The organism is Dactylosporangium sp. NPDC050688, assembly GCF_040654515.1.
In the GTDB taxonomy this organism is placed as follows: Bacteria; Actinomycetota; Actinomycetes; order Mycobacteriales; family Micromonosporaceae; genus Dactylosporangium.
Window position 1 is genome coordinate 171,623 of record NZ_JBFAIC010000006.1, and the last position, 55,099, is coordinate 226,721.

The following is a 55,099-nucleotide window of genomic DNA, read 5'->3' on the forward strand; positions in this document are numbered from 1 at the left end:
CCTGCCCACGGCCCCGCAGGCCGGGTCGCCGCCCGGGACCGAGGAACCCGGTGCGCTGGGCACGGCCCCGGACCGGACGGCTGGGCGCGTGCCGGGCTGAACCTGCCGGTCAGCACGGGGCCCGGCCGGCGTCCGTGGCCGCCGGCAGCACGCCGCGCAGAGCGCACCGCGCACGGTGCCATTGCGCTGGCTCAGACGGCGAGTGCGCCGGCGAGACGGTCGCCGGCGTGGTCGTGCAGGACGCTGATGACGGGTGCGGCGGGGATGCCGGCCGCGCTGAGATCGGCGGCGACGAAGCGAAGTGCAGGGCTCACCGGCCCCGCCGAACGTGTGGAAAAGCAGCACCGTTCAGCGGAGGGTGCCCGGCACGACGCGGGACGTGACGCTCGGCGGTACCGCAGAAAAATCTTGAACTCGAGGGGCGGGGGATGTCGAGAACGCGGCGGTGGCTCCGTCCCCGGGAGGCGAGCGGCCATCGTGGCGGCTCGGCTGAGGAGGGACGACCGATGGAACCGACCGAGATCAGCGAGATCCTGGACCGGCCGCTGAGCCGGGAGCTGCTGGCCCGCGACCTGACCCGGCTGGCGTACGTGGCCAAGGACGGCACGCCGCGCAACGTGCCGATCGCGTTCACGTGGAACGGGTCGCAGGTGGTGATGTGCACCGCGAAGAACGCGCCGAAGCTGCCGTCGTTGCGGCGCAACCCGATGGTGGCGCTGACCATCGACACGGAGGTGCATCCGCCGAAGATCCTGCTCATCCGGGGCCGCGCCGAGCTGGACGTGGTCGACGGGATCCCGGAGGAGTACCTGCAGATGAACGGCACGTACACGATGACGGCCGAGCAGCGGGTGCATTGGGAGGCCGAGGTCCGGGACCTGTACGACGGCATGGTCCGCATCGTGGTGACCCCGACGTGGGTGAAGCTCATCGACTTCGAGCAGACCTTGCCGACCGCGGTCGAGGAGCTGATCCGCCGGCGCGAAGAAGCCGCCCGTGTCTGAGCGGAAAGGCGGCGTGATGTCGAGAACGGCAGCCTCGCTGCGTCCCAGCACCGAACACGGCAAGAATGGTCCGTACCGCACCGAGGAGCACACGATGGCCAAGTACCTGCTGCTGAAGCACTACCGCGGCGCGCCGGCGCCGGTGAACGACGTCCCGATGGAGCAGTGGACGCCGCAGGAGGTGTCGGCGCACTTCAAGTACATGCAGGACTTCGCGGCGCGGCTGGAGGAGACCGGCGAGTTCGTGGACAGCCAGGCGCTGCTGCCCGAGGGCACGTTCGTCCGGTACGACGGCGAGGGCCGCCCGCCGGTGACCGACGGGCCGTTCGCGGAGACGAAGGACCTGATCGCGGGGTGGATGATCATCGACGTGGACAGTTACGAGCGGGCCCTGGAGCTGGCCGCCGAGCTGTCCGCGGCGCCGGGGGCCGGTGGCCGGCCCGTCCACGAGTGGCTGGAGCTGCGCCCGTTCATGGCGGCGCTGCCCACGATCACGGAGTGACGTCCGGTGGATGAGTCCGTGCTGCGGGTCCTGACCCCCACGGTGATCGGGATCCTCGTCCGCCGCGGAGCCGACTTCGCGGCGGCCGAGGATGCCGTGCAGGACGCGCTCGTCGAAGCGGTCCGCGGGTGGCCGGACGACCCGCCGCGCGACCCCAAGGGCTGGCTGGTCACGGTGGCCTGGCGCAAGTTCCTCGACGTCACTCGCGCCGACGCCGCCCGGCGCCGGCGTGAGGAGATCGTCGAGCCCGAGCCGGGCCCGGCCGAGGACGCCGACGACACGCTGCACCTGTACTTCCTGTGCGCGCACCCGTCGCTGACCCCGGCGTCGGCGGTCGCGTTGACGCTGCGCGCGGTGGGCGGGCTGACCACGCGGCAGATCGCCCAGGCGTACCTGGTGCCGGAGGCGACGATGGCGCAGCGGATCAGCCGGGCCAAGCGCACGGTGTCCGGGGTGCGGTTCAACCAGCCGGGCGACGTCGCCACCGTGCTGCGGGTGCTGTACCTGGTGTTCAACGAGGGGTACTCCGGCGACGTCGACCTCGCCGCCGAGGCGATCCGGCTCACCCGTCAGCTCGCGGCGCAGTTCCAGCACGAGGAGGTCGCCGGGCTGCTCGCGCTCATGCTGCTGCACCACGCCCGGCGGCCCGCGCGTACCGGCGCCGGCGGCAGGCTGGTGCCGCTCGCCGAGCAGGACCGCGGCCTGTGGGACACCCGCCTGATCGCCGAGGGCGTGGACATCCTGCAGGCGGCGCTGGCCCGGGACCGGCTCGGCGAGTTTCAGGCGCAGGCCGCGATCGCCGCGCTGCACGCCGACGCCCGCACCGCCGAGGAGACCGACTGGGTGCAGATCGTCGAGTGGTACGACGAGCTGCTCCGCCTCACCGGCAGCCCCGTCGCCCGGCTGAACCGGGCCGTCGCGCTCGGCGAGGCCGACGGCCCGCGGGCCGGCCTGGCGGCCCTGGCGGAGCTCGACCCGGCGCTGCCCCGGTACGCGGCGGCCGCGGCGTACCTGCACGAACGCGCCGGCGAGCCGGTGACGGCGGCGCGGCTGTACGCGGAGGCGGCCCGGTCCGCGCCGAACCTCGCCGAACGCGACCACCTGACCCGCCAGGCCGCCCGGCTCAACGCGCAGCTGCGGGCCTGAAAACGTGCTTCAGCCGGCGGGCACCGGGGAGAACGGGCGCACGCCGACGCGCTCGGTCTCGCTGATCACGTCCCACAGGATGCGGGGCGCCCGGGTGCCCTGGACCGTCCTGACCGTCTTGTGCGAGCCGCCACGGTACGTGACGGTGACGCGGTAGGCGTAGCGGTCGCAGCACGGGTTCCTCGGCTGGTACGAGCTGCGCAGCCACCGGAACTTCCAGCTGCCGGCCATCCGCAGCACCGGCCTGCCGCCGACCGTCGTGCGGTCGACCACGAACGACGTCTTCTCCCCCGCGAAGCCGCCCGAACGGTCCAGCACGATCTTGGTGGCCTGGCCGAACGGGACCGGCGCGGCGGCCGCGGGTGCGGCGGGCGTGAGCGCGGCGATCCCGCAGGCCGCGATCAGCGTCACGATGCCCTTGCGTGCGATGGTGCGTCCCATGGTGTCCCCCCGTGTCCGGCGTCGCCGTCGACGCCTCCCTCACTCAAGGACACCACGCGACTCCTTTCCGGCATGCCGGATATTCCGGAAAAAACCTTTCTGGCAGGCCGCCGGGCATCGGCCGCCCCGGGCTCACCCGCTCAGGCCCGTTCCGGCGGGCGTTCCGCGGACAGCACGCGGGCCTCGGCGGGTCCGGGTTCGCGGGCCGCCGGGACCGCCGGGTCCCGGTCGTACGCCGCCGGGTCCCGGTCGTACGCCTCCGCCTGCCGGTCGTACGTGGCCGGTGGCTCCTCGGCCGAGGCCGGTTCGACCGCGGAACCCAGTACCGTCAACAGCATCGGCGCCAGGAGGGACCGCACGACGAACGCGTCGATGAAAATGCCCACGGACAGGGCGAACGCGAGCTCCCGGAACGGCCGCAGCGGCACCAGGGCCAGCAGGCCGAGGCTGACGGCGAGGGTGAACGCGGCGGTGCGGATGGCGTGCGCGGACTGCGGCAGCGTGATGGCGAGGGCCTCGCGCAGCGGGCGGCCGCGCGCCTCCCGCCACGCGGGGCCGATGCCGAAGATGTTGTAGTCGGAGCCGAGCGCGACGAGCAGCACGGCGGCCGCGAACGGTACGTAGAAGGTGAGCCCGTCGTTGCCGTAGAAGTCCTGGAACACCCAGGTCGTGAGGCCCAGGGTGGCGCCGATCGCCAGGACGCTGCAGGCGAGCAGCCCGAGCGGGGCGACGAACGCGCGCAGGAACAGCATGAGGAACACGAGGTTGGCGATCAGCGCGGCGATGGCGATGCGGCCGAGGTCGTGCACGGTCTGGTCGACGATGACCTTGGCGATGGCGGTGTCGCCGCCGAGGCTGGTCTGCGCCCCGCCGAGGCCGGCGGTCTGCACCAGGCCGGGCAGGTCACGCTCCAGGCGGCCCAGCGTCTGCACCGCGGTGCCGCCGAGCGGCTCGTCGGACAGGATCAGCAGGTAGCGCACGGCGGTGCCGTCCTCGGCGCGGAACAGGTTCAGACCCGGCGGCAGGGCCGAGGTGCCGGGCCCGAGGACGCCGGCGACGCCGGGGACCTGGGTCAGCGCCTGCTGCAGCTCGGCCAGCTCCGCTTCGCGTCCGGCGACGCCGGAGCCCTGCACGAGCAGCTCGGTCGGGGACAGGATGCCGTCGGCGAAGCCGGTCTCGGCCTGCACCGCCGCGGTGCGCGCCGGGTGGTTGGTCGGCAGCGCCTCGACGAACGACACGCCGAGGCGCAGGTGCAGCGCCGGGGAGGCCATCGTGATCAGGGCGGCGACGAGCAGCAGGAGCATCGGCGCGGCGAACCAGCGGCGGGTCAGCAGCCAGGTCCAGCCGGTCCGCCTCCCAGCCGGGAGCTCTGCCGGGAGCTCGGCCGCCGTCGCCGCGACCGGTCGCCGCCGGGCGTGCCGGCGCGACGGCCAGAACGCGGCACCGCCGAAGATGGCCAGCAGCGCCGGTACCAGCGTCACCGCGACGAGCATGCCGATGAGGATCGCCAGGGCCATGCCCGGCCCGAACGCCCGGAAGGCGGGCGAGTCGGCGACGAGCAGCGCGGCGGTGCCGGCGGCCGCGGTCGCCCCGGCGGTGGCGATGATCGGGGTGAACCGTGCGGTCGCCTGCCGGGCCGCGTCGAGCCGGGTGGTGCCCGCTTCCAGGAGGGTCCGTACGGCGGAGAAGTAGAACACGACGTAGTCGGTCACGACCCCGAGCAGCAGCGCCACCAGCAGGGGTTGGGTCTCCTGCGGCACCGGTACCCCGAGCCGTTCGGCGACCGCGCCGCCGATGTGCAGGGTGAGCAGGATCGCCACCCCCGCGACGCCGAGCGCCAGCAGCGGCGCGAGCACCGACCGGAACACCACGGCGATGATGAGGAGCACCGCGATGACGGTGATCAGCTCCAGCCGCGGCACGGAGTCCAGCACCAGGCGGGTCTGCTCGACCCGCGCCGGCACGGACCCGGTGATGCCGACCACGGCGTCGCTCGCGTCGTAGTGTTTCGCCACGAACTGCTCGGCCGCCTCCTGCTGCCCGGCGAACGTCACGCTCGGGTCGGTGAACAGCAGCGTCACGATCGTCGTGCCGTCCTCGGCGGAGCTGGGGAACAGCCCGAGCGTGTTCATCACCGGTACCGCCGCCACGATCGGCTTGACGTCCGGGTAGGTGCCGTCACTGACCGCCTTGGCCCTCGCCACGGCCTTGGTCTGCGTTTCCGTCGACAGCCCGGCCGGGTTGCGCTGCACGACCGCGACCCGGCTCAGCACCGGGAACCCGAACTTCTGCACGGACTGCAGCTCGCTGCGCACCGCCGGGTTGTCCGCGGAGATCAGCTGCTCCAGGTCGTTGCCGCCGGTGCCGTACGCCGGCACGTAGGCGTACACGGCCGCCGCCGCGGCCACCCAGAACGCCACCACGAGCCAGCGCAGCCAGACGACGGCACGGGCGTACCACTGCAGCAGCAGGCTCGGGTGCCACCGGCTCCGGGGTGGGGTTGCAGGCTCGTTCACCGGTCGCGCTCCGATCGTGTGTCCCGTGTGGCACGCGATTACCCGGCTGCCGCCTCAGGGAAACAGATGAATGCCCGGCCCGGACCGCTGTCGCTGCCGTGCCCCTGCCGTCAGCGCGTCGAGGACCACCAGGTCGCGGGCGCGGCGGCGGTGAAGCCGATCGACTCGTACAGCGGCCGCCCGAGCCGTGACGCGGTGAGCGTGACCGGCACGCCGGTCAGGTGGGCGAGGGAGCCGAGCATGACCGCCCGCCCCACCCCGCGGGACCGGAACCGGGCCGGGGTGCCGACCCAGTAGTGGCTGCCGTACCCGTCGTCGAGGACGGTGACGCACGCCCCGGCGATCTCCCCGTCGAGCTCGGCGACGAACACGTCGACGCCCGGCTGCTCGACCAGCGCCGCGGGGAACAGCTCACCGCCGCGGTGCGGCTCGAACCTGCCCAGCTCGAACCCCTCGATCACGGCCCGCTCCGCGGCGTGCAGCTCCTCCTCGGTGCCCGCCCGGCGCACGGCCATCGCCGGCACGGCGACCGGACCGGGCGGGCGCAGCATGACCGGCATCTGCCAGGTCCGCATGCCCAGGTGGGTCAGGTCGGCGCTGCTGAACGGGTCCTCGATGTCGACCGGCCCCACGGCGCCGGCCGCCAGCTCGGCGATCTCGGCAAGGACGTCGCCGCCGAGCCCGGGCTCCTGGATCAGGATCCGCAGCCCGGCCCGCTCGTCACCGGCTACCGCGAGGTACCCGGGCCGGCGCAGCACCTCGTGGCCGCGAACGCGTCCGGTCGCGGCCCAGAACGCGGCCGAGTTGCGCGCCTGCCGCAGCGGCGCCTCGGCGAGCTGCCCTTCGGCGCTGGTCGTCTCGATCGTCATGCGAACCCTCCCCGTTGACTGATCCCGTGATCATGCCCGACCGCCGGTGGATGCTCACCCGCGACTTCGCGCGGCGGCTCACCGCTCGTCGACGGCGGCTGCGGTGTAGGCGGCGGCGAGGCGCTCGAACGGGCCCGGGCCGTCGTGCTGCCTCGGGGATGCGCCGAGGTGGCGGACGCGGAGCTCGGCCATGAGCTCTTCGATGAACGCCGGTCCTTCCTCGCGCATCAGCTGCTGCCGGATCCGCAGCTCGTCGGTGCCCGGGCGCCAGTCGAGGCCCCAGTTGCCGAGGGCGTAGATGACCGGCAGCGTCTGGATGCCGGCTTCGGTGAGGCTGTACCGGGCGCGCTGGCCCCGCGCGGCGGTGCCGCGGGTGAGCAGTCCCGCCTCGACGAGCCGCACGAGACGGTCGGCCAGGATGTTCGAAGCGATGCCCTCCATCGACCCGGTGAGCAGCGCCCGGAAGTAGCGGCGGTCACCGAAGATGACGTCGCGGAGCACGAGCAACGACCAGCGGTCGCCGAGCAGCTCGACGGCGGCGTTGATCGGGCACCCGGACCTTGGTTCCACGCTTCCTCCTTGACACGTGCTTCGCCCCCAATATAGTGATTGCAGAAGACAACCACTAGGCGGACGGGGAGCGCATGGGCCGCTTCGTCTACTCGATGAACGTGTCGCTCGACCTGCGGATCGAGCAGGTGCCCGGGGACAACGGCGCCGGCGAGTGGCTGCGCCTCAGCGAGGAGCTGCACCGCGAGGCCAACGCGCAGACGCGGGAGCTCGCGCTCATGGTCCACGGCCGGGTCTTCTACGAGACGATGGAGGAGTACTGGCCACAGGCGCCCGGGGACGCGTCGCTGCCGGACTACATGCGTGAGTACGGCGAGATCTGGACCGCCAAGCCCAAGGTGCTCGTCTCCCGCACCCGCCACGACGCCGGCCACAACACCCGGGTCATCGGCGGCGACGACGCGATCGGGCAGCTCGCCGCCCTGCGGGCCGGGACCGGCGGCCGCATCAGCGTGGGCGGTGCGACGCTCGCCACCCAGCTGCTGCGGGCGGGGCTGCTCGACGAGCTGCTGCTCTGGACCCACCCGTCGTTCCTCGGCTTCGGCCGGCCGCTGTTCGACGACCATGAGATGCCGATCGACTTCGACCTGCTGGAGCAGCGCTCGTTCGCGCACGGCGTCACCATGCACCGGTACGCCATCCGCGACGTCAAGGAGCCGCTCCCCCACTGAGGCAGGTCGCGGGTTCCGGCTGAGGACCCGGCCCGGCCGGTGGCGCGCGGGTGGGATCGTGGGCTGGTGATGTTCGACCTGATGCCCGGGCGTGGGGTGCGGCTGCCGCCGCGGCAGTGCGTCACGTTCGGCATGTCCCGCGCCGAGGTCGCCGCCGCGGCCGGGGGCGACGTGCGGGACGTGTTCGTGTGCGGGGCGCGGTGGGCCGTCGCGTTCACCGTGGCCGGGGTCGCGGTGACGGTACACACGACGGACGAGGACTCGGGTGCCGGCACGGTGTCGCTGTCGCCGGTCGGGGCGGACCCGGCGCCGGTCGCCCTCGACGACGTGGACGTGTTCGGCTGGGACGCCGCCGCGGTCCTCGCCGCGCTGCTCGACGGCGGGCGCGACGTGCGGCCGATGGGCCGCAGGACCGCCTGGGTCGACGGGCGCCGGCTGCTCCTGCGCTGCGACCAGGGCACCGGACACTTCACCGACGCCAGCCTGTACGCCGGCACCGCCCCGCGCAACGCGACCTGCTACGGCCCGGGCATCCCGACCATGTCGTACGGCGAGAGCACCATGGCGTTCCGGGCGCCCCAGGCCCCCGGCATCTACACGTTCACGCTGTGGACGGCGAGCCACTTCGACGAGTACGACACGACGAACAACCGGATCTCGATCACCTTCGAGGTCCGCTACCTCGCCTGAACCCCTCAGGCGTCCTGCCGGCGGACCATCTCGGCGATCCAGCTCGGGGCGTACGGCGACGTGCAGTTCGGCGGGGTCGGGTAGTCCTTCAGGACCTCCAGGCGCTCGCCGATGGCGACGGCGCGGGTGCGGTGCTCGGGGTGGTCGATGCCGATCTGGGCCAGGCAGTGGTTCATCGCCCACTGCAGCCGGTCGGGGGCGTCCTTCATCCGCGCCTCGATGACGTCGAGCAGCCCGGCCAGGTCGAGGCCGGCGGGGCCCTTCGCCACGCGTTCGGTGGTCAGGGCCCAGCCCGCACTGGCCACCACCGGGTCCGGGTCAGCGAACCACGCCAGTCGCAGCGCCTCCGCGTGCGGGCTCTGCTTCACGACATAGTTCACCAGCCAGTCGTGCACTTTAGGGGTACGCGCACCGCGCAGCATCCCGTCCAGCTCGTCCTGCTCGAACGCCTTGGGCCGGCAGACGAGGGTCGCCAGCAGCCGGGCCGCGGTGTCACCGGTCGCCCAGAGCTGCCGGGCGAGGTCCTGCTGCGTCTTGAGCCGTTTCGCCACCGCCCGCAGCTTGCTGAGGTTCACACCGTGGTCGTCGCCGTGCTTCTCGTTCACGGCGCGGACCTTCGGGTCCTCCAGCGCCGCCAGCTCCGCCAGCACCTCGGCCACCGTCGTGTCGCCCACCGCGCTCCTCCCGTCGACCGGCCCTGACCAGCGTACGAGGCGGACGACGAAATTCGTGGAGAAAAGTTCGGCGGGCTATCGATCCGGGGTGGGGTCCGCTCGACCTATGTATGAGACCGGCACCGGGCCGGTCGCACCACACCGGAGGTCACCATGTCCACCACCACCGCCACGACTCCCGCTCGCACCACCGGTACCGCCGCCCTCATCGGCACCGGACTGGCCGCCACCGCCCTGGCCAGCGCCGCCGCCACCGCCGTCGCCGCCGCCGGCACCGCCGCCGGGATCAGCCTCGACATCGACGGCGCACCCATCCCGATCCTCAGCTTCCCCCAGCTGACCGCGATCTTCTCCCTGATCGGCCTGGCCCTCGCCGTGGTCCTGGCGCACAAGGCCCGCCGCCCACGTCGCACGTTCGTCCGCACCACCGTCGCCCTGACCGCGCTGTCCCTGGTGCCCGACGTGATCGCCGCCGCCACCCCCGACACCAAGGCCCTGCTCATCCTCACCCACCTCGTCGCCGCCGCCATCGTCATCCCGGCGATCGCCCGCCGGCTGGCCCGCTGACACCCGTGATCGGCGGGGTGGGGCCGGTCGGGTCGCTACACGGCGAGGTCGGGTTCCGGGCCGCCGTAGACGAGGCGCTCCGCGTCAGCGGGGATCCACCGGATGCGCCCGGCAGGCACGTCGGGCAGCATCGCGACGTGACACGGCACAGACCGGCGGGCGGGCTGCTGCGGACGCTCCCTCAGTCGAACGTGAGGACGGGCTTGATCGCGGTGCCGTCACGCATGCCGGCCACGGCGGCACCGATGTTCTCGAAGGGAAAGGTGGCGATGAGCCGGTCCAGCGGGAGGAGTCCGCGCTGGTGGAGGTCGGCCAGTTCGGGGATGAAGCGCGCCGGGTCCGCGTCGCCCTCGATCACGCCGTGGACACGGGCCCCCTTGCTGAGCAGTCTCATGACATCGAATTCGACTTTGGTGCCGATGCCGACGAGGGCGAGGTCGCCCTGGGGACGCAGGGCGGCGACGGCCTGCCGGAGCATCTCCGATCGGCTGGTGGTGTCCACGATGTGGTGTGCGCCGCCGCCGGTGAGGTCGCGCAGGGTGGTGACGAGGTCGTCGGCTGCTCCCGGGTCCAGTGCCGCCTTGGCGCCGAGCTCGATGGCCAGGGCGCGTCGCGAGGCGACCGGTTCGATGACGATGATCGGGTCGCAGCCCAGGACGTTCGCGGCCATCAGGGCGCTGAGTCCGACGCCGCCGGCACCGATGACGACGAGGGAGCTTCCCGGCTCGGGGCGCAGCCGGTTGAACACCGTTCCCGCACCCGTCTGTACACCGCAGCCCAGCGGCGCGGCAACGACAGCCGGCAGGTCGGCGGGAACCCGGATGGTGTTGCGCTCATGGGCGAGCACGAACGTGGCGAAACTGGACTGGCCGAAGAAATTGCCGTGTACGGGGGCCCCGTCGCGGGACAACGGGGTGGTGCCGTCGCCACGGCCGCCGGAGGTGTTCAGGGTCTGCTGGGAGTGGCAGTAGGCCGGGTGCCCGGCCGCGCACTGCTCACACGAACCGCAGCTGTTGAAGGTCAGGCAGACGTGGTCGCCCGGCGCGAGACCGGTCACCTCCGCGCCGACCGCCTCGACCACACCGGCCCCCTCGTGGCCGAAGACCATGGGAGTGAGCCGGCGGGGCCAGGTCGCCTGCATACTGAGGTCGGTGTGGCACAGGCCGGCCGCGGCGATCCTGACCAGCACCTCGTGCGGCCGTGGGGCTTCGAGATCCACGGACTGGATGACGAACGGTCCACCCGGGGTGTCGGTGACGGCTGCTCGGACCTGCATGACCAACTCCTTCGAGCGACCGAGGCTCAGGCGACGCGCTCGAGAACGAAATAGAAGAAGGGGCCGTCGGCGGGGAAGTGCTTGCCGTTCATGATTCCCATGAGCGTGTTCTCGTCGACTCGCTTGAAGTGGTCGAAGATCGGCTGGCCGTCGTAGACCATCGTCGCGGTCGGCTCACCGCGGAACTCGACGGTCCACAGGCTGGCCTCGCCCTTGCCGAGCGCGGTGTTGGAGTACAGCTCGCCCTTGTCGTTCCAGCAGATCAGCGGCTTGACGTCCTTGACGGTGGCGAAGGTCTTGCCGTACCACCTCGCCTGGTCCAGCTGCCCGTTGATGGGGTGCCCCGTGTCGAACTCACTGCCCTTCCACTCGCCGAGGATCTCTTCGGGGCGGACCGTGTCCAGTACGGCCCAGATCTCGTCGAGTTCGGCGGCGGAAACCTGGCTGTCCTGTTGGCGCAGCTCGGCGAAGCGGGCTCGGGCCTTGCTCGCGTTCATGGTGACTCCCTCTCGCCGTACCCCCGGAGCGCGGGCATCAATGCCAGGCTTGCTGACAGGATAGACAGAAAATGTCAGGATGCGGCAAGGCCCCGGAGAACCGCGGTGACGAAGACCCGGACATGGCGCCGCCGGTGCTCGGTGGCGTGCGAATCCAGGCTGATGCCCTTCGTGCCGAAGAACAGCACCGTGGCGATGTCCTCCGCATCCATCCCGGAACGCGCGATGTCGAACCGCTCAACGGAGTCCACAAGCAGGTCGCGGATGGCGTCGACGATCCGCTTCTCGTACTGGCTCCAGAGGTCGCCGGCTCTCAGCTGCACCTCGTCGATGAGTTCGTAGAAGTGGTTCGACTCCAGGCCGGGGGTGTGCAGGGCGAGTACGACACCGAGGATCGCCTCGATCCGCGCCTCCGGAGTCTGGGCGGCTGCGGCGGCGGTCTCCGCGTTGCCCGCACTCCGGTCGAGAGCCCACCGGGTCGCCTCGCGGAACACGGCCTCCTTGTTGCTGAAGTGCTGATAGAGCGCCGGTCGTGACATGTCGGCGGTCTGTGCGATCGCCTCCATCGAGGTACGGCGGTACCCGTAGCGGGCGAAGGTGACGACCGCGGCCTTCATGATCCGGTACCTGCGGGCGTCGTCCGTCGCTGTCATGCTGACAACTTTAGTAAAGATCGTTCATGCCGACCGGACGCGACGACCCGGCCCGGCGTCACCGCTCCGAGTGGGGTCCGAGGACGGCCATCGGCATGCCGGTCGTCATCTCGTACCGCACCACGTCGGCAAGGCCAACGCGTCGCCCGTCGGGGAGGCTCCGGTACGACAACCACAGGGACGCTCGCAGGCCCGGATGGCTGATGTCGCGCAGCGACGCGCTCGACTCCAGCTCCACGCCGTTCTCGTCGCCCCACGCGACGACATCGGCCCAGAACCGGTCCAGTGAATCCCACGCGTCCACCGTCCGGGGCCCCCGCAACGGCAGCAGCTCCGCCGTGGTGAGCAGGTCCTCGGCGCCGTGAGACACCGCGTTCTGCAGATCCTCGAGGAACCCGGTCGCGGCCCGCGCCGCGTCGCCTCCCTCGCCGAGCAGCTCCTCGACCACTGTAAGGGTCGCCGCGACCCGCCCGCTGCTGCGGCGCGCCACGTCCATGACGATGTCGCCCACGGGGATCTCACCGCCCGCGGTCGGCAGGCCGGCGGCCGTCATGAGCCGCTTGACGGGAGTCGACGGACGCCGCTTGAACAGTCCCACTGCCCACCTCGATCACGGCGGCGCTCCAGCGGCCGCCTCACGGTCGCATGATCATGCCAGCAAGGTCCGTGCCGAGCAACGTCGCGGACGACGCTGCACCCCCGGCATCCGGTCGCCTGCGTATCAAACATGAGCGGATGCGTTCGGTCAGTCGACGGGATTGCTCCGTTGCGGTTTGCTTCGCTTCACCGAGCCGATCCGCTCGATCTCGACAAGGGTGGCGAAATCCCGCTCTTCCTCCTCGCGCGCGGCTGCCGCTTCATGCTCCCGCCGCCGACCATCGAAGTCGGCGTAGACCCGTCCGGCCTCAGCTTCGGCCTCTGCGGCGGAGACCCGGCCGGCGTTGGCCAGCACATCGCGCTCGTTGAAGGTCAGAAACGCATCGGTTCGTTGCACCCACTCGGCCATCAGAATCTGCTGCCGTCTACGGGCTCGGTCCTCCGCGAAGTCCAGAAACATCGTGGTCAGCCGGTTGAGTTCGATGACCTCGTCCTCGGTGAGGTAGTTCTTCGCGACCGTGACATCCGACTTGCGCACCTGTCGGCCAGGCCAGGTCGTCAGACCCATCGACGGTGATGCGGCGTCCGCCCGGGCGATGATGAGCTCTCCGGCAGTGTGTCCGGTGACGGCATAGAGCAGCTTGTTCTGGATCGTGGCGAAGAAGGTCTTGGCAACGGTGCTAACCGGCGAGTAGTCAGCGCTCGTCGTGGCGAAGATGTCACGCACCTTCTGGTAGAACCGCTTCTCTGACGCACGGATGTCTCGGATTCGTGCGAGGAGCTCTTCGAAGTAGTCAGCGGCTGTGGCGTCCTTCAGCCGCTCGTCCTGCATCGCGAAGCCCTTGACGAGGTACTCAGTCAGCACCGTGGTGGCCCATTGCCGGAACTGCACCGCCCTTGACGTGGTGACGCGGTAGCCGACCGCCAGGATCATTTCCAGGTTGTAGAACTTCATCTCGCGTCGGACCTGACGGGTGCCCTCAGTGCGAACTATCAACTCTGAGTTGATAGTTGCCTCGCCCACCTCGCCGTCCGCGAGTACACGGGCGATCACCTGCTGAATGTTCTGCACGGAGGTGCCGTACAACTCGGCGATCTGCTGCTGCGTCAGCCAGACCGTGCCATCAATGGCACGCAACTGGACGACCGAGCCGCCGTCGTCGCGGCGATAGAGAATGATCTCTCCGGCATGGTCGACCATGAATCTCCGTCCATTCCAGGGCAAGCACGCATGGACAACTATAGGCCGTGTGGCCATTAGATGCGACTTCGTTGGACTCAGGGCCTCGCTGGCTTCCGCTCCTCGGCGCGAACGGTCGGCGACTACGTGCGCGCCTGATCACGCAGAGGCGTGCACCTGATCATGCAGCAACGTCCGTGCCGAGCGACGTCACGGCGTTGAGCAGTAGTCCGTCGCACGGCTGAAGCCCAGGTCGAACTGCTCGTCCGTCAGGTTGATCAGCTCCGGTCCCTGGCCGGCGGCCGCCTGGTACCGGTTGCGCAAGGCCTGGGTCCACACCTGCCGGGCGGCGTTCAGGATCTGTCGCGGGTCGCCGCCGTTCCCCCGAAGCTCGATGTAGTACGCCGCCGTGCGGGACCGCATGCGCAGCTGGGCGTTGAAGATCTCGGCGCCACCGGCCGCACCGTGCAGCACCCCGGCGCAGCCGACGACCGCCCTCAAGGACAGTGGTCCTCCGGCGGTCGCGTCCGCGAGCAGCTGCCCGGCCGCGACCGGGTCCGCGTCCAGCGGCAGTGGGGTCACCAGTACCACCTTGACCACCGCCGAGCCGTCCGTGACGGCCGGCGCAGGCTTGACCCGCACCGCTCCTGGCAGGTCCTCCTGCCGGGCCCACCGGAAGGCCGTGGTGAGCCCTGCGGGGTCGAGATTCATCGCCTTCACGATCAGCCGGTGCTGGAACTCGGCGAAGACCTTCCCGTCGGTGCCGAACTCGCCGCGCAGCGTGACCCCGAGCCGGTCCAGGTCCACCGGACCCACCCCGAGCGGTGCGAACACGCCGGGATCGGCACCGCCGGGCCCCGTCGGATACTCCGCGTCGGCCGGGTACTCGACGCCACCGAGGCGGAACCCGGGCGCGCCGTTGTCGCCGATGAACCAGTCGACGAGCACCGCCCGCTCGGAGACGTACTCGTGGATGCGGTCGCCGTCGCGGTACACGGCCATGAACACGGCATCGGAGTCGATGACGGTGCTGCTCAGCACCCGTGTGCGCAGCGTCGCGCTGAGCAACCTGGCCAGCCCGTCGGCGTCGGCGCGATCGTACGCATCCTCGCGTGGCAGCACCGCCACCCGGCCTGCCGCGGCGGGCACCACCCATGCGTCGGCACCAAGGCCGGTCAGGGCCGACACCACGTCGGCGAGGTCCCCGACCACCATCAGGTTTTCGTAGCTGCTGCCCACGTCGTGCGTACCCCCGTGCTCGTGATCGGCCAGCGGAGGATACGCCCGACGCCGCCAGTGGTCACCACCCGGACGCTCATGCTGGTCGGATCATCCCGGCGTGCCGCCGGTCAGCTCCTGGACAGCGGCGATGAACCGGCTCCGCTTGTAGGTGACGAACCGGTACTCGATGCCCGACGCCACGGTGACGGCCAGGCCGTTGGGGATGAAGCCGCCGGTCCGGTACTTCCGTATGTCCACGATGTCCGAAACGGCGATGTCCAGCGGCGCCCCGCGCCTTGCGGGCCCGCTCGCGGAGCGCCGCGGCGTACACGCTCACCGCGGTCGGGTCGTCCGGGGTCGCCGCCAGCCACGCGTCGAGCCACTCGGCGTCGTCGTGTGGCGCGGCCTCGGCCAGCGCCCAGATCCGGTGTCCGCGACGCTCCCAATCGGTGCCGGCCGCCGCGACGACATCGCGGGCCGCCGCCCAGTCGCCCGCGACCGCGCGGTCACGCATCGAGCGCAGGTCACCGTCGTCGAGCGCCCCGTCCTGGTCGACGACCGGCGGGGCGGGCGCTGGACCGCGCCTGAAGAGACGTCCGAACATCCGCGAAGCATACGAACCGACGATCCCGAACCGTGGGCAAGGTGACCTCAGGTCGGCTCGCTCCACTGGCCGCCGGTCAGGAAGCGGTCGATCGTCCTGGTGTACGGGTCCGGATCGAGCTGCCGCTGGCGCAGCCAGTCGTCGTCGAAGTACGTGCCGCGGTACGCGTCGGCGCCGTCGCAGATCAGTGTCGCGATGCTGCCCGTTTCGCCGGCTGCGCGCATACGGTCGACGAGGCGCAGGGCTGCCCAGAAGTTCGTGCCGGTGGACGGGCCTGCCGACCATCCGGTGGCGGTCGCGAGGTAGCGCATCGCGGCGACGCTTGCCGCATCCGGCACCGGCATGGCGAGATCGATGACCGAGGGCAGGAAGGCCGGTTCCACCCGTGGCCGGCCGATGCCCTCGATCCGGGACGGCATTCCGGTGCCGTAGCCGGGATATCCGGTGACCCAGCTGGGCCAGTAGGCGGAGTGCTCCGGGTCCACGGCCGCGAGGCGGGTGGGATAGCCGTGGTAGCGCAGGTGGCTGCCGAGTGCGGCGCTGGTCGCTCCGGTACCGACACCGACGACGACCCAGGCGGGCGGGTTCCCTTCCACGGCGACGACCTGGGCCAGCAGCGCCGCCCCGATGCCGTCCCCGGCGCGCCAGTCCTCGGCGTGCTTGGCGGCGGCGAGGTGGTCGAGGTAGTGCCCGCCGATCTCGGCGGCGAGCCGGGCGGCCTCGTCGTAGATCGCCGCCGGCGGATCGAACGGGTGGCAGGTGCCGCCGTACCGCTCGATGCGGTCCCGCTTCGCCGGTGACGTCCGGCCCGGAACGACAGCGATGAACGGCACCCCGATCAGCTGCGCGAAGTAGGCGGTGGCGATCGCGGTGTTGCCGGCGGTGGCCTCGACCACGGTGGTGTCCTGCCGGATGTCGCCCCGCACGACCGCGTCCTCCATGAGCCGCCGGACGAGCCGGTGCTTGAGGCTCCCGGTGGGACGCTGGGACTCGTCGCGGAAGTACAGCCGGACGCCCCAGGACTGCGGCAGCGGGTACCGGCGCAGCGCGATGGGCTTCTCCTCGGCCGCCTCGGCGCGCAGCCGCGCCAGTGCCTCCTGCGCCCAGCGGCGTTCACCGTCCTGCGACGAGCGGCCGGGATCACCCACACCGGCCATGATCGCATGCCCGCACGCGGCCGATCAGCCGCCGCGCAAAGGAGCGCCCACCGGATCGGCCGCTGCGCAAACGGGGCGCCCACCGGATCCGGCGGGCACCCCGGACTGCTCATGTCACCTGTAGGTGATGTCGCTCCTGTTCACCTTGCAGTTGGCGTCGTTCCAGCCCTCACCGAGGTAGCTCGGCTCGGAGCCTTTGCTGACACCCTTGTACTTGCCGCACACCGTGATGCTGGAGGCGTTGTAGACCGTCACCCGCGTGATCGTCGCGGTGTCACCCCAGTTGGAGTTGATGCCGGCGACCATGTCCACGTCGTCGACGATCACGTTGTCGATCTTCACGTGCCGCTGGTACGAGCTGGAGCAGTTCCCGCACGCCCGGTACAGCTTGCCGGACCCCTTGAGGTAGAAGCCGCTGATGCTCACGGTGCCGTTGCCGTTGTGCTGGAACGTCTTGTCCGAGCCCGACCGGGCGCCGCCGCCGATCACGTACGAGGTGCCGCCGCCGGTGCCCTTGAACGTCGCGGCGTCCTCGCCGATGTCGTTCCACCACACGTTCCTGATCGTGCAGGTGCCTTCGCAGTGCACGCCGTCGCCGGCGGGCGAGCCGAGGATGACGTTCTGCAGGGTGCCACCGTTGGCGATCTTGAACATCGGGTCCTGGCTCTCCGACTGGCCGCCGTCGCCGATGCAGCAGTAGGTCTTCATCCCGCCGTCGAACGTGCCGGAGACGGTGATCGTCCCGGAGATCTTCACGCTGCCCTGCGACGCCGGCCACGACGTGGTCGGGTTGCCGCCGCCACCGCCGGTCGAGGTCGGCGTCGGGTTACCGGTGGGGCCGGCCGTCGGGGTCGACGTCGGGTTCGAGCCGCCGCCGGCGTACGTCTCGAACTCGGCGATCCGCGGCGCGCCGGACGCGCTGGTGATCTCGAAGGTGATCTTCTTCAGCGAGACCGAGGAGAAGTTGATGGTGCTCGGGCTGCCGCTGCCGCTGGCCAGGACGGCGCTCGTGTCGTGGTTGAGGACGCGCCAGGCACCGATGGAGCCGCCGCCCGAGGCCTGCCGGATGACCGCCGAGGCCACCGTCGTCGCGCTGCCCCACTTGATCGAGATGGAGCCGGTCGAGCCGTCCGGCGACCAGTAGGTGCTGGTGTTGCCGTCCTTGACATTGCCGTAGCTGGTACCGCTGGCCTTGCTGGAGCCGTCGGCGCCGGCGCCGAGGCTCAGGTTGTCGGCTGCCGAGGCCTGGGGTACCTGCAGCACCAGCGTGACACCGGCGGCTGCGACCGCGGCAGCTCCCCCAGCTAGCCACCGTACGGCGACTGGTCGTCTCATCCGTGTCTCACCTTCCGAGAGAGGGTCGCGCCCTCCGCGACGGGAAAGCGCTTTCCTGGGAAAGTAGAGACAGATCAATGCCGGGGCAAGGTGGCGTCCGGTATGTACCTGTTATGGGCGGTACCAGGTGTGAAAATTGCAGGCCCCAGGTCGTTCAGCGCCGGCATCCGCCGACCGCCGCGTCAGTGCCCGCTGTCCGGGCTGCGGCGCTCATTGATCCGGGCCAGGATGAACCCGTCGTACCCGCGGCCGCCGACGGTCTGGACCGCGACCGAGTCGACGTCGGCCCGGCCGGCGAGCGTGTCAACGAGCCGGCGTACGCCCTCGGACGCCTCGTCGGCGCTGTGCAGCACCCGGCCGCCGCGGACCACGTTGTCGACGACGATGAGCGTTCCCGGCCGGCCGAGCCGGACCGCGTAGTCGAGGTAGACGGCGTTGGACGCCTTGTCCGCGTCGATGAAGGCGAAGTCGAACGGTTCGGGCCGCTCGTCGAGCAGCGCCCGCAGGCCGTCGGCGGCCGGCCCGACCCGGATGTCGACGAGGCCGCCGACGCCGGCCCGGTCGACGTTGGCCCGGGCCACCTCGGCGTGGTGCGGCTCCAGCTCGAAGGTGACCAGCCGGCCGGGCCGGGTGATCGCCCGGGCCATCCAGACGGCGCTGTACCCGCCGAGCGTGCCCACCTCCAGGACCCGCCGCGCGCCGATACTGCGGACCAGCAGCGCGAGCAGCTTGCCCTGGGCGGCCGACACGCTGATCGGCGGCAGCCCGGCGGCCTCGGCGGCGCGCTCCACGGCCGCCAGTTCGTCGTCCTCGCCGACCAGCGCGGCGGAGAAGTACTCGTCGACGGCCGCCCACGTCGACTCCTCAGATCGATCCGGCCGCCCCGAACCGGCGGCGGCGATGGTCTCGTTGCTCATGTGTCTCGGGCCCTTCGGTCGTGTTCGCTGGTCACCTCGACGCTAGGGCCGGCCGCTGGAGCCGGGGAAACGATTCGCCTCAGCCGGATCGTCCGGATCCCGATCCCGAGCTCAGCCGCCGTACGGCACGGTGATGATCTCCAGGTTGTGACCGTCGGCGTCCTCCCAGTACAGCCCGCGGCCGCCGTCGTTGGTGTTGATCCTTCCCGGCTGCCGGTGGTGCGGATCCGCCCAGTACGGCAGGGCGTGCGCCTGGATGCGGGCGAAGATCTCGTCGAACTCCGCCTCCGACACCAGGAACGCGTAGTGCTGGGGATGGACGGTGCCGCTCTCCTGCATGAAGTCGAGCGAGCAGTTGTTGGCCAGCTCGACGACCAGGAACGGACCGTACGGAACCGGCTCCGTCACGCCCAGCAGCTCGGCCAGGAGCCGGGCCGAGCGCTCCCGGTCACGCACATGAACGATGGTGTGGTTGAGCTGGACGGGCATGACATCCAGGCTACGCCGAACCGCCGCGGGGAATCGGCACCGGCAGGGGTTGAGGCGGCGGGTGAGAACGGCCGGAGATCGGGGGGTGCGACGGGGCGGAGAGCCAGGCGGGTGATGGTGGCTCGAGCGTCGCGCCGCAGGTACCGTGCGACCGCAACGCCCTCGTGCGGCTGTCGCCCGACGGCCGCCTCCTCGCCGTCGCCCATCAGCAGGACGGCCGCCTCGTCATCGACATCGTCGACGTCGAGTCGGGCCGCTCGCGGCACGCGGTGAGCGTCGGCGACGCCGCCCGCCCCGCCGCCCCCGCCTGGCACTCGGACACGGCGGTGCGGCTGGCCTGGTACCGGCCGCCGGCGTCGGGCAAGGTGCTGCTCGAGGAGGTGCTGCGGATCTCCGTCGCCAGCGCGCCGTGACCACTGCGCACCCCCGGTGCGCTCGCTCATGAACCGGGGTCACGACCCGTTGCGGCGCTGACGGGCTCCGCGGCCTCCGCCGGTGCCGGGTGGCGGCGGCGGTACCGCTGCAGCACGAGCCCACCGAGCTCCGCGACGTGCTCGGCAGGGCCCGCATCCCCGCGCGTACCGCACTGATATCGACGTCCGTCTTGACGGGTGCTCATGGATGTGTTTACCGTCACTCATCGCTTTTAACAAAGTTTCCTAACTGTTGGTGAGGTGAACGTGAAACGATCCCTTCGCCAGGTCCTCCTGGCCGGGGCCGTCGTGACCGTCGTGGCCGCTACCGTTGCCGCCGTGCCGCTGGTGCAGGCGAACGCCGCCGCCGCGTGTGCCCCGGCGTGGAGCTCCTCGGCCATCTACGTCAAGGACAACGTCGTGTCGTACCAGGGCCACAACTACACCGCGAAGTGGTGGACCCAGAACGAGGTGCCGACCGCCAGCGGCCAGTGGGGCGTCTGGGCCGACAACGGCGTCTGCGGGGGCGGCACGACACCCACCACGCCGCCGGTGACGAGCAACCCGCCGACCTCGAACCCGCCGACGAACCCCGGCGGTGGCGGCAAGAACGTCGTCGGCTACTTCGCCGAGTGGGGCGTGTACGGCCGCAACTACCACGTGAAGAACATCGTCACCAGCGGCTCGGCGTCGAAGCTGACCCACATCCTGTACGCGTTCGGCAACACGACCGGCGGCCAGTGCTCGATCGGTGACAGCTACGCCGACTACGACAAGGCGTACACGGCGGCCGACTCGGTCGACGGCGTCGCCGACACCTGGGACGCCGGCGCGCTGCGCGGCAACTTCAACCAGCTGCGCAAGCTCAAGCGGCTGTACCCGAACATCAAGGTGATCTGGTCGTTCGGCGGCTGGACCTGGTCCGGCGGCTTCACCCAGGCCGCGGCGAACCCGACCGGCTTCGCCAACTCCTGCTACAACCTGGTCAAGGACTCCCGCTGGGCCGACGTCTTCGACGGCATCGACATCGACTGGGAGTACCCGAACGCCTGCGGCCTCAGCTGCGACTCCAGCGGTCCGGCCAGCTACAACAACGTGATCACCGCCCTGCGCAACAGGTTCGGGCAGAACTTCCTGATCACCTCGGCGATCTCGGCGGACGGCTCCAACGGCGGCAAGCTCGACGCGGCCGACTACGCCTCCGGCATCTCCAAGCTCAACCTCGTGTTCCCGATGACCTACGACTACTTCGGCGCCTTCAGCCCGCAGGGTCCGACGGCCCCGCACTCGCCGCTGAACTCGTACGCCGGCATCCCGCAGCAGGGCTTCTGGTCCGACGCGGCGATCCAGAAGCTCAAGAGCAAGGGCGTGCCGGCCAGCAAGATGCTCCTGGGCATCGGCTTCTACGGCCGCGGCTGGACCGGCGTCACCCAGTCCGCCCCCGGCGGCACCGCGACCGGTGCGGCGCCCGGCACGTACGAGGCGGGCATCGAGGACTACAAGGTCCTCAAGAACACCTGCCCGGCCACCGGCACCGTCGGCGGCACCGCGTACGCCAAGTGCGGCAGCAACTGGTGGAGCTACGACACGCCGAGCACCATCGCCGGCAAGATGACCTACGCCAAGCAGCAGGGCCTCGGCGGAGCGTTCTTCTGGGAGTTCTCCGGCGACACCAGCAACGGCGAGCTCATCACCGCGATCAAGAACGGTCTCGCCTGACACGGTGAGGCGACGAGCCGCCGCGGCCCCGGTCCCGGGCCGCGGCGGCTCGGCCGTTTCCGCGTCGCTTCCCGTGCGGCGAGGGAGTGCTCAGCCGATGGGCTTCTCGAGGTCGCGGATCTGCATCCACAGCGCCTGATACGCCGGCGAGCTGCCCCGATCGGTGCGGCCACGCCGACGAGGGGCCGCGAACGTCCCCCGGCTCCGCCTGACACGCCGCCGCCCGGCGCCGTGCGGGTCTGTTACGCGTCCAGTGCGACCGTCGCGCGGATGTCGCCGAGGCCGCGGGCCACGAGCAGGCGCCCGGGGCCGACGCCCGTCCAGCGGGCGCTCGCGGTGTCCCAGCGCCGCAGCAGCCGCGGATCCGCCGGCACCTCGACCGTCACCGGCTGCCTCGGCGCCGCCTGGACGGCGCGCCAGCCGACGAGCCGCACCGGCTGCGCCGGGTCGTCCGGCTGGAAGTACACCTGGACGACCTCACGGCTCGGGCGGGTGCCGGTGTTGGTCACCGTGACCGCGACCACCGGCGCGGGCGCCGCCGCGGCGAGGCGGGCGTCGGCGTACTCCCACGTCGCGTAGCCCAGGCCGTGGCCGAGCCAGAACCGCGGCGGCGGGGCGTGGCCGGCGAAGTGCCCGCGGTACCCGATGAAGGCGCCCTCGGTGTACGGCAGATCGCCGTCGACCGGGGTCACCGACCAGGCCGGGGCCTGACCGTCGCCGGCCGGGAACGTGGTGACCAGGCGGCCGGCCGGCTCGATGTCGCCGGTGAGCGCGGCCGCCACGGCGTGGCCGCCCTCCTGGCCGGGCAGGCCGGCCCACAGGACGGCCTCGACCTCGTCGAGCCACGGCATGAGCACCGGCGTCGCGGCGTTGACCACGACCACCGTCAGCTTCGCCGCGGCCGCCACGGCGCGGACCAGGTCGTCCTGGGCGCCGGGCAGCCGCAGCGTGGTCTTGTCGACGGCCTCGGTCTCCTGCTCCTCGGTCAGGCCGACGACCACCACGGCGACGTCGGCGGCGGCTGCGGCGGCGGCGGCCGTGGCGAGGGCCTCGGCGTCGGGGCGGGGCGCGGGGTGCGCGATGAGCCCGTAGAGCCCGACGCCGGCCAGCGGCGAGTCGGCGAGATCCGGCGGGCGCAGCCCGGCCTCGCCCTCGATCAGGTCGCCGGCGCTGACGTCGACCACGTCGGCCGCCCGCGGCGGCGCCAGGATCTCCTCGCCGATGCCGGAGCCGGACACCCGCAGCTCGTAGCGCAGTTCGTGACCGGCGACGCGCAGCCGCCACGAGCCGGGGCCCATCGCGCCGAGCTGGATCGGGCCGCTCGCGTTGACCCGGGCCCGGAACCGGACGGTGGCCACGGTGGCGTCGAAGTCGTCGTCGACGCCGACCGCGGTGACGGCGCCGGGCGCGTGGCGCTCCTCGATGACGGCGCCGGCCTCGTCCAGCAGGATGACGTGGACGCCCGGCTCGCCGGTGACGGGTTCGGTGAGGAAGCCGCCGCGGGCCGGCACCGGCCGGGTGCGGACCCCCACGCCGTCGGTGACGGTGACGTCGCCGGGCAGGCGGGCGCACAGGCCCTCCGCGACGCTGACCTGGTACGGCGGGTTGACCTGCGCCGAGCCGCCACCCATGTCGACGGTCTCGATCGCGTGCCGGCCGATGAGGGCCACCCGCTCCCCCGGGCGCAGCGGCAGCGCGGCGTCGCGGTTCGTCAGCACGGTCATGCCCGCCGCGGCGAGCCGGATCAGCTGCTCGCGGCGCGCCGGGCTGTCCGGGGCCGGCAGGTCGACCGGGTAGCCGCGCGGCTTGCCCAGCGCGCCGGCCCGGTCGGCGAGGCGCAGCACCCGCCGGACGTGGTCGTCGATGACCGGCTCGGCGACCTCGCCGGACTCGACGGCGGCCACGAGCGCGTCGCCCCATGGGCCTTCCGGGCCGGGCATCACCAGGTCGAGCCCGCCGTTGGCGGCCGCGGCCACGGTACGCGTCGCGAACCAGTCGGACATGATCAGTCCCTGGTACCCCCACTCGCCCTTCACGACCTCGTTGTTCACGTGCTGCTGCTCGGTGGCGGCGACACCGTTGACGTCGTTGTAGGCGGCCATCATCGACCACGGGTCGGACTCGTCGACCGCGATCTCGAACGGCAGCAGGTACAGCTCGCGCAGCGTGGCCTCGTCCACGACGCTGTTCACGGTGTTGCGGTCGGTCTCGGACTCGTTGGCGACGAGGTGCTTCAGGCAGGCGCCGACGCCGCGCTCCTGCAGGCCGCGCACGTAGGCGGCGGCGAGCCGGCCGGTGAGCAGCGGGTCCTCGGAGTACGCCTCGAAGAGCCGGCCGCCCAGCGGCGAACGGTGCAGGTTGATGGTCGGGCCGAGCACCACGTGGATCCGCTGGGCCATCGCCTCCTCGGCGAGCAACCGGCCCACCTCGTGGGCGGTGTCCTCGCTCCACGCGGAGGCGAGCAGGGTGGCGTTGGGCAACAGCGCGACGGTCCGGCCACCGCTGAACTTCGGGCCGCGCACGCCGGTGGGCCCGTCGGAGAGGCGCAGCTCGCCGAGGCCGATCGCGTCGCAGGGCGCGAGGGTGAAGGTGGTGGCGCCGGTCAGCAGGGTGACCTTGTCGCGCAGGTCGAGGGTGCCGATGAGTTCGGCGTGGTTGCCAGTCATGGTGGGGGCCTACGGCACTTTCTTGACGGGGATGATGGCGAGCGCGCCGACGAAGGTCAGGGCGGCGGCGGTGAGGTACAACAGGTCGTAGTTCCGGCCGGCGCCGGCGCCGGCGCCGAGCAGCACCGCGCCGAGCAGCGGCGCCAGCGTCTGCGGCATGGCGTTGGCGATGTTGAAGACGCCGAGGTCCTTGGCGTTGTCCTCGGGGCGGGGCAGGACGGCGAGCACGAGCGCCAGGTCGACGCCCATGTAGATGCCGTACGCGGCGCCGAGGACGGCCTCGACGAAGTAGAAGCCGCCGACCGTGTCGACCTGGGTCAGCATGACCAGGCCGACGGCGAACAGCGCGGTCACGGTGGCCGACTGCCGGGGCGGGATCTGGTCGGCGATGGTGGCCAGGTAGGCGGCGAAGCAGGCGTTGGCGGCCAGCTGCGCGGCGAACCAGGCGACGATCAGCGTCGGCACGTTGCCGGCGACCGCGATGACGAACAGGCACACGGCCAGGCCGATGCTGCCGCCGACCATCCAGGGCCGTCGCCGGCCCCAGCGGCCGGTGGTGCGGTCGGACAACCGGCCGAAGATCGGGTTGCCGAGCAGGGCGGCGATCGCGCCGATGCCGAGGATCAGGCCCTGCGCCGACGGCGCACGGTCGGCACCGACGACGGCAGTCACTTTGATCGCCATGCTGACGGTCACCGGACCGAGCAACGCGATGAACAACGCCATCTGGGCAAGGGCGAACGGGACGATGAGCTTGAGGCCGGCCTTCTCGGTGGGCGGCGGGATGCCGAGCTCGTACTCCGGCTCGACGTGCTCATGCCCGCTGATGCCCGACGTCATGATCGACGCGGGCAGCTCGGAGCTGCTCGGCGTGGCCGCGTTGATGATCTCGGCGAACTCGTGATGGTGCGTCGTCGGACGGCCGGTGTCCTTCATCCCGGTACCTCCTGCACAAAGGTCCGACCGTGGCTGAATAGCCTGATCAGGACCGGTTAAACCGGTCCTGCGACACGTGTGGATCACTCGTGCCGGCGCCCCGCGTGGGGTGCGTGCGCCCGAAGATCATCGGCGCTGCCGGTGAGGGCGGGCAGCGCTGTAGAAGCCGTCGATGTGCGCTTCGACGCGTGCGGCGGCAAGGTCGCCGTCGCCTGCCAGGATCGCGTCGTGGATGGCTTGGTGCTCGCCGGCGAGCCGGGCGGCCATCGACGGGAAGTCGGCCACGGCCTGCAACGCACGCAACAGCGTCGGGCGCATGGCGGTCCGTAGCGCCGTTGTCAGCTCGGCGACGAGGACGTTGCCGCCGGCCTCGGCGATCGCCAGGTGGAACGCGGTGTCCAGGTCGTTGAACTCGGCCACGCCGATCCCGGGGGCCGCCATCGCGGTGAGGTGTTCCGCAAGGACAGCATGGTCCTGTGGGCGGGCGTGCTTGGCGGCCAGCCGGGTGGACTCACGCTCCAGTGCGATGCGGGCACGCACGACGTCGGTGGTGTCGATGCTCGCCAGCATCACGTGCAGGCTGATCAGGTGGGTCAGTGCGGCGCCCGGGACGGCGGACAGCAGGGTGCCCGAGTCCGGTCCGGACCCCGTGCCCTGCACGACCGTCCCCATTGCCTCCAGGATCCGGATGGCCTCGCGCACCGCCGACCTGCTGGCGCCGAGGGCTGTCGCAAGGTCGCGTTCGGCCGGCAGGCGGTCGCCGGCTTTCAACGTCCCGGTGGCGATCTGGTCCTCGATGTGCGCCAGTACCACCTCGTGAATGCGGCGCCTCGCAGCGCGTGCGTCGCCCGCCTCGGCATCCCGGCTCCCGGCCACGGAAACTCCTGTCCACATGGTTGCGAACGTGTTTCGGGCAGCCTATCGTGTGGTCGGACCACATGTGGTCCGACCACACGACGGGAGTCGCCATGGTTCAGCAGTTGGAGGCGACGGCCCTCGACAAGCGGATGCTCGCGCACCTGCGAGCCATTGTCGGCGCCGACCATGTCCTCACCGCGCCCGGTGACCTGGAGCCGTATGCCTCCGACGCCACACCGCTGTTCCGCGCCCGCCCCGACGCGGTGGTGGCACCCGCCACGACCGGTGAGGTGGCGGCGGTGCTGCGCCTGGCGACCGAACACCGCATCCCGGTCACCCCGCGCGGCGGCGGCTCCAACCTCGCGGCCGCCACCGTGCCCGAACACGGCGGCATCGTGCTGTCGATGACGCGGATGAACCGGATCCTCGAGATCAGCGGCCAGGAGCTCCTCGCCGTCGTCGAGCCCGGGGTGTCCGTCGCCGAGCTGGCCGACGCGGCGGCCAAGCAGGGTCTGCTCTACCCGCCCGACCCGGGCAGCCGCACCGTTGCCACCATCGGCGGCAACGTCGCCACGTGCGCCGGCGGGTTGCGCGGTCTCAAGTACGGAGTCACCCGCAACTACGTCCTCGGCCTGGAGATCGTGCTGGCGACCGGCGAAGTGCTGCGCACCGGCGGTCGCCTGTGGAAGGACGTCGCCGGCTACGACATCACCCGGCTGCTGACCGGCTCGGAGGGCACCCTCGCCGTGCTCACCGAGATCACGGTCGGGCTCCTTCCGCAGCCCGAGACGTCCCGCGTCGGCCTCGCGTACTTCTCCACGCTGGCGGATGCCAGCGCCGCGGTGACCGGGATTCTCGCCGGTGGCACGCTGCCGGCGACGCTGGAGTTCCTGGACCGCCGCTGCGTCAACGTGGTCGAGGACCATGCGCGTCTCGGGCTCGACCGCGAGGCCGGCGCCCTGCTGTTGTTCGGGGACGACGGCTCGCCGGCCACCGTCGACGCGACGATGCTGCGGATGAGCGAGGCATGCCGTGCCGCCGGGGGCCGCGGCATCCAGCTCGCCGGTGAGGTCGTCACCTCCGAGGACCTGCTCGCCGCGCGCCGCTGCTGCCTGCCGGCGCTGGCCCGCCTCGCGCCGGTCACGATGCTGGAGGACGTGACGGTACCGCGCCCGAACCTGCCGGCGATGGTGACCGCGATCGACGAGATCGCAGCCCGGCACGGGGTCGTGTGCGCGACCTTCGGGCATGCCGGGGACGGCAATCTGCATCCGACGATCGTCTTCGACCCCGCCGACGAAGACGCCAGGCAGCGGGCCGAGCGCGCATTCGACGAGATCTTCCATATGGCACTGAAGCTCGACGGCACCATCACGGGGGAACACGGGGTCGGCGCGACGAAACGGCCGTGGCTGGCGGCACGGCTCGGCGAAGCGCAGCTGGCGCTGATGCGCCGGCTCAAGACGGCGTTCGACCCCGCGGGCATCCTCAATCCTGGAAAGCTCGGCTCGTGACGGCATCGCAAGAGAAGCGGGCCGGCGCGAGCGCCGACGTGCACCGCGCCAACACATCGGTGTTCGATGCCGCCGCGCTGTCGGCCTGCATCTCGTGCGGGTTCTGCCTGCCGGCCTGCCCGACGTACGCGACGACACGTGACGAACGGTCGAGCCCGCGTGGCCGCATCAACCTGATGCGGGCGCTGCACGAGGGCCGGCTCGAACCGGACGACGCCAGCCTGCGCGAGCAGTCCTCGTTCTGCCTGGGCTGCCGCGCGTGCGAGCCGGCCTGTCCCGCCGGGGTCCCGTACGGGCAACTGCTCGAGCAATGGCGTGACCACCAGTGGCGAGGACGGCGTACCCCGCTGAAAGTGGCCGCGCTGCGCGTCGCGCTGCGGATGCGCATGATCCTGGCGATCGGGGGCCGGCTACGCCGCGCCGCGGCGACCAGCGGACCCGCGTCCGGCGAGGGGCCGCAGCTGATGCTGGGTTGTGCCGAGCGGGTGCTCTTCCCGCGCGTCTCCCGCGCCGTCCGGCGGCTCATACCCGGTGTCCAGGTACCGTCCGGTCAGGGATGCTGCGGTGCGCTGCACGCACACAACGGCGCGAGCAGGATGGGGGTACGCCTTGCCGAGGACCTGGGCCGGCGGATGCCCGGCACGATCCTCACCACGTCGGGCGGGTGCGCGGCGCATCTCGCGCACGTGCTCGGGCGCGACCGCGTGCGGGAGCTGTCCGAGTTGCTCCACGCCGGTGATCTGCCCGATCTCGGGCCGGTGACGGTGGGCGGCCGCCGGGCCCGGGTCGCGTTGCAGGACTCGTGCCACCTGCGCAACGGCCTGGGCACCCACCGGCAGCCACGCGAGCTCATCGCCCGGGTCGCGGATCTTGTGGAGCTGCCTTCGGCCGCGACCTGCTGCGGCGCGGCCGGCACGTACTCGTTGCTGCGCCCCCGCGACGCCGCCGCAGTGCTCGCCCCCAAGCTCGACGAGATCGACGCCGCCGGTGTCGACTACGTCGTCGTGGTCAACCCCGGCTGTCAACGACAACTCGTCGCCGGCCTGCGTCGCCGCCGCTCGCCCACTCAGGTGCTCCACCTCGCCGAGTTGCTCGCGCTCGCAGCCGTCGCCGCACCACCGAACGGCGCGACCGCGCCCTGAGCCGCCGAACTGTTGTTCCGTCCAGGAAAGGAGAAAGACGATGGATCCGTCCAAGACCGCAGTCGTCCTCATCGAGTTCCAGAACGACTTCACCACCGAGAACGGTGTGCTGCACGACGCCGTGAAGGGCACGATGGCCTCGACGGGCATGCTGAAGAACACCCTCGACGTTGTCGAGGCGGCCCGCGCGGCGGGGGTCGCGGTCGTTCACTCGCCGATCCAGTTCGTGGCCGGCTACAACGAGATCACCCGCCACCCGTACGGCATCCTCAAGGGCGTCGTGGACACCAACGCCTTCGTGAAGGGCAGCTGGGGCGCGCAGATCATCGACGACCTCACGCCGACCGACGCCGACATCGTCCTGGAAGGCAAACGCGGCCTCGACGCGTTCGCCAGCACCAACCTCGACTTCATCCTGCGCAGCAAGGCCATCGAGACGATCGCCCTCGGCGGTTTCCTCACCAACTGCTGCGTCGAGTCCACCATGCGCTCGGCCTACGAGCGCGGCTATGAGGTCGTCACGCTGACCGACTGCGTCGCCGCGACGAGCCAGGAAGAGCACGACAACGCCATCAAGTACGACTATCCGATGTTCTCCAAGCCGATGACAGGACAGGAGTTCAGCGCGATCCTCTCCGGCGCCGCCGCAGCCGAGGACAGCTCGCGCGGCTACTGACGGGCCTGGCCGTCGCGACGGCGCCGCCAGCGATCACGTCCCGGCCGTCGCGTGACCTGCCGACGCGGGGCAAGGAGCGCCGGCTCCTTGCCCCGATCGTTCATCGGCGGGTCGGGCCAGGGAACCGGATCCCCGCTCACGCTCGGCCTCGAACCGCCGCCGCCTCACCCGGAGGTGTGTTCCCGCCATGCCCGCAACTGGTCGCGCAGCCAGTGGTAGCTGGCCTTCGGCGTGCGGACTCCGGTGGCGTAGTCGACATGGGCAAGCCCGAAGCGGGGTCCGTACCCGCGGGCCCACTCGAAGTTGTCGATGAGTGACCAGTAGAAGTACCCACGCAGATCGAGCCGGTCGTCGGCGGCCGCCGCCCGGGCCACCGCCGCCAGGTGCTCGGCCACGAACGAGATCCGTTCCGGGTCCGGGTCGGGTCCGGAACGCAGGTCGGCGCAGCCGTTCTCGGTCACGTACACCGCGGGCAGCCCCGGGTAGCGGTCGGCGAGCCCGGTCAGGGTGTCGAACAGCCCCTGCGGCTCCACCGGCCAGCCGAGGTCGGTGGTCGGTAACCCGGCCGGCCGCACGTGCCGTACGCCGATGTCGAACGCGCTGCGCAGCGCCGGATCGGGCTGCTCGTACGGAGCGTCGGCGACGTGGACCCGGTAGTAGTAGTTGACGCCGAGGAAGTCCAGCGGCGCCGAGATCACCGCCAGGTCGCCGTCCCGGCGGAACGACAGGTCGCTCACGCCGGCATAGAGCTGCTCGAACCCTGCCGGGTACGCGCCGCCCAGCACCGGATCCGTGAACTGCCGGTTGAGCATGAGGTCCTGCCGGTCCGCCGCCGCCCGGTCGGCCCCGGTGTCGCCGGCCGGCACGGCCGGGGAGAGATTGAGCGTGATGCCGACGCGCGACCTCGGGCCGGCGGCGGCCCGGACCGCCGCGACCGCGTGGCCGTGCCCGACCAGCAGGTGATGGGCGGCGGCCAGAGCGGTGTGCCCCTCCGTGGTGCCGGGGGCGTGCCGGCCCTCCGCGTAGCCCACGATCGAGGAGCAGTACGGCTCGTTGAGCGTGATCCAGTCCTGCACCCGGTCACCGATGGCCCCGGCCACCACCGCCGCGTACTCGCCGAACCGCTCGGCGGTGTCCCGCACCCGCCAGCCGCCCTCGTCCTCCAGCGCCTGCGGCAGATCCCAGTGGTAGAGCGTGACGAACGGCCGGATACCGCGCTCACACAGGGCGTCGACGAGCCGGTCGTAGTAGTCGAGGCCGGGCCGGTTCACCGCGCCCCGCCCGGCCGGCATGACCCGCGGCCAGGCGACCGAGAAACGGTAGGCGTCCACGCCGACGCCGGCCAGCAGGTCCACGTCGTCGCGCCAGCGGTGGTAGCTGTCGCAGGCGACCGCGCCGGAGGTGGCGTCGGCGACGGCGCCCGGGCGGCGGCAGAAGGTGTCCCAGATCGACGGCCCGCGGCCGTCCTCGTCGACCGCCCCCTCGATCTGGTACGCCGCGGTGGCGGCTCCCCAGACGAAGCCGGCCGGCAGGTCCGGCAGCTCCGGCAGGGCTGCGGCGGCGGGGGCCGCCGCGGCAGTACCGTCGGACGTGGTGGTCATCCCTTTACCGCTCCTTGCATAATGCCGCCGACGATCTGCCGGCCGAGGACCATGAAGACGACGACGATCGGCAGCGTGGCGAGCAGCGTGCCGGTCAGCGTCAGCGTGTAGTCGGTGGTGTAACCGCTGGCCAGTGCGGACAGCGCCACCTGCACGGTCGCGTTGTCCTGCAGCACGACCAGCGGCCAGAAGAAGTCGTTCCATGCCTGCATGAAGGTGAACAGCCCGAGCACCGCCGCTGCGGGGCGGGCCGCCGGCAGGACGATGTGCCAGTACAGGCCGAATGTGCTGGACCCGTCGACACGGCCGGCCTCCAGCAGTTCGTCGGGCACGGCGCGGCCGAGGTACTGGGTCATGAAGAAGACGCCGAACGCGGTCACCAGCCCGGGCACGATCACGGCGGCGAGGCGTCCGGTCCAGCCCAGGTCGGCCATCAGGATGTACAGCGGGATGATGCCGAGCTGGTGCGGCACCATCGAGGTCGCGACGGCCACGACGAGCAGCGCCTTGCGGCCGCGGAAGCGCAGCTTGGCGAAGGCAAACCCGGCCAGGGTCGAGAAGAACACCACGGAGACGGTGATCGAGCCACTGACGATGAACGAGTTCATCAGTGCCCGGCCGAAGTCCGTCGTGTCGAACACCCGCGCGATGTTGTCGAAGAGGTGCCCGCCGGGAACGAGGGCCGGCGGCACCTTCGTGATCGCATCGCTGGTCTGCGAGGACACGACGACGGACCAGTAGAGCGGGAAGACCGACCCGGCCACGATCGCCAGCAGGGCGCCGTACGTCCAGACCGTGCCCTTCCGTGGGTACCCGGAGCCTTCCCGCCGGCGGCGGCGTTGCGGCGGGGAAGGTGTGGTGCGGGTCTGCGTGGGGTCCGCGAGGGTGGTCACGGCGTGCTCCTCACTCCTCGTCCTTGGCGATGCGCCGGGTCAGCAGGAAGTTGGTGATCGCGAAGATGGCGATCACCAGACAGAGCGTCCAGGCGACCGCCGAGGCGTAGCCGAAGCGGAACTCCCGGAACCCCTGCTCGTACATGAACAGCGCGACGGTCTGGAACTGCCGGTCGGAGCCGCCGGTGGGCGTCTGGGAGCTGGCGAACAGCAGCGGTTCGGCCATGATCTGCAGGCCGCCGATCGTCGAGATCACCGTGGTGAAGATGATCGTCGGCCGCAGCATCGGGACGGTGATCCGCCAGAACTGATGACGCTGCGACGCGCCGTCGAGGTCGGCGGCCTCGTAGAGCTCGTGCGGGATCGCCTGCATCGAGGCGAGATAGATGAGGGCGTTGTAGCCGGTCCACCGCCAGGCCACGATGAACGAGATGGCCAGGTGGGAGCTCCAGGTGTTGGCCTGCCAGTCGATCGGCCCGACGCCGACGACACCCAGCAACCAGTTGATCATGCCGAAGTCGCGGCCGAACAGCTGGGTGAAGACAATCGTCACCGCGACGATCGAGGTGACGTTGGGCAGCAGCACGCCCATGCGCAGGGAGGTGCGGGCCCGCAGCCGGTGGTTGAGCAGGTGGGCGATCCAAAGCGCGGCGAGCAACTGCGGCACGGTGGACAGCACCCAGATGCTGAGTGTGTTGCCCAGGGAGTTCCAGAAGTACGGGTCCTGCAGCAGTTCGCGGTAGTTCGCGAACCCGACCCAGCGGTGCGAGTCAGCGTCCAGCAGATCCCAGTCGTTGAACGAGACGTACGCCGTGTACAGCAGCGGGAACAGCCCGAACGCGCCGAACAGCAGGAAGAACGGCAGGATGTAGAGGTAGGGCGAGCCCTTGGTGTCGAGCCGGCTCAGGCTGGCCCGGCGGGCTTGGTGGAGGTAGATGGCCATCGTCGATCCTTCGTCGCCGGGGGCCGCCGGCGGTCAGGGCGACCGCCGGCGGCACAGGTCGAGTTACTTGGCGAGGCGCTCGACGTCGCTAACCATCTGCTTCCATGATTCCTCGGAACTCTGCTTGCCCTGCTCGATGCGGACGAGAGCGTCGCGGATGGTGGTCTGCACGTCGCCGGCCCGCGGACCCTGGTACTGCGGCTTGAGCTGCTTCGCCGCGGCGGTGAAGATCTGACCCACCGGAGCGTTGTTGAAGAACTGGTCCTTGTACTGGGCGATGTCGGGCTTGTCGTACAGCGCCGGGATGGACGGCAGGTTGCCCCGCGCGGTGAACACCTGGGCCTGCTGCTCCGGGGCGGTCAGCCACGCGGCGAGCTTCTTGGCCTCCTCGACGTGCTTGCCCTGCTTGGGAACGGTGAGGTAGGAGCCGCCCCAGTTGCCGCCGCCGCCCGGGACGGCAGCCACGTCCCACTTGCCGGCGGCGTGCTTCGCCTGGTCCTTGATCTTGGTCATCATCCAGGCCGGGCACGCGATGGTGGCGAACTGGTCCTTCGTGAAGCCGTTGTTCCACTCCTGCGAGCTGCCGATCAGCTTGGCCGACAGGTTGCTCTGGATCGCCTGCACGGTCAGGTCCCATGCCTTGCGGACCTCGGGGTTGGTGCCCACGACGATGGTGTTGTCCTCGTTGTAGTACCCCACCGGGGCCTGGCCGATGATGCCGTTGAACAGCTGACCTCCGCCGTCGAAGAAGGCGCTGCCGGCCGGGGCCTTCGCCGCGTACTGCTTGCCGAACTCGATGTACTTGTCCCAGCCACTGCCCCAGGCGGCCGACACCTGGTCGCGCTCGAACGGCACGCCGGCCTTCTCGAACAGGTCACGCCGGTAGCAGATGGCCAGGCCGCCGACGTCCGTGCCGAAGCCGATCTGCTTGCCGTCCTTGGTCAGCGACGCCTTCCACTTCCAGTCGAGGTACTCGGGCTGGCGGTCCTTGCCCAGGTCGACGAAGAAGTTGCCGCGCTCGCGCATCTGGGCGATGAAGCCGGTGTCGACGCCTTCGATGTCACCCGCGCCGGAACCGGCGGCCAGATGGGTGATCAGGTCACGGTGGTGGTCGTTGTAGGCGGAGGTGCGCTCCTGGATCGTAATGTTCGGGTGATCCTTCTGGTACTGCGTGTACAGGTCCTTGTACCCGAAGTTGCCGAACAGGTTGACGTTCAGCGTGATCTTTTCGTTGCCACTGCCGGAGCCTTGCTCGGTGCCGCTGCCACACGCGGTCAGCAGCACTCCGGCGGCCAGGGCGGCCACCGCCACTCGCAACAGTCGGTTTCGGCGCATACCAGCGGGTCCTTTCACGCGGTCATGTAACCGGTTACATGAAACCGGTTACATGACTCGCGAATGAGAAGTGGGGGTGTCTGGGTCGAGTGAGGGCAGAGTCGGATGCCTGCCGTTGGCGGCGGCCAACGACTGGAAGCGATTCCAAGGAGAGAGTTTTGCGGTGCCCGACCGGGTGATGTCAAGTCACGGAATGGTAACGGCAGATGCACCTTGCCCGGCGGAGAACCCCGGTGCTACGGTCATGTAACCGGTTACAGAAAAGGCGCCCAAATGGCCACAATCAGGGAGCTGGCCCGCCGCTCCGGCGTGTCCGTCGCCACCGTGTCCCGCGTCTTCAACACCCCCGAGGTTGTCAGCCAGCTGACCCGCCAGCGCATCCTCGACCTGGCCGTCGAGATCGGCTACCTGCCGAACGAGTCGGCCCGCACGCTCGCCACGAAGAAGTCCAACATGGTCGGCCTGGTGTGGGACACCGATCATCGCCGCCCCGGGTGGCGCCACCCGTTCCTGCAGGAGATCCTGGTCGCGCTCAAGACCGCGCTGAGCGTTCACGGGCTGAACCTGCTCATGCTCGCCAGCCACGACACCGCGGGCCCCGACGACGAGCAGCGATACGTGCGCGCGGTGCGCCGGCACAACCTCGACGGCGCGGTCATCATCGACAACGGCTCCCGGGATCCGGCCGTGCTCGCCCTCGTCGACGCCCAGGTGCCGTGCGTCGCCCTCGACCTCCGGGTCGCCGGCCCCACCTGCACCTACGTCACCTCCGACAACGCCGGAGGTGCCGCGCTCGCCGTGCGCCACCTCGTCGAACGCGGCCACCGGCGCATCGGCACCATCGCCGGTCCGCAGCAGACCTGGCCGGGGGCCGAACGGCTCACCGGCTTCCGGGCCGCGCTGGCCGAGGCCGGCCTGCCGCTCGACGACGGCCACGTCATCGAGGGCGACTTCTACCTCGACGGCGGTCACGCCGCGATGCGCCGGCTGCTGGCCCTCGACGACCGCCCTACCGCGGTGTTCGTCGCGGGTGACGAGATGGCCATCGGCGCGATGCGGGCCGCCCACGAGGCCGGCCTGCGGGTCCCCGACGACATCGCGGTCGTCGGCTTCGACGACATCGACGTGGCCGCACTGGTTCCGCCCGGGCTCACCACCGTCGCCCAGGACAAGGCCGGATTCGGCACGGCTGCCGCCGAGGCGCTCATCGCCATGCTCCACGACGGCGAGGACCCTCCCTCCCCCACCGCGTTACCGACGACCCTGGTCATGCGCGGCTCCACCTGACCAAACGGTCGACCGCGGCGCGCGGCCCGTGCCAGGATCGTGCCGTGGCACTGATGCGTCCCCGCGCGGCGCAGCCCGCTCGTGCGGCGCCGCTGCCCGCGCGGCAGGCCCACGTCCTCCGGCTGCAGCGACTCCCGACGGCGGCGCAGGAACTCGGCGAGCCCGGCCCCAGCGGCCCCGGACACCTCGGCGGCCCGCCCGCCGAGCAGGCCCTGTACTCGCGGCTGCGCAGCGAGGAGGACGCCCGGCGGATCTGGCGGATCTCCGAGAACCTCACCCGCACGGCGTTCCCCACCGGCGGCCCGCGCGCCGACCTCACACGTGATGCGCGCCGCTGATGTCGGTCCAGCGCATCGCCGGGTCGCGGTGCCGGGCGGCCTCCTGCTCGGCCCGGGCCAGCTCGTCGTAGGACCGCTTCCAGGAGCGGCCCTCGGTGCCACCTTCGCGCAGTTCGAGCTCGAAGGTGGCACCGTCGGTGCGGATGTAGACGTCACGACGGGCCAGGCGACCCCAGGTCCCGTTCCACCAGTGCCGAACGACGGTGCTGCGCATCCGCGCATCGTACACATGTACGATCACCAGGTGGCGCTCGCTCCCGGCGCGCTCAGTGCTGGCGCAGGAAGTCCAGGACGCGCTCGGTCAGCAGGGCCGTCGCCTCGGGGTCGTAGGACGGCAGCGAACTGTCGGCGAAGTAGTGCTGGTCGCCCGGGTAGAGGAACAGCTCACCGTCCTTCGCCTGGGCCACGAGGTCCCGCGCCGCGTCGATGTCACCCTCGTCGACGAAGAACGGGTCGGCGTCCATGCCGTGGACCTGGACCGGCAGGTCCGCGGGCCAGGCCGGGCCGAACTCGGTGACCGGCACGCACGAGTAGCACAGCAGCGCGCCGCGGGCGCCCGGCCGGGTCTGCGCCAGGTACTGGGCGGGCAGCACGCCGAGGGAGAACCCGGCGTACACCAGGCCGGCCGGGAGATCCGCCACCGCCGCGGCACCGCGCTTGAGCACCTCACCCGGGAAGCCGAGCTGCGTGGCGTACCCCATGCCCTCCTCGATACTGGCGAAGGTCCGCCCGTCGAAAAGGTCCGGTGTGTGCACCGTGTGCCCGGCCCGCCGCAGCGCGTCCGCGAACGCGACGACACCCGTCGTCAATCCCTGCGCATGGTGGAAGAGCACCACCTCAGCCATGTCTACCTCCCGTATCGACACACCTGACGCTCAGGCTATACCGCGCCGGTGCGCTCATGGCGCCAGCAGTTGCTCCCGCAGGAGGGCGGCAAGCTGCTCCAGGGACAGCTCGCCCTTCGGCGACAGCACCGTGACCGTCCGGTACGCGGAATCCACCGGCCGCACGAGCGTGATGACCGCGACGGGCTCGGTGTAGTGGTTGCTGGAGTTCGTGTACTCGGAGTACGCCTGGCTGAACACGATCGCCTCGCCGAGCGCGGTCTGCACGGTGACCGCGCCGTCGCGCCGCTCCCCCGGGACGTCCTCGACGGTGCGGTAGACGCCGTGGTTACCGTTGATGAGCTGGGTGTTGCGCCCCGCGGCGCAGGTCGTGGCGTACGCGAGGAACCGCACGGAGCCACCCGACCCGAGGACCGCGACCGTGTCCAGCCCCGGACAGCCACCCGACGCCGGCGACCGGGTGACGAGCCGGTGCCCGGCATCCAGCTGGAGGCGGAACGGGACCGGCGCACCGATCGCCGCCACCGTCGGCGACGACACCGGCGCCGGGGCAGGCGGGACCTCCCCACCCCGGCAGCCGGCGGTGGCCAGCACAGCTGCGACGGCGAGGCAGCGGACCACGGTACTCATGACGATGCGGCGAGACATGCCCCTCTGATGCGCCACCAGCCCTCCACCGTTCCCCGCTGTCAGATTCACGGCACCCCGATCAACCGACCACCCGGCCCCAGCGGCGCGGGGCTCACAGCGCACGCTGGGCAGAGAGCCCCCACGACACGGGACCATGCTCGCGCGCGTGTGCACTGGTTCGCGAGGTCCTGCTCGGTGAGGGCGAGAGGGTCATCCCCGCTTACGCGGGGAACATAACGTGCGGTTCCTGACGATCCCGTGCCAGCTCGGACCATCCCCGCATGCGCGGGGAGCACAGCGCGACCCTCGGCCGACAGCTTCGGCTTCAACGGACTATCCCCGCGTACGCGGGGAGCACCCACGCTGCATCGTCGGGTTCGTCGCCGCGCACGGACCATCCCCGCCTGCGCGGGGAGCAGCTTCGTCATGTAGATCGGGTTCTTGGCCATGCGGGACCATCCCCGCGTGCGCGGGGAGCAGCGCGATGGTCAGCGCCCGAGGTGGCAGGCACGGGGACCATCCCCGCGTGCGCGGGGGTGGTCCGGTCCGGCGCGTCCCCCAGACCCGGGCCGAGATCGCCGACGCGCCGCACCCGCAGATCGAGCACCTCCTCGATGAGCTGAACCGCCCCTGACAGCGGCCGGCCGCCGACGCTACCGCCGTGTCCGCGTCGTGTCAGAGCGGTGTCAGAGCCGCTCGCGAAGGTACTCGTGCACGCCGGGACCGGCGGGCACCGAACCTGAGAAGTGAGCACGATGCTGACGTTCGACACCCCCGCCCCGATCGCCGCCGTCCTGGACATCCCCGCCGGCCGCGTCCGGTTCGTCGCCGGCGACCGCGCCGACACCACCGTCGAGGTCCGGCCCGCCGACGCCGCGAAGCGCCGCGATGTCCAGGTCGCCGAGCGGACCACCGTCGACTACGCCGACGGCGTCCTGCGGATCGAGGCCACCGCGAAGCACCAGATCCTCGGCAGCTCCGGGACCATCGACGTGACCGTCCAGCTGCCCGCCGGCTCCCGCCTCGCAATCAAGGCCGCCAGCGCCGACCTCCACGCCGCCGGGCGCTTCGGCGAGGTCGCCTACGACGGCGCGTACGGCGGGATCACGCTCGACGAGACCACCGGCGTCCGGCTCGCCACCCAGGCCGGGGACATCTCGGTCGGCCGCCTCGACGGCCCCGCGCAGATCAGCACCGGTAAGGGCGACATCACCATCGCCGAGGCCGTCGGCGGCGAGGTCGTGCTGCGCACCCAGGCCGGCGACGTGTCGGTCGGCGCCGCCCCCGGCGTCCGGGCATCCCTGGACGCCGGGACCAGTCACGGCCGCATCCGCAACGCGCTCGAGAACACCGGCAGGCCGGTCGGCCTGGCCATCCAGGCCACCACCGGGTACGGCGACATCGCCGCCCACACCGTGCGCGCGGGACCCTCCGGTACTGTTTCGATCAGGACGGATCGCCGGCGCCGGCGTTGAGCGCCCCCGTGGCAAGGTAGGGGCGCCGGGGCGTGGAGCTGGGCATCATCAGTCAGGCGGTCGGGCTGTTCGCCGTCACGAACGTCGACGACATCCCCGTCCTCGCGCTGTTCTTCGGCCGGGCCGCCGGGCCGCCGGGCACCGGCACGCGACCCGCGCCATCGCCGCCGGGCAGTACCTCGGGTTCGCCGGCATCCTCGCCTCCGCCGGGGCCGCGGCGTTCGGGGCGACGTTCCTGCCCGGCAGTGTCATCCCGTACCTCGGGCTGGGCATCAAGGCGGCCGTGCAGGCGTGGCGGGAGCGCGGCGGCGGCGAAGAGGACGCGGCCCCGAAGGGCGGGGGGTCGAGGGCCCTGGAGGTCGCCGCCGTCGCCGTCGCCAACGGCGGCGACAACATGCGTCTACGTCCCGGTCTTCGCCACCGCCGGCATCGGCGGCATGAGCGTGTACGTCGCCGTCTTCCTCGTCCTGGTCGCGGTGTGGGTCCTGGCCGGGCGGTACTTCGCCACCCGGCCGCTCGTCGCCAGGGCGCTGAGCCGGTGGGGGCACGTGCTGATGCCGGTGGTCCTGGTCGGTATCGGCCTGCTCATCCTCATTGAGGGCGGCGCCTTCGGCCTGTGACCGCGCGGCCCGGCGGCGGTCCGAGGAGTGACACAGAGGACGGTTGTCGAGACCGAACGTTCTCTCCGCTATCATGGACTGATGGCGCCCAGCGAAGTTGACGGCCGGCCGTCGGAGGCGCGGCTGCGGCTGCTCACCACGGCGAGCGAGATCTTCTATGCCGAGGGGATCCACGCCGTCGGCGTGGACCGGATCATCGCTGAGGCGAAGGTGACCCGGGCGACGTTCTACCGGCACTTCCCCGGCAAGGAGGACCTGATCCTCGCGTACCTGCGGGAGGCCGACCGGGCCATCCGCGGCCAGGTCGACGCGGCCGCCGAGGGCGACCTGGCGCCGGCCGACGCGCTGCGGGCCGTCGCCGAGGCGATCGGGCAGGGCATCCGGTCCCGGGGGTTCCGCGGCTGCGCCTTCCTCAACGCCGTCGCCGAGTACCCGGACCCCGCCCACCCCGTCCACCAGGCCGTCCTGGAGCACCGGCAGTGGTTCCTGGACACCGTGACAGCGCTGCTGGCCCGGGTCCGCCCGGCTGGGGCCGAGCCCGCCGGGCGGCACTACGTCATGCTGCGCGACGGGGCGATGGCGGCCGGCTGCCTGTTCGACCCGGACCTCGTCTGCGAGACCTTCCTGCACGGCGTCGGCGAACTTGTGCAGGCGCAAGCGAAGCCAGTCAACCACCGCCGGTGAGGTGCCGGCCGGCCGCAGACTTAGCGCTCGGCCTTGACGAGGGCGGGCGTCTCACAGACGGTGATGTCACCGGTGCGGCGGCCACGGCGAGCGGTGGGGACGGGCGTCACGCCCGTCCCCACCGGTGCCTGTCGTGGTGTTACTGCGGCAGCGTGAACTTCTGTGCGCCGCTGCCGTTGCAGTCCCAGATCTGCATCTGGATGCCCGGCGTGGTCGAGCCGTTCGGGTCGTCCAGGCACTTGTTGGCCTGCGGGTTGTAGTACGTGTTGTCGGCGCGGTGAATGAAGACCTGGGCCGCGGTGCTGTTGCAGTCCCAGATCTGGACCTTCGCGCCGTTGGCGGTCGAGCCGCCCGGGATGTCCAGGCACTTGCCGAACGCGCGCAGCGTGCTGCCCGCCTCGACGTAGGTCCACTGCTGGGCGCCGGTGCCGTTGCAGGTCCACAGCTGTACCGGGGTGCCGTTGGCGCTGTTGGAGGAGCGTACGTCCAGGCAGAGCCCGCCGGGGCCCTTGACCGCCTTGCCGGTGGTCGGCGGCGGTGTGGTGCCGCCACCGCCACCGCCGGCCGTGTAGGCGGCCACGTAGTCGACCAGCATCGGCACGCCGGACACGGTGGAGGCGTACGGGCCGCCGCCGAACGCGGCCGGGAAGCCGCCGCCGATCGCCACGTTCAGGATGATGAAGAACCCGTGGTGCGTCGCGTTGTTCCAGGTGGTCGCGTCGACCTGGTTGGCGTTGATGGTGAAGAAGTTGTTGCCGTCCAGGTACCAGCGGATCTGCTCCGGCGACGTGCTGCGGTCCTGCTCGACGGCGTACGTGTGGAAGCCGCTGTTGCAGCCGCTGCAGGCACGCTCGCCGCTGCCGATGCCGGTGGTCTCGTTGCACGGGCCGCCGGGGTTGGTGCCGCAGTGCAGGGCGGCGAAGACGGAGGGCCGGCCGTTGATGTTCTCCAGGATGTCGATCTCGCCGATGCCGGGCCAGCCGGTCGCGCCGGTGCCGCGCGCCGCCGCGCCCAGCATCCAGAACGCGGGCCAGTAGCCGGCGCCGTTGGCGGTGTTCACGTTCGGCTGCTGGATGCGGGCCTCGACGCGCAGCTTGCCGCCTGCCGGGGCGGCGATGTTGGTGCGCTGGGTCTCGATGCGGCCGCTGGTCCAGTTGCCGGCCCCGTCCCGGATCGGCTTGATGGCGAGGTTGCCGCCGCCGTCGAGGTAGACGTTCTGGGTGCTGTTGGTCATGTACTCGATCTCGCCGGTGCCCCAGTTGCTGGCGCCGCCCGGGTAGCCGTGGCCGATGTCGTACAGCCAGTTGGCGGTGTTCACACCGGTGCCGCCGGTGCCGTTGAAGTCGTCGGCGAAGATCTGCGTCCAGCCGGCGGGCGTCGGCGGGACCGACGCGCCGGCCTGGGGCAGGGCGGCGAGCGTGGCGGCGATGAGCACCGCCGCGCCGGCACCGGCCAGCAGTGACAGTCGCCGTGTTCGATGGTGTTTGAAGCCTGCGAGTTCCACGAGGGTTGCCCTTCTGTGAAGGGAAGCTGGCCGGGGGCGGCCGGGGGCGGTTGACGCCTCGCGCTGGCGGACGTGAGAGCGCTCTCAGCATCGTGGCTTACTGAAAAGATTCTTGTCAATAAGCAAGCTGGTTGTCGGTTTCTGTTCGAGCCCGGCGCCGGCGCCGCAGGAGCACCTCGGCCACGGCGAGATTGACGATCCAGCCCAGCGTCTGCCCGATCGGGATCATCGCCGGCGCGTCCGCGCCGATCGCGCCCATGCCCGGCCCGCCGAACGGGATCCGGGCCAGCAGCAGCACCGGCACGAGGATGCGCGCCGTCACCGCGAGGAACGTCAGCGCGTAGTTGCGCGTCATCCAGGCGCGGTGCGCGGCGATGTCGCGGCGGCGCACGGCCCGGTACGCCAGCGCGCCGGTGACCAGCCACAGCCCGGCCGCGACGGTGAGACTGACCTGGGTCAGCAGGTGCCCGGACCACAGCGCGACCGGCACCGCGGTCAGCGCGGCCGGCAGCACCCCGGCGAGCAGGTAGCCGCGGCCGAGCGCCCGGTGCAGCGCGCGACGCGCCCGGATCGCGGGGACGAACTGCGCGGCCCCGACGATCAGCGCCACTGCGGCGGTGACCACGTGCGCGACCAGCACCCAGGTGTGTGGCCCGCCGGACACCGGGATCCGGCTGCCGCCGCGCAGGTACGGGAAGCTGAGCACCAGACCGAAAATGATCGCCACGATGAACATGACCCAGGACGCTCGTCCACGCATACCCGCAGCCTGCCCGACGCCGGTCGGCACCGCGTCCACCCACGGGCGAATCCGTCCTACGCAGATCTTCGTACGCCGGATCCGCGCCCGCGCCGACGCGGCCGGGGCGGGCCCGCGGCGAGGCTGGCGGGCATGCAGATGACTTCGCGGGTGGTGACGGTCGGCGGCCTGGTCCTCGGGGCGGCCGGCATCGGGGTGCTGTGGGCGGCCGGGGTGCGGTTCCCGGTCGCGGTGCCGCCGGGGATGGTGATCCTGCTGGCCGGCGCGGCCTTCGTGGGGCTGGCCCGGTGGCGGTGGGCGCCGGCGGTGGGCGTGCCCCTCGGGCTGTTCGTCGCCACCGGCTGGGCGATTAGCCCGACCGGCTGGCCCAACCTCACCGGCCGGTACGGCGCGGCGGTCGCGGCCGGCCAGGCGGTCCAGCTCATCGGGGTGCTGATCGCCGTCGGGGCGGGCGCGGTGGCGCTCAGGCGGGCGGGATCGTCAGCCCGGCCCGCACCGCGAACACCACCAGCTGGGCCCGGTCCCGGGCGTTGAGCTTCAGCATCGCCCGCCCGACGTGGGTGCGGACCGTCGCCGGGCTGATGAACAGCTCGGCGGCGATCTCGTCGTTGGACCGGCCGGTCGCGACCCAGGCGACGATCTCCCGCTCCCGCCCGGTCAGCGTGTCCATCGCCGGCCCGTCCGCGCCGCCGCCCGGCAGCCGGCGGCCGACCAGCTCCACCAGGCGGCGGGTCACCGACGGTGACAGCAGCGCGTCGCCGGCGGCCGCCGCGCGGACCGCGCGCACCAGGTCCGCGGGCTCGGCGTCCTTGAGCACGAATCCGCTGGCCCCGTCGCGGACCGCGGCGAGCACGTACTCATCGGTCTCGAACGTGGTCACGATGACGACCCGCGTGCTGGCGAGGCCCGGGTCGCCGGTGATCTGCCGCAGCACCGCCAGCCCGTCCGGCCCGGGCATGCGGATGTCCAGCAGCAGCACGTCCGGAGCCGTGCGCCGGACCAGCGCCAGGGTCTCGTGCCCGTCGGCCGCCTCGCCGACCAGGGTGAGGTCCGGCTCCCGCTCCAGCAGCACCCGTAGCCCCATCCGGACGAGCGCCTGATCGTCGGCGAGCGCGACCCGGATCACGCCGTCGCCCCGGGCACCGGCAGCCTTGCCCGCACCTCGAACCCGCCGCCGTCGAGGCCGGCCGCGGTGAACGTCCCGCCGGCCGCCTCCACCCGCTGCCGGAGGCCTGCCAGTCCCCGCCCCTGCGCCGGTACCGACGACGCCGCACCGACGCCGTGATCCGTGACGGTGACGAGCACCCCGCCGGGTTCCCGGGTCACGGCCACCGTGGCGCCGGTCGGCCCGGCGTGCCGGATGACGTTGGTCAGCGACTCGCGGACCACCCGGTAGACGACGTCACGGACCGCGGCCGGCAGGTCGTCGGCGCTGCCGTGCAGCTCCACCGCCAGCCCGGCGCTGCGGGCCCGCGCGACCAGGGCCGCCAGGTCCGGGGCCGGCTCCGGCCGCGGGCCGCGCTCGTCGAGGACCCGGCGCAGGTCGCCCAGCGCGGCGGTCGCCGCGGCCCGGATGCCCTCCAGCGACGCGCGGGCCTGCTCCGGCCGCTCGTCCAGCACGACCAGCGCGACGCCGGCCTGCATGGCGATCACCGCGAACCCGTGCCCGGCGACGTCGTGCACCTCCCGGGAGAGGCGGACGCGCTCCTCCAGCGCCGCCCGCGCCATCAGCTCCTCACGGGCCCGGCGCTCGGCCGCGGACCGCACGTGCAGCAGCGCCCCGAGCGACCACGGCACCACCAGCCAGCACGCGCCCCACAGCACCAGCCCCAGCGCCAGGACGTCCAGCTCACCGGCGAGCCGGGGCAGCACCGCCGCGACGGAGACCACCGCCGCACCGGCGGCGAGCGGCGTCGACCACCGCATCGGCCGCCGCCACGCGACCTCGAACATCGCCCAGCCGACGCACAGCAGGCCCGGCCCGTACGGGTACCCGGCCAGCAGGTACCCGCCGTTCGCCACCACGCTCACGGCCAGTGCGGCGACGGGCGCGACCCGCCGCCACGCGAGCGCCCCGGCCGCGACGACGACCAGCCCGTAACCGGCCACGTCGAGCGGCCGCGCGTCGCCCTGGGCCGCGGCCGCCTGCAGCGACAGCAGGACCGCGACGGCCACCGCCCCGAGCCCCACCCCGACATCGCGCCCGGCCGCGAGCCTCACCGACGCCACGCCACACCATAACCGGTGCCGGCAGGTTGCCCGTCCGGGTGCGGTCCGGGTGCGGTACGACCGCCGCCGCAACGACGACCCGGCCAACCCGATCCGCGTCATCAACATCTCCTACGGCACCGGTGGCACCCCGAACTCGTGGTCCGACCCGGTGCAGTTCGCGGTCGAGCAGGCGTGGCTGAAGGGCATCGTCGTCGTGGCCGCGGCCGGCAACGAAGGCAACAGCGACCTCGTCGTCAGCGACCCCGCCAGCGACCCGGCCGTCATCGCGGTCGCCGCCAGCACCACGAAGGGCACCGCGACCGTCGCCGACGACGACTTCGCCTCGTTCACCACGATCGGCGGCAACAACCGCAGCGTCGACTTCGTCGCCCCCGGCGAGTCGATCGTCTCGCTGACCGTCCCGGGCTCCAACGTCGACCTGACGTACCCGTCGGCGAAGGTCGGCACGACCCTGCTGCGCGGCAGCGGCAGCTCCCAGGCGGCCGCGGTCACCTCCGCGGCGGTCGCGCTGCTGCTGCAGGCCCGCCCGACGCTGACCGCGGACCAGGTCAAGACCGTGCTGAGCACCTCGGCCAGCTTCGTGTCCGGCCTGGCCATGACCCGCAACATCCGCGCGCTCAACCTCGGCGCGGCGCTCACCTCGCAGAACCTGTACGCCACCGGCTGGAACCGCTCCAGCGGCACCGGCAAGCTCGACGACGCCCGCGGCGCCAGCCGCCTCGTGCGCGACAACGTGGCGCTCGGCGGCAACAACAGTGTCTGGGGCCCGCTGAACCCGGCCACCTGGGCCCCGCGCAGCGCCGCCGCGACCAGCTGGTCCGGCGGGACCTGGATGGGGTACCGCGTCGCCGGCGACGGCTGGACGGGCACCTCCTGGGCGTCGCGGACGTGGGCCGCCGCCACCTGGACCGGCAAGCCGTGGAACGGCGCGACCACGTGGACCGACCCGGACTGGGCCGGCCACTACTGGTCGGGTCACTACTGGTCAGGGCACTACTGGTCGGGCCATTACTGGTCCAGCGACGAGTGGGCGACCGCCCTCTGGTCGTAGGACACGACGCACCGCGCCGGGCCTTCCATGGGCCCGGCGCGGTCGCGTCTCAGCTGTCCTGCGGCGGGACGTCGGCCTCGTCGCGGTCGGCGTCGGCCTTCGTGTGGTGCACCGTCCCCGGGCGGTGGTCCGGCGGCCCGTAGACGGTGGCGATCCGCAGCGGCCCGTCACCGTCGTTGACGAAGTTGTGCTTCGTGCCCTCCGGCACGACCACGACGTCCCCCGCCACGAACGGCCGGCGCTGCCCCTCCAGGATCGACGTGCCGCTGCCCTCGACGGCGATCAGCACCTGGTCGATCCCGTCGTGCACCTCCTCGCCGATCTCCCCGCCGACCGGAATCGTCATGACGACCAGCTGCGTGTGCCGGGTCGTGCTGAGGACCCGGCGGAAGTCGTCGTTGGACCGGACCTGCCCGAACAGATCACCCTGGTACGGCTCGTACTCGGCCATGGAGTGCCCCCCTTCTACGGCTCCTGGTACCACCTGCCCGTCTTGCACCCTATCGACCCGCCGACCGCAGTGACGCCGATCGTGCCGCGCCGCACACCGGAACGGGGAGTTCCTGCGCCGCTACGCAAAGGCTAAGGTCGATCCCGCCAACCGTTGCCGGAAAAGGGGGAGCGCCCGCGTGGAGACGCCGCTCGATGCCGTCGAGTCGCCCGAGATCCGCGTCGGCGTGCTGCTGGCACCGCCGGACGGGGTCCTGATGCCCTCCGGGCCCGCCGGGCCGATCGTCTGGGAGCCGGAGGAGACCGACGAGACCGACGAGCTGGACGAGACCGGCCACGCACAGGCCTGGGGACGGCGCGGGCGACACGCGGCGCCGCGCAGGAGCGTCGCTGTGCTGGGCCAGGACGTGCTGCGCGCGGCGGCCGAGGCGGTCGGCCGGGAGGTCGCCGTCGTCGTCAGCGGCGTCGTCAACGGCCTGGAGCACCCCGCCGCGCCCGGCGGGGCGGCCGGGCCGCCGACCGGATCGTTCGACATCGACGCGCTGGACCTGAAGTTCGGGGTCAAGGCCACGGTCGGCGCGGGCAAGGCGGTCGAGGCGCTGCTCAGCGCCAGCAGCGAGGCGACGGTCGAGGTGACGTTGACCCTGCGCCGGCGGAGCGCGGCCGGAGGCCGGTAGCGATGGTGGAGCGCGGGGTCGGCCGTCTGCTCACCACGGCCGAGCTCAGGACCTGGCCGGAGGGGACGCTGCGCAGCGCCTTCGTCATCGACGACCGGCACGCCCTGACGGCCTGGCACTGCGTGCGCAAGGCCGGTGGCACGCAGGCGCGGCTGTGGCTGCGGTTGCACCATCCCGCCGCGCCGGACGGGTGCGTCATCGTGCCGCTCGGGTACGTCCACCACGTGGCGGACCTCGATGCCGCCCTGCTGGCGCTCGACGACGACCGCGCCGGCGACGACGCCGGGGCGCTGCGCCGACACCTCGCGGCGGTGGCGCTGCCCCTCGGCACCGAGGTCCGCGAGTACGACGAGGGCCGCATCGCCGGCTTCCCTCAGCTCAACCCGGCCGTCGAGACGATCGCGCTGATCGGGCAGGTGAGCTCCGCCGAGGCGGTGGTCGGCAGGGCGCGGGCGATCCGGCTGCACGTGCGGGAGATGGCCGCCGCCTACGGCGAGAGCCCGCACGGCATGTCCGGCGGGCCGCTGCTGCGCCGCGAACCGGGCGGCGCCGAACGCGTCGTGGGGATCGTGTCCAACTTCCCCCCGGCACCGGCCGGCGCCGGGACGCTCGGCGGCGAGGTGCTGTGCCGGGCGGTCGCGGACCTGCGTGAGGCGTTCCCGCCGGTCGCCGAGGCGCTGCGGCACGCGCCCGCGGGGCCCGCACCGGTCGTGGAGCTGTCCTCCGACGTCGCCGACCGGTACCGGCCGGTGCTGGTCGCCGCGCACGTCGCGCCGCCGGTGCACTGGACCGGACCGGAGCTGGCCGCCGTGGCGGACCGGATCGAGGTGCTCGGCGCCGGCGCGTCCCGGGTCGCGGACACCGTGCTGGCGCTGCGGCGGGCGGCCGCGGCCAGGACCGTGTGCGCCGGCTTCGGCGCGCACACGGTCGAGCTGGGCCGGCTCCAGTCGATCTACCGGCGGGAGGTCGGTGCCTGGCCGACCGGCACGTCGGTGGACGCCCTGCTCGTCGAGGCGGCCGACGCCGACCTGCACGAGCGGCGGGCCGGCACGGCACCGGCACTGCGGGCGCTGACCCGCTTCGTGGTCGGTGTCGCGGCCGCCGTCGGCGCGAGCCCGGCCGCGTTCGCGTCGTGGATCGCCGGGCAGGGCCATCAGCTCGCCAACGCCGAGGACCTCTACGCCGGACGCCGCGACAGCAGCGCCTGGCTGCTGCTCGACCTGGGCGACGAACCCGGGCCCGGCGAGCCGCCGTGGCCGGCCGCTGTCGGCTGGACGTTCGTGTCGACCGGGGACGACATCGTGGGCCGGGTGCCGTGCGCACGCACGCCCGACGGCCTGCTGGAGGCGCTGAAGACGGTCCTGCGGACCGTGCCGTCCGCCCGGTCGCTGCTGGTCGACCTGGCGGTGCCGCACGCGCTGCTGTCCAAGGGCATCGAACACTGGCCGGTACGCGAGGTCGACGACGAGCCCGAGCCGCTCAGCGCGTGGGCCCGCCCTCGGCTGCGCTGGTCGCGGCGGCGCCGCCAGCCGGCCCTGCACGAGCGGCTCGTCGAGCGGACCGGCCGGGCCCGGTGGGAGACCATCCCCGACCCGCTCCCCGACGACCTGCTCGCCGACCACCAGCGGCTCCGCGAACGGATCCGCGACGAGGCGCACGAGCCGTGGCAGCTGGGCACCGCGCCGCCGGAGCGGGCCGACACGCTGCGGATCCTGCTGCGGGAAGGGTGCGGCTTCGTGGTGTGGTTCCCGGCTGTGCTGCAACCGGCCCAGCACGACAACATCCGCAGCGCCGTGTCCGGTGTGTCGGCGCCGGCCCGCCGGCAGGTGCTGCCGGACGAGCTGCCCCGCTTCCCCGGCCTGCGACCGGCGGTCATCTGGGACGACCCGCGCGGCCGGGCCCAGTTCTCCCTGCCGCCGCTGGCCGCCGCGGAGTCCGTCTGATGCCCACCGCTGCTCGCGCACCGAAAGAGGAGGCACATGGCCGCCGCCTGGCACATCTTCACCGGCACCGGTGATCCGGCCCGCGAGGCCGACGCGTGGCGGGCTCTGCCCGACGCGCCGCCGTGGCGGGACCGGGCGACCGCCGTCGAACGCTTCGTCATCGGTCCCGAGCTGCTCGACGCGGTGAACACCGCGCTGTACCTGCGCCGGCCGCTGCTGCTGACCGGCGCGCCCGGCTCGGGCAAGTCGACGCTCGTCGCCCGCATCGCCGCCGAACTGCAGCTCGGCGAGCCCCTGGAGTGGCACATCACCTCCCGCAGCACGATCACCGACGGGCTGTACCAGTACGACGCGCTCGGACGGCTGCACGCCACCCAGGCACAGGCGGCGACGGGCACCGAGGTCGAGCGGTTCGTGACGCTCGGCCCGCTCGGCACCGCCCTGGCCGCGCGTGACCGCCCCCGTGCGGTGCTCATCGACGAGATCGACAAGATCGACTTCGATCTGCCCAGCGACCTGCTCACCGTGCTCGAGCAGGGCGAGTTCGACATCCCCGCGCTGGTCCGTGCCGCCGGTGCCGCGCATCGGGTGCGGGGTGCGGACCGGGCGATGTACGACGTCACCGGCGGCGTCGTCCACCGGACGCACTGGCCCGTCATCGTGTTCACCAGCAACGGCGAGCGCACCTTCCCGGCGCCGTTCCTGCGCCGGTGCGTCCGCTTCGAGATGCCCACGGCGACCGAGACGTTCATCCGCGACGTCGTCGCCGGGCACCTCCCCGGCGTCGAGGACACCCACCGCGAAGAGATTTACCGCTTCGCGCAACGGCTCGTCGAGGGTGACAACCTGGCCCTGGACCAGTTGCTGAACTTCCTGCACCTGGTCTCCGGCGAGCCCGCCCCGGACGGCGACGCCCGCGAGCGGGTGGGGCGGATCCTGCTGGAGGAGCTGAACGGCAAGTGATCGACCGGGTCGTGCGTGCCGTCGCCGCCGCCGTCCCCGGCTGCTCCGCCGAGGCCGTCGCCGACGCGTTGTGGCTGGCCACGATCGCGTCCCGGCAGGACCGGCCGGCACCGGAGCCGGCGGTGGCGGCGACCGGCGAACCTGCCGGCCGCGACGGCACGGCCGACCCGCCGGCGGAGCCCGCGCCCCGGCCCGAGCAGCCCGCACCGGCCGGTGGGGTGACCGGCGGTGAGCTGGTCGAGGCCACCCCGGCCGGCGCCGCCGTGGCGGGCGTGCCGGCGGTCGCCGTCGGCCTGGGCACCGCCGCGGCCCGGCGCCGGCCCGTGCCGGCCGGGCACGCCCTCGCCCCGTTCCGGCGGATCCGGCGGCCCGGCCCGCCCGTCGTCGATGTCGACGCGACCGTCGAGGCGACCGCCGACGCGGGCCGGCTGACCGTCGTCACCCGGCCCGGCTGGGACCGCGGGCTCGACGTGGCGATCGTCGTCGACGACTCCCCCGTCGCCGCGGCGTGGGCCGACGCCCTCGGCGACTTCGAGTCGCTGCTGCGCCGCACCGGCGCGTTCCGTCAGGTGACCCGCTGGACCCTGCGGTGGCAGGCCGGCGGCTCGGTGCTGCTGCGCGACGGCACCGGCGCCGCGCACGGGCCGCTGCGGCTCACCGACCCGACCGGCCGCCGGCTGGTCCTCGTGGCGACCGACGCGACCACCGATCCCTGGTACGCACCCCCGATCTGGACGCTGCTGCACCGCTGGGCCCGGCTCATGCCGGTCGCCGTGCTGCACCTGCTGCCGGAGCAGTACCGGGGTTTCACCGCGCTGGGCAGCCCGACGGTGGCCTTGCGGGCCCGCCGCCCCGGCGCCGTCAACACCGCCGCCGACGTCGTGCGGGCCTGGTGGGACAGCGACGACGAGCCCGGCGCCGTGGCCCTGCCGGTCGTCACGCTGCGCCCGCACGACGTCCGCCGCTGGGCCCACGCCGTGGCCTCCGGCGCCGGCTGGGTCGACGCCGTCTGGGCCCGCACCCCCGACGCCCGCCCGGCCGGCGCGACGAACGCCGGCCTGTCCCCCGCCGACCGGGTCCGGGCGTTCCAGGCCCGGGCCACCCCGGACGCCCAGACCCTGGCCCGCATCCTCGCCGCGGCGCCGGTACTGTCGCTGCCGCTGCTGCAGGTCCTGCAACGCGAGCTGCTGCCCGCCGCGGGCCCGGCCGAACTCGCCGAAGTACTCGTGAGCGGGCTGCTGGAGCGGCTCCCCGCGGCGCCCACCGGCCCGCGGTCCCAGCTGCGGTGGCGGCCGGGCACCGCCGAGCTGCTCGCCCGCGGCACCTCGACCAGCCAGGACTGGAGCGTGTACGAGGTGCTCAGCGAGCACCTGCAACGCTGGGGCGGCACCGGCCAGAGCATCGAGGCCCTCCTCGCCCACCCGCTCGGCACCGGCACCGTCGACCCGTCGATGGAGCCGTTCGCGCTGATGGGCCGCCACCTCGCCCAGCGCCTCGGCATCGAGCTGCCCGACCCGTCGCCCGACCGTCCCGTCGGGACGACCCGCCGCCCGGCGTCCGTACTCTGCGTCGAAGGGATGGTCGCGTCGCTTCGAAGTACCGCGCAGGTCGCCGCGACGTGGCATGCGGCGATCGCCGACGGGCTGCTCCGCGCCGCCGGCGATCCGCAGCAGGTGACGGTCCGGGTGACCGAAACCGTCGAGGTGCTGCGGCTGGCCGACCTGTTCGACGGCGAGCCGGCCACCGTGAGCCCGGCCCAGCAGGCGGACCAGACCGACTTCGAACGGGCGGTGCTGCTCGGCTGGCTGCATGCGGTGGGCTCGGGCGACACGGCCACCGGCGCCGGGGCCTGGTCCCGGGTGCGCGCGACGGTCCTGCGCGTCCTCAGCCGGACCGCACTGGGCCAGGTGATCGTCGACAGCGCCGGCGCGGCGGTCGTGGAGCGGGTGAGCCGCTACTTCACCGATCAACGGCTCCGCGCCGCCGTGCAACGACGGATCGCCGCCGCGATCACCGACGACACGCAGGTGATCGTCGCGCACTCGTTCGGCGCGATCGCCGTGTACGAGACGCTGTGCGCATATCCGGCGCTCAAGGTGCGGGCGCTGATCACGTTGGGCACGCCCCTCGGCAGCCCGGCCGTGCTCCGGCGGCTGCGACCGCCGCCCGGGCAGTCATTGCGCAACGTGGGCTCCTGGACAAACGTTGCCGCCCGGGGCGATGTGGTCGCCATGCCCAGCGCGCTGCCGGTCGAGTTCGGCGGCTGGATCACCAACGTCGCTGTCGACAACGGCATCGAGTGGCACAGTGTGGCCCGGTACCTCAGCCAGCCGCAGACCGGTGCCGCGATCCTGGCCGGCCTCGGTGCCGGCCTCGAAGGGGACCTGCGCCGCCACGCGGCCGACTGCGTCGTCATCGTGGACGGAGCCGCCATCGGCACCGGCTTCTTCATCGCGCCCGGTGTCCTGCTCACCGCCCGGCATCTGGTGGACGGTCAGGACACGGTGCGGGTCCGGTGGCGTGACGAGTGGCGCACCGCCACCGTGCGCTGGACCCCGGACACGACCACCACCGACCTTGCAGTGCTGTACGTGCAGCCGGCGCCCGCCGGGCATCCCGCACTCCGCCTCGCGGACCGCCAGCCGGTGCTGGGCGAACGGTACCTCGGCCTCGGGTACACCGGGCAGGGCGGCGCACACGAGGTGATGAGCATCGACCTGGTCTTCAGCGGGCGAGCGGAACGGACCCTGGGATTCGACGGCGAGGCGAGGGGTGGCATGAGCGGCGCCCCGGTGATCGACCTCGAGACCGGCGCCGTCCTCGGCGTCGTGCACAGCACCCACAAGCAGCAACGGACCACGCACGCCGAGCCGGTCGGGAGCCTGCGCGACATGCCGGCACCGGACTACCAGCGGCTGCTGCGCGCCCACGACCTGCACCACCGTCCCGGCCCTGCCGTCCGGGGTGAGCAGCGACCGCGGCGCGGCGGTTTCCTGGCCGACGTCGAGGAGCGCGAGCTCCTGGCGTTGCTGGCCGGTTGCCGGGTCGCGGCGCCGAGCGAGCACCGGCGCGCGTTCCGAACCGTCGCCGGCGGTGCGCGCGACCCGGAGCTGCCGCTCAACGACTACCGCGACGTGGTCGCGGAGCTCACCGAGCTCATCCCCCCGACGACCGGCCTGCCGCACGTGCTGGACTACGTGGCCGGCCTCGTCCCGACGGCGGAGCCGTTGCGCGACTGGGTGGTGCGGGCCGCCGCCGCCCGCGGCGTCGACTCGCTCCTCCGGCTGCCGCCGCCCACCCGCCCGTCGCTGATCATCCGAATGGTGCCGTCGGCGGAGCAGCCCGGCCGCTTCCGGTACACCGTGTGGAACTACCAGGACGCGTCGAACGTCAGCGTCGCCGCCGAGACGGAACGCCCCGTGGACCTCACCGAGGCGAGGGACTTTGTGCGCCGCGCCGTCGCCGATGCCGTCAACCGGTTCGCCGGCGAGGTGCGACTCGAGTTCGTCGCGCCCTACCGGCTCCTGGAGATCGACTTCGAGGACTGGCACACCGATGAAAGGCCATGGTCGACCCTCGGCATGGAGTATCCGGTGGTGGTCCGCTCGTTGGACCGCTCCGACGACACCGACCCGGGACTGGCGCGGGTCTGGCTGGAGCGCTGGAGAGCGATCGGCGACGCCGCGGCCGCACCGCTGCGCCGCATGCCGTGCAGACTCGGAGATCTTGATCTCCAGGTGTTCCGGGCCGAACTCCGGCTCCTCGAGCCGTACGTGCCGGTCTTCCCGACCTCCCCGGTGAACACCGCCGCGCTCGGCGCGATGCTCGATCAGGGCGTGCCGGTCATGCTGTGGCGCCGCGGCTCCTGCCCGGGGACGCCGGACGGAGCCCATGAGGACTGCCCGGGCCAGCGGTTCGCCGCAGCCCTGTGCCACGACCTCGACGGCGTGCACCGCGACGACCTGCCCGACCAGGTCCGCCGGCTCCGCAACCAGGCCGCCGCGGAGCCGGAGCACCAGCGCACCGACCGCGACCTGGTCCTGCTCTGGGACGACCCCGACCGGCAGCCCGAGCGCCCGACGCTCACCCCGCCGCTCTGACGGGCGGATGGCAGGCCGCAGCGCTCGAAAGTTTCGACGGCCTCGCCGGTACCGGCAACTGAAGCGCTCAAGCAGCCGCCAGTCACTGGCTTGCAGGTAGGCGCCGCTGCGCGGGCCGCCGGTCCGAGGCGTCCACTGCACGCCGTTGTGCCCTGGAGCAGGGACGGCGATCAAAGGTCACCGAAATTTTCGGAAACTATTGTCAGGTGGATATTGACGTGTCAGCATGGCGTGGCATTGACACCCACCGTTCTCGGTCCGGATCGTGCGATCCCACGACACCCCCTTCGGCACGCGTGCCGGCGACGGCCGGCCGCGCGTGCGGTGATCGCGGGCCCGGCCGCAGAACCGCAAAAGGAGGCCATAGTGGCAGCCAACCCCCTACGTCACTCCGCCGGCACCCCACGGCGGCGAAAGTTGCGGCTCACTGCGGCGTTCAGCGCCGTCCTGGCAGCGGCCGCGGGCACCGTGGTGATGATGATGCCCGCCGCCAACGCTGCGGCCAGCACGCTCGGCGCCGCCGCGGCGCAGTCGGGCCGGTACTTCGGCACGGCCATCGCCGCGAACCGGTTGGGCGACTCGACGTACAGCACGATCGCCGGCCGTGAGTTCAACATGATCACGGCTGAGAACGAGATGAAGCCCGATGCGACCGAGCCGCAGCGGGGTCAGTTCAACTTCAGCGCCGGCGACCAGATCTACAACTGGGCGACCCAGCGGGGGATGAAGGTGCGCGGGCACACCCTGGCGTGGCACGCGCAGCAGCCGTCGTGGTGGGGCGGGATCAGCGGCAGCACACTGCGGCAGGCGATGATCGACCACATCAACGGGGTGATGGCCCACTACAAGGGCAAGATCGCCTACTGGGACGTGGTGAACGAGGCGTTCAACGAGGACGGCAGCCGCCGCCAGTCGAACCTGCAGGCCACCGGCAACGACTGGATCGAGGCCGCGTTCCGCGCCGCGCGCAACGCCGACCCGGCCGCGAAGCTGTGCTACAACGACTACAACGTGGAGAACTGGTCCTACGCCAAGACCCAGGGCATGTACCGGATGATCCAGGACTTCAAGTCCCGGGGCGTGCCGATCGACTGCGTCGGCCTGCAGACCCACTTCACCGGCGGCAGCTCCCTGCCGGGCAACTTCCAGACCACGCTGTCCAGCTTCGCCGCCCTCGGCGTGGACGTGGCGCTGACCGAGGTCGACGTCACCAACTCCTCCACCTCGCAGTACGCGGGTCTGACCCAGGCGTGCATGAACGTGCCGCG

56 protein-coding genes (1 of these 56 only partly in view) are annotated in these 55,099 nt (G+C 72.1%); 24 read left to right on the forward strand and 32 right to left on the reverse strand.

Features of this window, described 5'->3' with window-relative positions; all coding sequences use genetic code 11:
* Positions 1-100, forward strand: partial view of an MIP/aquaporin family protein gene (locus tag AB0H83_RS08750; RefSeq protein WP_360089159.1) — the final stretch only. It extends 755 nt beyond the left edge of the window; the window shows 100 of its 855 coding nt (coding positions 756-855); its start codon lies off the left edge, out of view; it ends in the stop codon at positions 98-100.
* Positions 101-191: 91 nt separating this feature from the next.
* Here AB0H83_RS08750 and AB0H83_RS08755 read toward each other — a convergent pair whose 3' ends face one another.
* Positions 192-314 carry a hypothetical protein gene (locus tag AB0H83_RS08755; protein WP_360089162.1) on the reverse strand — a complete coding sequence of 41 codons (123 nt, stop codon included), beginning with the start codon at positions 312-314 and terminating at the stop codon, positions 192-194.
* A gap of 192 nt (positions 315-506) precedes the next feature.
* Between AB0H83_RS08755 and AB0H83_RS08760 the strand changes: the two genes are divergently transcribed.
* From AB0H83_RS08760 to AB0H83_RS08770, 3 genes are all read left to right on the forward strand, one after another.
* Positions 507-1,004: a pyridoxamine 5'-phosphate oxidase family protein gene (locus tag AB0H83_RS08760; protein WP_360089165.1), complete on the forward strand. Its 498-nt coding sequence runs from the start codon at positions 507-509 to the stop codon at positions 1,002-1,004.
* Positions 1,005-1,098: 94 nt separating this feature from the next.
* Positions 1,099-1,506, forward strand: coding sequence for a YciI family protein (locus tag AB0H83_RS08765; RefSeq protein ID WP_360089340.1), 408 nt, complete (start codon positions 1,099-1,101; stop codon positions 1,504-1,506).
* Positions 1,507-1,512: 6 nt separating this feature from the next.
* Positions 1,513-2,652, forward strand: a complete 1,140-nt coding sequence (locus AB0H83_RS08770) for a DUF6596 domain-containing protein (RefSeq protein WP_360089168.1) — start codon at positions 1,513-1,515, stop codon at positions 2,650-2,652.
* Between the two features lie 9 nt (positions 2,653-2,661).
* Here AB0H83_RS08770 and AB0H83_RS08775 read toward each other — a convergent pair whose 3' ends face one another.
* The 4 genes from AB0H83_RS08775 to AB0H83_RS08790 all read right to left on the reverse strand — a co-directional run bounded on the left by AB0H83_RS08775 (position 2,662) and on the right by AB0H83_RS08790 (position 7,048).
* Positions 2,662-3,093 (reverse strand): hypothetical protein, encoded by a 432-nt coding sequence (locus AB0H83_RS08775; RefSeq protein WP_360089171.1) that lies wholly within the window; start codon positions 3,091-3,093, stop codon positions 2,662-2,664.
* A 140-nt stretch (positions 3,094-3,233) separates the two neighbouring features.
* Positions 3,234-5,609 (reverse strand): MMPL family transporter, encoded by a 2,376-nt coding sequence (locus AB0H83_RS08780; protein WP_360089174.1) that lies wholly within the window; start codon positions 5,607-5,609, stop codon positions 3,234-3,236.
* A gap of 110 nt (positions 5,610-5,719) precedes the next feature.
* On the reverse strand, positions 5,720-6,478 hold the full coding sequence (locus tag AB0H83_RS08785; protein WP_360089177.1) for a GNAT family N-acetyltransferase: 759 nt from the start codon (positions 6,476-6,478) through the stop codon (positions 5,720-5,722).
* A gap of 78 nt (positions 6,479-6,556) precedes the next feature.
* A complete protein-coding gene (locus AB0H83_RS08790; protein ID WP_360089180.1) occupies positions 6,557-7,048 on the reverse strand; it encodes a helix-turn-helix domain-containing protein in 492 nt (163 codons plus the stop codon).
* A gap of 74 nt (positions 7,049-7,122) precedes the next feature.
* Here AB0H83_RS08790 and AB0H83_RS08795 point away from each other — a divergent pair, with 74 nt between their 5' ends.
* On the forward strand, positions 7,123-7,719 hold the full coding sequence (locus tag AB0H83_RS08795; RefSeq protein ID WP_360089183.1) for a dihydrofolate reductase family protein: 597 nt from the start codon (positions 7,123-7,125) through the stop codon (positions 7,717-7,719).
* 66 nt (positions 7,720-7,785) lie between these two features.
* Positions 7,786-8,409, forward strand: a complete 624-nt coding sequence (locus AB0H83_RS08800) for a hypothetical protein (protein WP_360089186.1) — start codon at positions 7,786-7,788, stop codon at positions 8,407-8,409.
* Positions 8,410-8,414: 5 nt separating this feature from the next.
* On the opposite strand, the gene AB0H83_RS08805 is transcribed toward AB0H83_RS08800, so the two are convergent.
* The gene (locus AB0H83_RS08805) at positions 8,415-9,083 is read right to left on the reverse strand and encodes a DNA alkylation repair protein (protein WP_360089189.1); all 669 of its coding nucleotides are present in this window, start codon (positions 9,081-9,083) and stop codon (positions 8,415-8,417) included.
* 153 nt (positions 9,084-9,236) lie between these two features.
* On the opposite strand from AB0H83_RS08805, the gene AB0H83_RS08810 reads away from it, so the two are divergent.
* Entirely contained in the window at positions 9,237-9,650 is a 414-nt protein-coding gene (locus AB0H83_RS08810) for a DUF6069 family protein (protein WP_360089192.1), read from the forward strand.
* 181 nt (positions 9,651-9,831) lie between these two features.
* On the opposite strand, the gene AB0H83_RS08815 is transcribed toward AB0H83_RS08810, so the two are convergent.
* From AB0H83_RS08815 to AB0H83_RS08865, 11 genes are all read right to left on the reverse strand, one after another.
* The gene (locus AB0H83_RS08815; protein ID WP_360089195.1) at positions 9,832-10,926 is read right to left on the reverse strand and encodes an NAD(P)-dependent alcohol dehydrogenase; all 1,095 of its coding nucleotides are present in this window, start codon (positions 10,924-10,926) and stop codon (positions 9,832-9,834) included.
* A 26-nt stretch (positions 10,927-10,952) separates the two neighbouring features.
* Positions 10,953-11,423, reverse strand: coding sequence for a DUF4334 domain-containing protein (locus AB0H83_RS08820; protein ID WP_360089198.1), 471 nt, complete (start codon positions 11,421-11,423; stop codon positions 10,953-10,955).
* A gap of 74 nt (positions 11,424-11,497) precedes the next feature.
* Positions 11,498-12,076 carry a helix-turn-helix domain-containing protein gene (locus AB0H83_RS08825; RefSeq protein WP_360089201.1) on the reverse strand — a complete coding sequence of 193 codons (579 nt, stop codon included), beginning with the start codon at positions 12,074-12,076 and terminating at the stop codon, positions 11,498-11,500.
* A gap of 58 nt (positions 12,077-12,134) precedes the next feature.
* Entirely contained in the window at positions 12,135-12,674 is a 540-nt protein-coding gene (locus AB0H83_RS08830) for a hypothetical protein (RefSeq protein WP_360089204.1), read from the reverse strand.
* 147 nt (positions 12,675-12,821) lie between these two features.
* Positions 12,822-13,874: a virulence RhuM family protein gene (locus tag AB0H83_RS08835; RefSeq protein ID WP_360089207.1), complete on the reverse strand. Its 1,053-nt coding sequence runs from the start codon at positions 13,872-13,874 to the stop codon at positions 12,822-12,824.
* A 189-nt stretch (positions 13,875-14,063) separates the two neighbouring features.
* Positions 14,064-15,068 carry a hypothetical protein gene (locus tag AB0H83_RS08840; protein WP_360089210.1) on the reverse strand — a complete coding sequence of 335 codons (1,005 nt, stop codon included), beginning with the start codon at positions 15,066-15,068 and terminating at the stop codon, positions 14,064-14,066.
* Positions 15,069-15,182: 114 nt separating this feature from the next.
* Positions 15,183-15,332, reverse strand: a complete 150-nt coding sequence (locus AB0H83_RS08845; protein ID WP_360089213.1) for a hypothetical protein — start codon at positions 15,330-15,332, stop codon at positions 15,183-15,185.
* A gap of 393 nt (positions 15,333-15,725) precedes the next feature.
* Positions 15,726-16,826 (reverse strand): pyridoxal-phosphate dependent enzyme, encoded by a 1,101-nt coding sequence (locus AB0H83_RS08850; RefSeq protein WP_360089216.1) that lies wholly within the window; start codon positions 16,824-16,826, stop codon positions 15,726-15,728.
* A gap of 123 nt (positions 16,827-16,949) precedes the next feature.
* Positions 16,950-18,170 carry a pectate lyase gene (locus AB0H83_RS08855; protein ID WP_360089219.1) on the reverse strand — a complete coding sequence of 407 codons (1,221 nt, stop codon included), beginning with the start codon at positions 18,168-18,170 and terminating at the stop codon, positions 16,950-16,952.
* Between the two features lie 182 nt (positions 18,171-18,352).
* Entirely contained in the window at positions 18,353-19,087 is a 735-nt protein-coding gene (locus AB0H83_RS08860; RefSeq protein WP_360089222.1) for an O-methyltransferase, read from the reverse strand.
* 111 nt (positions 19,088-19,198) lie between these two features.
* A complete protein-coding gene (locus AB0H83_RS08865) occupies positions 19,199-19,576 on the reverse strand; it encodes a VOC family protein (RefSeq protein ID WP_360089225.1) in 378 nt (125 codons plus the stop codon).
* Between the two features lie 164 nt (positions 19,577-19,740).
* Between AB0H83_RS08865 and AB0H83_RS08870 the strand changes: the two genes are divergently transcribed.
* Positions 19,741-19,989, forward strand: coding sequence for a hypothetical protein (locus AB0H83_RS08870; RefSeq protein WP_360089228.1), 249 nt, complete (start codon positions 19,741-19,743; stop codon positions 19,987-19,989).
* 267 nt (positions 19,990-20,256) lie between these two features.
* Positions 20,257-21,708, forward strand: coding sequence for a glycosyl hydrolase family 18 protein (locus tag AB0H83_RS08875; protein ID WP_360089231.1), 1,452 nt, complete (start codon positions 20,257-20,259; stop codon positions 21,706-21,708).
* A 242-nt stretch (positions 21,709-21,950) separates the two neighbouring features.
* On the opposite strand, the gene AB0H83_RS08880 is transcribed toward AB0H83_RS08875, so the two are convergent.
* The 3 genes from AB0H83_RS08880 to AB0H83_RS08890 all read right to left on the reverse strand — a co-directional run bounded on the left by AB0H83_RS08880 (position 21,951) and on the right by AB0H83_RS08890 (position 26,123).
* Positions 21,951-24,374 (reverse strand): glycoside hydrolase family 3 C-terminal domain-containing protein, encoded by a 2,424-nt coding sequence (locus AB0H83_RS08880; protein ID WP_360089234.1) that lies wholly within the window; start codon positions 24,372-24,374, stop codon positions 21,951-21,953.
* Positions 24,375-24,383: 9 nt separating this feature from the next.
* Positions 24,384-25,310: an MFS transporter gene (locus tag AB0H83_RS08885; RefSeq protein ID WP_360089237.1), complete on the reverse strand. Its 927-nt coding sequence runs from the start codon at positions 25,308-25,310 to the stop codon at positions 24,384-24,386.
* 126 nt (positions 25,311-25,436) lie between these two features.
* Positions 25,437-26,123, reverse strand: coding sequence for an FCD domain-containing protein (locus AB0H83_RS08890; protein ID WP_360089240.1), 687 nt, complete (start codon positions 26,121-26,123; stop codon positions 25,437-25,439).
* A gap of 155 nt (positions 26,124-26,278) precedes the next feature.
* Here AB0H83_RS08890 and AB0H83_RS08895 point away from each other — a divergent pair, with 155 nt between their 5' ends.
* From AB0H83_RS08895 to AB0H83_RS08905, 3 genes are read left to right on the forward strand one after another with little or no spacing between them, the layout of a single operon-like run.
* Positions 26,279-27,682, forward strand: a complete 1,404-nt coding sequence (locus AB0H83_RS08895; protein WP_360089243.1) for an FAD-linked oxidase C-terminal domain-containing protein — start codon at positions 26,279-26,281, stop codon at positions 27,680-27,682.
* On the forward strand, positions 27,679-28,824 hold the full coding sequence (locus AB0H83_RS08900; protein WP_360089246.1) for a (Fe-S)-binding protein: 1,146 nt from the start codon (positions 27,679-27,681) through the stop codon (positions 28,822-28,824). Before AB0H83_RS08895 ends, AB0H83_RS08900 begins: the two co-directional genes overlap by 4 nt.
* 40 nt (positions 28,825-28,864) lie before the next feature.
* Complete coding sequence (locus tag AB0H83_RS08905; protein WP_360089249.1) at positions 28,865-29,500, forward strand: cysteine hydrolase; 636 nt, start codon at positions 28,865-28,867, stop codon at positions 29,498-29,500.
* Positions 29,501-29,664: 164 nt separating this feature from the next.
* Here AB0H83_RS08905 and AB0H83_RS08910 read toward each other — a convergent pair whose 3' ends face one another.
* The 4 genes from AB0H83_RS08910 to AB0H83_RS08925 form a co-directional block, all read right to left on the reverse strand.
* Positions 29,665-31,101 carry a GH1 family beta-glucosidase gene (locus AB0H83_RS08910; protein WP_360089252.1) on the reverse strand — a complete coding sequence of 479 codons (1,437 nt, stop codon included), beginning with the start codon at positions 31,099-31,101 and terminating at the stop codon, positions 29,665-29,667.
* On the reverse strand, positions 31,098-31,877 hold the full coding sequence (locus AB0H83_RS08915) for a carbohydrate ABC transporter permease (RefSeq protein ID WP_360089343.1): 780 nt from the start codon (positions 31,875-31,877) through the stop codon (positions 31,098-31,100). The genes AB0H83_RS08910 and AB0H83_RS08915 overlap by 4 nt, the downstream gene beginning before the upstream one ends.
* Positions 31,878-32,004: 127 nt before the next feature.
* On the reverse strand, positions 32,005-32,937 hold the full coding sequence (locus AB0H83_RS08920) for a sugar ABC transporter permease (protein ID WP_360089254.1): 933 nt from the start codon (positions 32,935-32,937) through the stop codon (positions 32,005-32,007).
* A 63-nt stretch (positions 32,938-33,000) separates the two neighbouring features.
* On the reverse strand, positions 33,001-34,272 hold the full coding sequence (locus AB0H83_RS08925) for an ABC transporter substrate-binding protein (RefSeq protein ID WP_360089257.1): 1,272 nt from the start codon (positions 34,270-34,272) through the stop codon (positions 33,001-33,003).
* A gap of 273 nt (positions 34,273-34,545) precedes the next feature.
* Here AB0H83_RS08925 and AB0H83_RS08930 point away from each other — a divergent pair, with 273 nt between their 5' ends.
* Positions 34,546-35,559 (forward strand): LacI family DNA-binding transcriptional regulator, encoded by a 1,014-nt coding sequence (locus AB0H83_RS08930; RefSeq protein ID WP_360089260.1) that lies wholly within the window; start codon positions 34,546-34,548, stop codon positions 35,557-35,559.
* 44 nt (positions 35,560-35,603) lie between these two features.
* Positions 35,604-35,897, forward strand: a complete 294-nt coding sequence (locus AB0H83_RS08935; protein WP_360089263.1) for a hypothetical protein — start codon at positions 35,604-35,606, stop codon at positions 35,895-35,897.
* On the opposite strand, the gene AB0H83_RS08940 is transcribed toward AB0H83_RS08935, so the two are convergent.
* From AB0H83_RS08940 to AB0H83_RS08950, 3 genes are read right to left on the reverse strand one after another with little or no spacing between them, the layout of a single operon-like run.
* Positions 35,875-36,111: a hypothetical protein gene (locus AB0H83_RS08940; RefSeq protein ID WP_360089266.1), complete on the reverse strand. Its 237-nt coding sequence runs from the start codon at positions 36,109-36,111 to the stop codon at positions 35,875-35,877. The two genes, AB0H83_RS08935 and AB0H83_RS08940, sit on opposite strands and share 23 nt — an antisense overlap.
* Before the next feature lie 52 nt (positions 36,112-36,163).
* The gene (locus AB0H83_RS08945; protein ID WP_360089269.1) at positions 36,164-36,742 is read right to left on the reverse strand and encodes a dienelactone hydrolase family protein; all 579 of its coding nucleotides are present in this window, start codon (positions 36,740-36,742) and stop codon (positions 36,164-36,166) included.
* Positions 36,743-36,796: 54 nt separating this feature from the next.
* Positions 36,797-37,372: a hypothetical protein gene (locus tag AB0H83_RS08950; RefSeq protein WP_360089272.1), complete on the reverse strand. Its 576-nt coding sequence runs from the start codon at positions 37,370-37,372 to the stop codon at positions 36,797-36,799.
* Positions 37,373-38,127: 755 nt separating this feature from the next.
* Here AB0H83_RS08950 and AB0H83_RS08955 point away from each other — a divergent pair.
* The 3 genes from AB0H83_RS08955 to AB0H83_RS08965 all read left to right on the forward strand — a co-directional run bounded on the left by AB0H83_RS08955 (position 38,128) and on the right by AB0H83_RS08965 (position 40,151).
* Positions 38,128-38,847 carry a DUF4097 family beta strand repeat-containing protein gene (locus AB0H83_RS08955; protein ID WP_360089275.1) on the forward strand — a complete coding sequence of 240 codons (720 nt, stop codon included), beginning with the start codon at positions 38,128-38,130 and terminating at the stop codon, positions 38,845-38,847.
* A gap of 245 nt (positions 38,848-39,092) precedes the next feature.
* Complete coding sequence (locus tag AB0H83_RS08960; RefSeq protein ID WP_360089346.1) at positions 39,093-39,467, forward strand: cadmium resistance transporter; 375 nt, start codon at positions 39,093-39,095, stop codon at positions 39,465-39,467.
* An 81-nt stretch (positions 39,468-39,548) separates the two neighbouring features.
* Positions 39,549-40,151, forward strand: a complete 603-nt coding sequence (locus AB0H83_RS08965) for a helix-turn-helix domain-containing protein (RefSeq protein ID WP_360089278.1) — start codon at positions 39,549-39,551, stop codon at positions 40,149-40,151.
* Positions 40,152-40,290: 139 nt separating this feature from the next.
* On the opposite strand, the gene AB0H83_RS08970 is transcribed toward AB0H83_RS08965, so the two are convergent.
* Together AB0H83_RS08970 and AB0H83_RS08975 are read right to left on the reverse strand one after the other, a co-directional pair.
* Complete coding sequence (locus AB0H83_RS08970) at positions 40,291-41,655, reverse strand: ricin-type beta-trefoil lectin domain protein (RefSeq protein ID WP_360089286.1); 1,365 nt, start codon at positions 41,653-41,655, stop codon at positions 40,291-40,293.
* Positions 41,656-41,770: 115 nt separating this feature from the next.
* On the reverse strand, positions 41,771-42,415 hold the full coding sequence (locus tag AB0H83_RS08975; RefSeq protein ID WP_360089289.1) for a DUF2306 domain-containing protein: 645 nt from the start codon (positions 42,413-42,415) through the stop codon (positions 41,771-41,773).
* A gap of 132 nt (positions 42,416-42,547) precedes the next feature.
* Between AB0H83_RS08975 and AB0H83_RS08980 the strand changes: the two genes are divergently transcribed.
* On the forward strand, positions 42,548-42,949 hold the full coding sequence (locus AB0H83_RS08980) for a hypothetical protein (RefSeq protein WP_360089292.1): 402 nt from the start codon (positions 42,548-42,550) through the stop codon (positions 42,947-42,949).
* Here the strand turns inward: AB0H83_RS08980 and AB0H83_RS08985 are convergent.
* Positions 42,879-43,541, reverse strand: coding sequence for a response regulator transcription factor (locus AB0H83_RS08985; protein ID WP_360089295.1), 663 nt, complete (start codon positions 43,539-43,541; stop codon positions 42,879-42,881). The two genes, AB0H83_RS08980 and AB0H83_RS08985, sit on opposite strands and share 71 nt — an antisense overlap.
* A complete protein-coding gene (locus AB0H83_RS08990) occupies positions 43,538-44,644 on the reverse strand; it encodes a histidine kinase (protein WP_360089298.1) in 1,107 nt (368 codons plus the stop codon). The genes AB0H83_RS08985 and AB0H83_RS08990 overlap by 4 nt, the downstream gene beginning before the upstream one ends.
* Before the next feature lie 49 nt (positions 44,645-44,693).
* On the opposite strand from AB0H83_RS08990, the gene AB0H83_RS08995 reads away from it, so the two are divergent.
* Positions 44,694-45,698 carry a S8 family serine peptidase gene (locus tag AB0H83_RS08995; protein WP_360089301.1) on the forward strand — a complete coding sequence of 335 codons (1,005 nt, stop codon included), beginning with the start codon at positions 44,694-44,696 and terminating at the stop codon, positions 45,696-45,698.
* A gap of 49 nt (positions 45,699-45,747) precedes the next feature.
* On the opposite strand, the gene AB0H83_RS09000 is transcribed toward AB0H83_RS08995, so the two are convergent.
* Complete coding sequence (locus AB0H83_RS09000) at positions 45,748-46,149, reverse strand: cupin domain-containing protein (RefSeq protein ID WP_360089304.1); 402 nt, start codon at positions 46,147-46,149, stop codon at positions 45,748-45,750.
* A 178-nt stretch (positions 46,150-46,327) separates the two neighbouring features.
* Between AB0H83_RS09000 and AB0H83_RS09005 the strand changes: the two genes are divergently transcribed.
* The 5 genes from AB0H83_RS09005 to AB0H83_RS09025 form a co-directional block, all read left to right on the forward strand.
* A complete protein-coding gene (locus tag AB0H83_RS09005; protein WP_360089307.1) occupies positions 46,328-46,825 on the forward strand; it encodes a hypothetical protein in 498 nt (165 codons plus the stop codon).
* 2 nt (positions 46,826-46,827) lie between these two features.
* The gene (locus tag AB0H83_RS09010) at positions 46,828-48,768 is read left to right on the forward strand and encodes a trypsin-like peptidase domain-containing protein (RefSeq protein ID WP_360089310.1); all 1,941 of its coding nucleotides are present in this window, start codon (positions 46,828-46,830) and stop codon (positions 48,766-48,768) included.
* 36 nt (positions 48,769-48,804) lie between these two features.
* Positions 48,805-49,731, forward strand: coding sequence for a MoxR family ATPase (locus tag AB0H83_RS09015; RefSeq protein ID WP_360089313.1), 927 nt, complete (start codon positions 48,805-48,807; stop codon positions 49,729-49,731).
* Positions 49,728-53,831 carry an SAV_2336 N-terminal domain-related protein gene (locus AB0H83_RS09020; RefSeq protein WP_360089316.1) on the forward strand — a complete coding sequence of 1,368 codons (4,104 nt, stop codon included), beginning with the start codon at positions 49,728-49,730 and terminating at the stop codon, positions 53,829-53,831. The genes AB0H83_RS09015 and AB0H83_RS09020 overlap by 4 nt, the downstream gene beginning before the upstream one ends.
* Before the next feature lie 366 nt (positions 53,832-54,197).
* The coding region (locus tag AB0H83_RS09025; RefSeq protein WP_360089319.1) for an endo-1,4-beta-xylanase at positions 54,198-55,099 on the forward strand (902 nt) is incomplete at its 3' end.

Excerpts from the sequence above, each read along its gene's own strand:
- AB0H83_RS08760 (WP_360089165.1), top strand. The coding sequence starts at position 507 with ATGGAACCGACCGAGATCAGCGAGATCCTGGACCGGCCGCTGAGCCGG.
- AB0H83_RS08765 (WP_360089340.1), top strand. The coding sequence starts at position 1,099 with ATGGCCAAGTACCTGCTGCTGAAGCACTACCGCGGCGCGCCGGCGCCG.
- AB0H83_RS08775 (WP_360089171.1), bottom strand. The coding sequence starts at position 3,093 with ATGGGACGCACCATCGCACGCAAGGGCATCGTGACGCTGATCGCGGCC.
- AB0H83_RS08785 (WP_360089177.1), bottom strand. The coding sequence starts at position 6,478 with ATGACGATCGAGACGACCAGCGCCGAAGGGCAGCTCGCCGAGGCGCCG.
- AB0H83_RS08795 (WP_360089183.1), top strand. The coding sequence starts at position 7,123 with ATGGGCCGCTTCGTCTACTCGATGAACGTGTCGCTCGACCTGCGGATC.
- AB0H83_RS08810 (WP_360089192.1), top strand. The coding sequence starts at position 9,237 with ATGTCCACCACCACCGCCACGACTCCCGCTCGCACCACCGGTACCGCC.
- AB0H83_RS08815 (WP_360089195.1), bottom strand. The coding sequence starts at position 10,926 with ATGCAGGTCCGAGCAGCCGTCACCGACACCCCGGGTGGACCGTTCGTC.
- AB0H83_RS08820 (WP_360089198.1), bottom strand. The coding sequence starts at position 11,423 with ATGAACGCGAGCAAGGCCCGAGCCCGCTTCGCCGAGCTGCGCCAACAG.
- AB0H83_RS08825 (WP_360089201.1), bottom strand. The coding sequence starts at position 12,076 with ATGACAGCGACGGACGACGCCCGCAGGTACCGGATCATGAAGGCCGCG.
- AB0H83_RS08835 (WP_360089207.1), bottom strand. The coding sequence starts at position 13,874 with ATGGTCGACCATGCCGGAGAGATCATTCTCTATCGCCGCGACGACGGC.
- AB0H83_RS08840 (WP_360089210.1), bottom strand. The coding sequence starts at position 15,068 with ATGGTGGTCGGGGACCTCGCCGACGTGGTGTCGGCCCTGACCGGCCTT.
- AB0H83_RS08855 (WP_360089219.1), bottom strand. The coding sequence starts at position 18,170 with ATGAGACGACCAGTCGCCGTACGGTGGCTAGCTGGGGGAGCTGCCGCG.
- AB0H83_RS08860 (WP_360089222.1), bottom strand. The coding sequence starts at position 19,087 with ATGAGCAACGAGACCATCGCCGCCGCCGGTTCGGGGCGGCCGGATCGA.
- AB0H83_RS08865 (WP_360089225.1), bottom strand. The coding sequence starts at position 19,576 with ATGCCCGTCCAGCTCAACCACACCATCGTTCATGTGCGTGACCGGGAG.
- AB0H83_RS08880 (WP_360089234.1), bottom strand. The coding sequence starts at position 24,374 with ATGACTGGCAACCACGCCGAACTCATCGGCACCCTCGACCTGCGCGAC.
- AB0H83_RS08885 (WP_360089237.1), bottom strand. The coding sequence starts at position 25,310 with ATGAAGGACACCGGCCGTCCGACGACGCACCATCACGAGTTCGCCGAG.
- AB0H83_RS08895 (WP_360089243.1), top strand. The coding sequence starts at position 26,279 with ATGGTTCAGCAGTTGGAGGCGACGGCCCTCGACAAGCGGATGCTCGCG.
- AB0H83_RS08905 (WP_360089249.1), top strand. The coding sequence starts at position 28,865 with ATGGATCCGTCCAAGACCGCAGTCGTCCTCATCGAGTTCCAGAACGAC.
- AB0H83_RS08910 (WP_360089252.1), bottom strand. The coding sequence starts at position 31,101 with ATGACCACCACGTCCGACGGTACTGCCGCGGCGGCCCCCGCCGCCGCA.
- AB0H83_RS08920 (WP_360089254.1), bottom strand. The coding sequence starts at position 32,937 with ATGGCCATCTACCTCCACCAAGCCCGCCGGGCCAGCCTGAGCCGGCTC.
- AB0H83_RS08925 (WP_360089257.1), bottom strand. The coding sequence starts at position 34,272 with ATGCGCCGAAACCGACTGTTGCGAGTGGCGGTGGCCGCCCTGGCCGCC.
- AB0H83_RS08930 (WP_360089260.1), top strand. The coding sequence starts at position 34,546 with ATGGCCACAATCAGGGAGCTGGCCCGCCGCTCCGGCGTGTCCGTCGCC.
- AB0H83_RS08940 (WP_360089266.1), bottom strand. The coding sequence starts at position 36,111 with ATGCGCAGCACCGTCGTTCGGCACTGGTGGAACGGGACCTGGGGTCGC.
- AB0H83_RS08945 (WP_360089269.1), bottom strand. The coding sequence starts at position 36,742 with ATGGCTGAGGTGGTGCTCTTCCACCATGCGCAGGGATTGACGACGGGT.
- AB0H83_RS08950 (WP_360089272.1), bottom strand. The coding sequence starts at position 37,372 with ATGAGTACCGTGGTCCGCTGCCTCGCCGTCGCAGCTGTGCTGGCCACC.
- AB0H83_RS08955 (WP_360089275.1), top strand. The coding sequence starts at position 38,128 with ATGCTGACGTTCGACACCCCCGCCCCGATCGCCGCCGTCCTGGACATC.
- AB0H83_RS08965 (WP_360089278.1), top strand. The coding sequence starts at position 39,549 with ATGGCGCCCAGCGAAGTTGACGGCCGGCCGTCGGAGGCGCGGCTGCGG.
- AB0H83_RS08975 (WP_360089289.1), bottom strand. The coding sequence starts at position 42,415 with ATGCGTGGACGAGCGTCCTGGGTCATGTTCATCGTGGCGATCATTTTC.
- AB0H83_RS08980 (WP_360089292.1), top strand. The coding sequence starts at position 42,548 with ATGCAGATGACTTCGCGGGTGGTGACGGTCGGCGGCCTGGTCCTCGGG.
- AB0H83_RS09000 (WP_360089304.1), bottom strand. The coding sequence starts at position 46,149 with ATGGCCGAGTACGAGCCGTACCAGGGTGATCTGTTCGGGCAGGTCCGG.
- AB0H83_RS09010 (WP_360089310.1), top strand. The coding sequence starts at position 46,828 with ATGGTGGAGCGCGGGGTCGGCCGTCTGCTCACCACGGCCGAGCTCAGG.
- AB0H83_RS09015 (WP_360089313.1), top strand. The coding sequence starts at position 48,805 with ATGGCCGCCGCCTGGCACATCTTCACCGGCACCGGTGATCCGGCCCGC.